This window comes from Streptacidiphilus sp. PAMC 29251 (assembly GCF_054208735.2).
On record NZ_CM135725.2, the window covers coordinates 448,868 to 504,317 of the forward strand.

Consider the following 55,450-nt stretch of genomic DNA (forward strand, 5'->3'; position numbering starts at 1 on the left):
CTGGGTACGCGCACCTTGTAAAGTGCTTCCGTCCCGCTCGTGCACCCAGAGGAGGCGAACGTTGGCCCCGGAGGTCCTCAGCGCGTCCGGTCCACCGCTGAACGGCCACCTGTGCGGCATGTACGGCGACGCCCAGGAATGGGCGCAGCTCGTGACCCGCTTCGTGCGGGAGGGCCTCGCGGCCGGCCTGCAGGTGCTGTACTTCTGCGACGCACACACCCCACCGGTGGTCACGACTGCCCTGGAGGCGGGGGGCGTGGACGTGGGAGCGGCCGTGGCCCGCGGGCAGCTGGTGGTCATGGAAGCCGCGCAGTCCTATCTGCGCCAACTGCCCTTCGATCCGGACGCGGTGATCGCGGGATGCGGGCCGCGTGCCAGCAGGGCCTGACCCTGGGGTACCCGGGGTTGCGGATCGTCGGCGAGATGGACTGGTGCGCCGCGGCCTGCCCGGAGCTCAGCGGGTCCTTGAGTACGAGCTGCGTCTGGACCGGGAGGTCTACATCGACCTTCCCCTCACCGGCTTGTGCGTCTACCCCCGCTCTGTCGCTCCCCCGCAGATGATCCAAGCACTGGCCGCCGGTGCCCACCACCAGTACGTATCGCCCGACGGGGATCGCGAACCACCGCCCTACGAACTGCCCTTGGCGGTGAGACCGGCGGAGGGCGGTGTGCGCCTGGACGGCCATGCCGACTTCGACACCAGGGCGGCGCTGTCCGCTGTGCTCGATGCCCTGCCCGGCCTTCAGGGCCGCACCGTGCACCTGGACCTGTCGGGAACGGACTTCACCGACCTCGACGCACTGGCGCGACTCGCGGCCACCGCCACTGCCCTCGACCACCAGGGCCGGCGGCTGAGCGTGCGCAATCCCCACCCTCCCTGCTGCGAGCAGCGCAATTGTTCCCCTACGAGTGCGGCGTTCTGGAGATAACGGCATGACCGACACGGTGACCACGAAGCCCGACACCGGTGCCTTCGTCCACCCCGCGTTGTTCTATCAGGGCCCGCAGGAGTACCTGACCGGTGTCGGCGGCTTCGTGCGCGCCGCGGTCGAAGCCGAGGAACCCGTCCTCGTCGCTGTCCCCGGCACCCAACTGACCGCCCTGCGAAACTGGCTGGGGGAGGAGGCGGAAGCGGTCGACTTCGCGGACATGACCGTGCTGGGCCGCAACCCCGGGCGCATCCTGGCCTCCCTCCTGGGTTTCGCCGACCAGCACCGCGGACGTCCGGTCCGCATCGTCGGCGAGCAGACCTGGCCAGGGCGCTCACCCGCGGAGACCCTGGAGGCAGTCCGGCACGAAGCGCTGATCAACACCGCCTTCGCCCGACGCCACGCAACGATCCTGTGCCCCTTCTCCGTCTCCGGCGTGCCCGCCGGCGTGGTCGCGGACGCTCGCCGCACCCACCCCACCCTGATCCACAACGGCCGCGACCAGACCAGTGACGCCTACGTGGACCCGGCCGAGGTCTGCACCGACTGCGACCAGCCCCTGTCCCCGCCTCCGGCCAGCGGCGTCCTGACGGTGAACTACTCCACGGATCAACTCGCCTCCGTACGCGAACAGGCCACCTCCTGGGCAACCGACGCCACCTTGGACAGGACCCGCGCGGGCGACCTCGTCCTGGCCATCAGTGAAGCCGCCGCCAACTCCCTCGCCCACGGCGGAGGACACGGCACCCTGCGCCTGTGGGCGACCGCATCCGGCACCGTCATCGCCGAGATCTCCGACACGGGACACCTGATCGACCCCCTGGCCGGCCGCAGCCGCCCCACCCTGGCCTCCGCCAACGGCGGGCGCGGGCTGTGGATGATCCACCAGCTCTGCGACCTTGTCGAAACCCGCGCCACTCCCGCCGGCCTCACCCTGCGCCTGCACCTCACCCCCTGACTCCGAGCGCGACCGGGACCCACTCCTGTGCGGTGGTGAACCAGACGAGACATCCATTGCGGCCTACGAGCCCTGGCCGGTCACCCGGCTCATCACGTCCTGCGTAACAAAGAGCGCCAATCCTTGCGACACGACGGGGTAGGAGTGATGTTGTGACGCGACGCCCCACGGGGGCCATGGATTGGAAGGGTGGGAGAGCACATGGGCATGGAAGACATGACCGATGCGATGGCACCCAGTCTCTTGCGGGCGTCGGGCCTGTCGGCGGCCCCGGACGCCGACATGGAGCGCTTCGCCCGCCTGACCAGACGCCTCCTCGCCGTCCCGGCCGCACTCATAGCGCTACGGGAGGGACAGGACCTGGTCTTCCCCGCCGTAGTCGAAGCGGCCACCGGGCCCGACACCGGTGCCCGGCACGCGGCAACGGCCCGGAAGCTGAGCGAGCACGTCATCACCTCGGCCGGCCCGGTCATCATCGACGACACCCGCACCAGCGACTTCGCCGAGCGCCCTCCCGGTGACACAGTGGCGGCCTACGCCGGCGTGCCGCTGACCGACGCCCAGGGCGACATCCTGGGTGTCCTGAGCGCGGTCGACACCACTGCGCGACCGTGGACTGCCGAGCAGCGCGGCGACCTCGCGGACCTGGCTGCCGCGTGCTCGGCCGAGTTGCGGCTGCGGATCGCCTCCCAGCGCGCCACCGGCGCCCAGTACCGTGCCCAGTCCCAGACCCACCAGGTGCGCCAGGACCTGAACAGCGCGGAACTCCTGCTGCGCGCCGCCGAGGAACTGACAGCCGGCGCAACGGTCGACCAGGTCCGCACCCGGGTACGGAACCTGATCCGGAGCGCCCTCAAGCCCTCCTACATCGGCCTGCTGCTCCTGGAGGGCAGCGAGCTGTACCGACTCCCCGACCCGGACACCGGGTACCCCCCGGAGTCGGTCGAGCGCATGGACCGCAGCGCCGGCTTCGCCGCAGCGCGGGCACTGCGCGAGCGCCGCATGGTCACCGTCCCCGACCGGGCCGACCTGGAAAAGAACTACAGCCCGGCGGCGCTGGCCGCGTTCGACTCCCTCGGGATCGCCTCCGCTGCCTGCCTGCCGTTGATCGCCGCGCACGGCCCGGTCGGTGTGCTGGTCCTGGGCTGGGAAAGCGCCCACACGGTGGGCCTGGACGAGGCGGCCGTGCTGACCACGATCGCCGGCTACACCGCCCAGGCGGTGGAGCGCGCGGTCTTCCTCGACGCCCGCGTCCACGTCGCCCACCAGCTCCAGCAGGCCATGCTCACCGACCTGCCCACCCTGCCCGGCATGGACATCGCCGCCCTCTACCGCCCCGCCTCGGTCGACGACATGGTCGGCGGCGACTGGTACGACGCCTTCCCCCTGCCCCACCCCCACGCCGACCGGGCCCCCGGCGTCGCCATCACCGTCGGCGACATCACCGGGCACGACATCCAAGCCGCCACCCTGATGGGACAGGTCCGCAGCATGCTGCGCCAATCCGTCCTGATCAAGAACGGAGAAGGCCCCGCCTCCGCGCTGGCCGCCTTGGAGTACGCCTGCCGCGTCCTGCCGCTGCCCGCCTCCGGCACCCTGGTCCACGCCCACATCCACCACGAGAACGACCAGTGGACCATGACCTGGACCAACGCCGGACACCCCCCGCCGCTCCTGCTGCACCCCGACGGCCGCGTCAGCCGCCTGACCGACCACGGGCCGCTACTGCACCACGCCCTGCCCGCGACCGACCGCCACGACCACAAGGTCGTGCTGCCGCCCGGAGCCACCTTGCTGCTCTACACCGACGGGCTGATCGAACGCGCCGGTCATGACCTGGACGCCGCCATCGACCACACCGCCGCCCTGCTGGCAGCCGGCGCGCGCACGCCGCTGCCCGCCCTGCTGGAACACCTCGCCGACCAGGTCGCCGACCAACGGGCCGGCGACGACACCGTGCTGCTCGCCCTGCGCATCCCCACAGCGGACTGACCACCCCGGCCGCCAGGGCTGCAACGGGCGCAGCAGGGTAGGAGGGACACGGGGGGCCGGTGGTCCACCCAACGGGAAGGCACCATGTGAGCAGTCCTGCCGCACCGAGCAACCGGAACGCCACACCTCCCCGGGACGCGGTGGTGGAACGGTTTCCCGAGGCGGGCGCCACCCACTGGAGCCTGGAGGGCACCACTGTGCTCGTACTCCAGGGAGTCCTCGACCGCCGGATGGAGAACTGCCTAGGCGCCATCGCCCGCAGCGCTCGCCACGCACAACTGCCGCTGGTGGTCGACCTGTCCGCCGTCACCCGCATCAGCGTCGACATCCTCGCCCTGCTCCTGGACGCCCACGCCGACCCCGGCCTGACCTTCGTCCCGCCCCTGCCACCCGCCTTTCTCACCCTGACGGAGATGACCGGCACCAGCACCGTCTTCGCCGTCCTGCCCGCCGATACGGATCCGGGACCGGGCGATCACTTCCCGGCCGGTATGCGCGAGACGCGGTGAGGGAGACGAAGCAGACCAGATGGGGCACAGCTGCCTCCGGCGCAGTCTCCCTGCGGTCGTGACCAGGCACAGGTCCTACGAGTACGCCTCGGGCGGCCACAGACCCAGGCCCCCAGGGGTATTCGTCGATGGTCCGCGCGGTCTCGAACCCGCCCAAACGCTGTGGACGCCTGGGCGTTGCTCCCGGGATACTCCCTCGGCAAGCACTGCAATCGGCTGATCCGAGCCGCGGACAGTCGGTGCCTGACAAAGGAAGGATCGTGACGCCATGACGAGGCACCTCTAGCCGCCCGCCCGGAAGGACCGGGAGCACGGGCGGCGGGTTCCGAAAGGAACGAGATGTCGCGCACCGACAAGACCAAGCCGCTCTGGGTACGTTACGGGCAGACAGCGCACCCGTGGTGCGCACCATCGGTGCGGTGCGGGTGCCTGGTGCGCACCGGCGGTCCGCACCAGGTGCGGTGCGTGAGGTCACCGGTGCGCACCGGCTGAGTTTCAGCGCACCCCGCCGCCGCGGTTCTGGCCCTGCTGCCCGCGCTCCTGCTGGGCGCGCATTGCCGCCCGCCTGTCGGCGGCGGCCTGCTTCGCCGCGCGGGCCTTGGACTGCTCCTCCGTACGGATCTCCTCCTCCCGGGCGCGCTGATCGGCCGGCATCCGGTCCCGCAGCTCCCGCTCCGCGCGCAGCACCCAGGCCGTGCCGCGCGCGGCGTCGACCGCCACCCGGTGCCGGACGGCGCCGGGCTCGCGCTGCTTGGCGGTGCTCGTGGTGTCGGCCACGAGGGCGGCCGCGTCCTGGTCCTGGACCTGCTGGGCGGTGAAGTCCTGCGCCAGGAGAGCGGCCTCCACCGTGGCGTGCTCGGTGGCCGCCTGCTGCTCCGCCCGCCGCAGCAGCTCGGGGGCCTCTGTCACATGGCTGGCCGCCGACGCCTCCAGGCTGGCGGCGCCGGCCTCCAGGGTCTTCACGTACCCGAGCACCTCCCGGCGCGAGACCTCCCGGCCTGACCCCCGCAGGGCGGTACCGCCGCGGATGAGACCGTTACCGTCCGCACCCCGACAGACCGCCCGAAAAACCTAACCAGCAGCGCCGGAGGATAAGGAACAAGCCAAGGTCGATCAAATGCACGGAAAGGTTATTTTTTTCTTCTTGCGAAATAGAATATAACAACCAGCAAGAAACCTATCCCCAATAGGGTAAGGAATGAAGTGTCATACGAGCTGGGAGGCGGCCTGAAGGCAGCTATTTGCATCGCACTCCTATCAAACTTCTCCGCGTCCGCCATTGTTTATAATTCTCGTGTAGATAAAATAGCATGCACCTCCGCCGAGTACTGCGAAGCTGGCTGGTATGGCACCCCCAGCGTAGTGGCCGGTGATGAAGTACTCGACCGCCAAGAGGGCGGATGCCAGTACGCAGGTGGCGGCAATGTAGAAAAGTACGCGTATTAGCAAATTGACTCCCGAGGGAAAGGGGCGGAGCATCCGCAGGATAGCTCCGCCCCGGGATGTTGCGCAGTCAGTCGTTCAGTTGCTTTTCTGCCGCCGTGGTGCCGGCGTCGGCTGCCACGGCGAGTACACCGCAGTAGGCAGCCCCCGCTGCAATACTCGCACCTGCCGTCTCCGGGGCGCCAGCTGCTGCCGCGACGCCACAGAGGGCCCCAACTCCTGCTCCAACGACTATCCCAGTATCGTCATCCAAAACGCCCTGAGCGTCACCGTTGAGAGTGTCGACGGCAACTCCGATATAGTCTGCCGCGCCGCCAATGTCGTCGATAAAGTTCTGTCCGTTGGGATCGTCGCGATTGACCGGGTTTTCGCCTGCATAGGCGTAGAGGTTGGCTTCCTTACCGCTGGGGTCGGTCTGGGTGAAGCGGGTGAGGGTGGGGTCGTAGTAGCGTGCGCCCATTTTGTACAGTCCGGTCGGGTCGAGGTAGGCGCCGGTGTAGCGGTAGGGCTGGGGGATGGTCTGGGTGGGTGTGCCGCGGCTGGCGCCGGTGGGAGTGTAGCTGTAGGTGGAGGTGCGTGTGCCGGTGTTGTCGACGGTGCCAAGGACGGACCCCTGGGCATCGGTGAGGTAGTAGTATGGAGGCCGACCGATTTCGAAGACAGTCTTTTATGCTGCTAGTGCTGCGCTTAGTGTGGACCCACTCTCGTATTCATAGGGAGATAGGTAGCCGAGCTCACGTTGAATCCTGTGTCGATTGTAGTAAGACTCGGTGTATTCAAATATTGCACTCCCGACCTGCTTTATTGTTGTCCACACGTGCAGGTGGATCAATTCCTTTTTCAGGGTTGCGTTGAACGACTCTGCTGCGGCGTTGTCGAAGCAGATCCCCGTCTTTCCTACCGAAGGCAGGATTCCGCTGTCAAGACATTGGTCGCGAAATTTACTACCGGTGTACTGACTGCCACGGTCTGTATGCATGACGACTTCACCCTGTGCCGGCTGGCGATTTCGGATCGCCATGTCTAGCGCCTGGATCACCATGTCTTCGCGCATGTGGTCAGCGACCGACCAGCCGATGAGCTTCCGCGAATACCCGTCGATGACTGTCGCCATATAGGCCCAGCCTTCTGCGGTGTGAATGTAAGTGATGTCACCGTACCATATCTGGTCTTTCTTTTCCGGGACGAAATTCCGCTCGACGAGGTCCACCAGGCCGCGCCTGTTCGCCGGATCCTGGACGGTGGTGGCCTTGTAGGGCCGTGGATGGATGCACGCCAGCCCAGCGGCCCTGGCCAGGCGTCGGACGCGCTTGGGTGACACGCGCTCGCCCTGGCGGGCCAGCTGCGCGTGTATCCGGTCGATCCCGTAGCGACCCCTGTTGACTTTGTCGATAGCGATGATGAGTCGGGTAAGTTCGACATCGCGTCGTGCGTGTGCGGACTCCTCACGGCGGATCCACGAGTAGAATCCGGTACGCGATACGTCCAGCATCTTGCACATGAAGTTGATGGGATATATGAAGCGGCGTGGCTTGCCGACCTGCTCGTCGTGGACTTGCAGGATGAAGGCGAACTTTATTGGTTCTGGCTCGCAAACCACGCCGCTGCTTTTTTTAGGAAGTCCCGCTCCATGCGGAGCTTCCGTACTTCGTCTTCGAGTTCCTTCATATGGACGCGCTCGTCGATGGTCAGCGGCTTGTCTTTGATGCTTCCGCTCCTCTTCGCGGCATTTACCCAGTTTCCTAGGGTTCCCTCGTTCAGACCGAGGTCCCGGGCAATCTCAGCCACGGGCCGGCCGGAGCTCACCACTAGCTCTACGGCCTCTGCCTTGTACTCCTGGGTGTACTTCTTCCGCTTTGAAACCATCGTGCACTTCCCACTTGACACTTGAGTGAACTACTTCCAGTGTCCACGAAAGTGGTCGGGGTTCACGGTCCCGCAGCTTCCCGTTCCGCGCGCAGTGCCTGGACCGTGTCGCGGGCGGCGTCGACCGCCGCCCGGTGCTGGACGGCGCCGGGCTCGCGCTGCCGGGTGGTGCTCGTGGTGTCGGCCGCGAGGGCGGCAGTGTCCTCGTCGCGGAGCTGCTGGGTGGTGAAGTCCTGCGCCAGGAGGGCGGCCTCCACCGTCTCGTGCTCGGTGGCCGCCTGCTGCTCCGCCCGCCGCATCAGCATCAGCTCGGGACCCTCTGCCTGGTTGCTGGCCGGTGACGCCTCCAGGCCGTCGCGGATCTTGCTGGTCCCTGCCTGGAGCGGAGGGGATTCAGGTCGGTGGTCTCCACTGGGGTGTCCTGATGGAGTGTCCAGGAGGCGGCCATGGGATGGGTGGTCCCTGGGACTCGGCGGTGACTCTTTCGATGCGTGCGGCGAGGTCGCCGTGGAGCGGTGAGAAGCGGCTAGCCAGGTTCATCCCGAAGGGAAGGACGGGCGGCAGGCGATATGTGTGCCACAACTCGGTGAACTCGTCGGCGGCGGTCGGCTGGTCGTCGAGCCATCCGTGCAGAACGCCGTAGCAACCTGCGTGAAGAATCGAGTCGAACTGGGGGCCGATCTTTTTCGATTTCCCGCCCGCGGTGATGGTGTCGAGGTAGGTGTGGATGCGCAGATCTGCGGCGCCTGTCGTGTGCGCTCCCGCAGATTTCAAGGCCAGTGCATCTTGCCAGGTGTGCAGGAGGTTGTCGGGGCGCATGTGGGCGTAAGCCTGTCCACGCTCGACGGTTACCACCTGGCTGAGGTCAGTTGTGCCAAAGCGGGATGCGAAGAAGAATGCGTTGTCGACTCCTGCTACCAGGGGGCTGTACCCGAATCCGCCCATCATGTTGACCTCAAGAAGCCCGGTGGCGTGACCTGGGCGGGCGCCGACAGCTGTGCGCGCTGCGTGCGAGCTGAGGCCGGTCCCGCGTCTTTGCGAGCGTGACTCGCTGCGCGTGGTCATCCCATCGCTGCGAATCAGCAGGAAGTCGAGCTCGGTGATGCCGGCCTGCCGCAGCGCTGTGCCGTGGAGGGGGATGATGCCCCGGTCGGTGGCGACGTAGGGAACCGCATGCACCACCCCGTCGCCCTGACCGGAGTTGTGCATGTCCTCCTCCCAGAGCGCTGATCTCCAGCGAACCGGTGCCTGCGGGCCGTCCTGCGCGATCGTGATGAGCCAGGCGATGTGATCAGCCAGGGCGTCACGGCGTACCGCGGAGAAGACGTCGGTGGGGTATGTGACGAATCCATCGCGGGTTAGGCGAAGCTCGGCGGAGCCGGCGTGGTCGCTGATGCTGATGATGGGCTGCCTGAGCTGTTGCTGGGGAGTCATCACATTGCGGTCGAAGTTTCGGTGCAGTGAGACGACCCGGATGCCATTGACGAAGATGTGGGATTTGTACGATTCTGGCGACGGGGCCCACATGACGTCGCCATATGGTGGGACGGACAGGCGGCGCCACCTGTCGGAGGATTCAGCGGGCACCAGGGACGCGAGTGCGCTGTCGAACCAGGTGATCCGGCTGTCGTGGATGTGTCCGCGCAACACGGGAGGCTGTGCGTGCTGGAACCAGTCCCAGGCCCCGGGATCCTCGATCAAACGGCCTGCGTCAGCTGCGCCGAGTCTGACCCTGAGCGTGGTGCCGATCGGGGCCCGGCAGTACGTGATCTCGGTGTCCTTGGCGTGCTCGGCTATCCGAAAGCACAGCGCCCGGTCTTCGGCCGCACTCATATGGCGAGTGATGACCTGTACTTCTGAGCCCAGAAGGAAGGCGGCCAGCACTCCGATCCGAAACGTCCGATCCTGGGCCGCTGTACGCGGGTCTGCGCGGTGCGTCGAGCGGGATCGTCGGCCGGATCGTAGGAGCCGCCGACAGTCAGAAAGTGCTCCCGGACGACCTCGGATGTCATGCCGACGCCGGTGTCCCGTACTTCCAGCCAGTGACGCCAACCGCTGGGAGTGGCCACAGATGGAGCACTGAGGTCGGACGAGGGGGTCGTCCCGTCGGTGACTGTGATGGTGATGGTGCCTTCATCGAAACGTTCCTCGTCGGGCCGACCCGATCGACTCCGGGTGATCGCCTGCCGTGCCCAGACTGCGTCCAGCGCATTCTGCAGCAGCTCGCGGACCCCGGCTTCGGGGTGATCGCCGTACAGGGGCCTGACCAGGAGCGGAAGGATGCCCGCGACGTTGAGGGCGAGCTTGCCCAGATGGGGGTCGAAGGGTAGGGCGTTGTCGCTCACATACTGCTGCGGATCGTCAACGCTGCTGCGGATCCGCGGGTGGCGCAGGCGCAGTGCCGCGTCCCGCCCAACGAGGTAGTACTGCGCCAGTGCTGCCGCGCACTGGTCGATGCATTCGCGCAGCTGCTTCACTTCCTGGCGTACTGCCTCCAGCGCCCGCGGGTTGTCCGGCACACAGACCAGGCGCAGCGCCTCTGCCTCGTCCTCGCTTTCCAGGTGCACGTCCGCGACCTCCTGTCGGACGTGTTGGAGCGAGCCGGGCGCGGTGGGTGAAACACGGGCGGGGACGATCACTCCGTCGTCGTCGATCTCGAGAAGGCGGCTCATCTGCAGCGCCGCCCTCAGGAGTACAGCCAGATACAGGACACGGCATCCTGCCACGTACTTCACTCCCGCCAGGCGCTCGTAGCAGCGCTCCGCGAGACGGTGACTGGGTTCGTGAAGGGTGCTGGCCAGTGCGGCAGTCACCTTCCGAAAGCCGGCGAACGGTTCAGCAGTCCCCGCCAAGACCTCTGCCAGCACCCCGGTCCGCTCAGAGGCCGACGTCAACAGTGGGGCGTGGCATCCGGAGAAGATCGCGATGGCTGCAAGCTCGGGACCTCGCAGGTCATCCGAGAGAGCCGACAGTGCGCGAACATCCGGTTCGGAGCCCGCTCGCGTCCCCACCTGTTCGGACCAAGCCTCGGGAGATGTCGACTTGAGACCCTCCACGAACTGGACCCACGCCTGCTGTACCGCCATGTCTTGGCCCACGAGGGCGGCCAGCGCGGCAACCCCGAGCAACTCTTGGGCGGCGACCTGGGCGGTGAGGACGAGAAGAACGATCGCGTCACGGGCGGACAGGCTCCCCAGCGCTTCAGGGTCCACCGCAGCCACAATGAGTCGGAGCACTTGCTGGACCCGCTGCCGAAACCGCCAAGGCCCGTCGGCCCGGCCCGCTTGGCCAACCTGCTGCTCGTAGTGAAGCAGAAGAGACCGGGACGCGGACCGGCAGTGGGTCGAGGCATTGAGCAGGAGGGCCAGCTCGTCTGGGATGAGGGACCCGTCCATCCCAGCGCCCTCGTCGTTCACTCGCCGCACGCCACTGCTGGACGTAGCGGCCATCTCCGAGGCTGCCTTCGCGCGTAGTTCCAGAAGCGGCTCGGACGCCGTGCGCAGTGCCCCTGACAAGGCGATCACGGTTGCCTCACTCGGCAGCGAAGGGCCGTTCAATGCACGACTGGCGGTGGTATGACCCACACCCGCGTGACGTTCCAGAGCCACCATCGACAAACGACGCACTCCGCGCAACTGGCGAAGCCGCCCCTTTAACTCACCCAGGGCCGACCTCTGCCCACTCTCCGCCACTCCCACGCCGCCCCCTCATTCCCAGCACCAGATCTTCGTTCATCTTCATTCACTGCGAACGCCGGTGTACCCGAATTGGGTCATCTTCCTTCCAGACCCACTCCTCGGACCGGACAGGAACCCCGATGACCGCCACCGCCAGCACGCTCGCCCTGAGCGTCCTCACCCTGATCACCGCGGCACTACTCGCTCTAGTGGCCGCCATCGCGGCCGCGGCGCTCGCCCGGATGGACGGCAGCACCATTCCCATGGCACTCGCTCGCGCTGGAAAGACCTTCGCTGGCACCCTCACCCTGCTCACTGCGCTCGTGGCGCTGGGCGCCAGTATCCTGAGGTGAGAACTGGAACAGAGCTGAAGGTCCGCCATCCGCCCCCTCTCCTTGGGAAATGACAGGGCCCGATGAGTCCGCGGGGGCCGAGAACCGGGCCCCACTGGATCAAAATCCCTCCGCCTGGACAGAATCGGTTGACTGGGCGAGCTCCGGCTCGCGGTGCGCGCGGTCACCGGTGCGCACCGGCTGGTTTCAACGCACCCCGCCGCCGCGGTTCTGGCCCGGATGCCCGCGCTCCTGCTGGACACGCTGTGCCGCTCGCTCGTCTGCGGCCACCTGCTTCGCCGCGCGTGCCTTGGACTGCTCCTCCGTACGGATCTCCTCCTCCCGGGCGCGCTGATCGGCCGGCATCCGGTCCCGCAGCTCCCGCTCCGCGCGCAGCGCCCAGGCCGTGTCGCGCGCGGCGTCGACCGCCGCCCGGGTGCGGACGGCGCCGGGCTCACGCTGCTGGGTGGTGCTCGTGGTGTCGGCCACGAGGGCGGCAGCGTCCTGGTCCTGGAGCTGCTGGGCGTTGAAATCCTGGGCCAGGAGGGCGGCCCCCACCGTGGCGTGCTCGGCGGCCGCCTGCGGCTCCGCCCGCCGCAGCAGCTCAGGAGCCTCTGCCACATGGCTGGCCGCCGACGCCTCCAGGTCGGCGGCGTCGGCCTCCAGGGTCTTCGCGTGCCCGAGCACATCCCCGCGCGAGACCTCCCGGCCTGACCCATCACCATCGCCTCCGGCCTGGTCCTCGCGGATGAGGCCGGCGGCCTCCAGCTTCCCGGCCTTGGACATCCGCAGCGTGCCCGCAAGCTCGCACAGCCGGGCCGCCCGCGCCTTCACCGGCTGCGTCGGCACGACGGCGCGACTGGGACCGGCCTTGCCCCCGTTGCCGTTCGCTGTGCTGGGCGATGAATTCTGCTGGGAGCGGTGGGTCACGGACGCGGACTCCGGCGGCCGCGGTCGGCCTCGGCGGTGGGGGTTCCGGTCCGGCCGGTCACGGGTGGCGAGTCGGTGGAGCGGGTGGAGTCGGAGCGTCCCCCGAGGGCGAGGTATGCCTTCACGATGGGCTCCAGGCCGCTGCGGGGGCGCAAGTAGACGTGCTGGACCGCCACCTCGATCTGCATCGCGTTGAGGCGGGACACCGTCCGGGTTGGGAGGGTGGCGATCTCGTCATGCGGCGATCGGCCGACGAGCAGGTGCTTGGGGTCCAGTGGGAGGACAACGGCGCCGGAGTCTCCCAGTGCCATCATCCTGTGTTGGATCTTGTCGCCGAGGTCTTCGAAGGTCATGGCCGGAACGTCGCCGAGAAGGTACTCCCCGGTCTCGGGGCTGAGGATCCGCAGCCCCGAGCCGCGGATGATCTTCCTCGCCTGCTCGAAGTTCTCCTCGATGCGCACGCGGAGATCCGCTCCGTTGCTGTAGCTGTAGTCGTCCAGATGGAGCTGAAGGAGCTCGTCCGCCGCTGCCAGCAGGCCCCCCGGGCCGATGGGATGCCGACCGGTGCGGCGGAAGGTCTCTTTGCGCAGCGCGTCGGCTTTCTCGGTGAGCAGCTTGGATCTGATCTTTGCGAGCGAGTCGGTGACGATCCGGCGGTAATGGTCGCGGTAGTACCGGGAGCGGATCCAGTGCAGGGCGATGAAGTCCTTCAGCACTTCGACGTGGCGGTCGTCATCGAAGACGTCCCCGCGCACGGCTGCGGCGGCCGCGACCGGCAGGAGATTCTCGACCTGCCCCCAGACCGCTTCCAGCGAGGCCGAGGCGAACGGCACGAAGTCCCGCACCATGCCGCATGACTTGATCGCCTTCAGTTGGTGATGTCGGTCCGGCTGGTCGAGATTGAACTGCTGGACCCGATGGCCCTGGCCGTCGTCGACCGCGAACCGCTTGAGCAGCACCTGGGACACGACGTGCTGGTTCTTCACCGGGGGCGCGGTCTCGGTGCGCCGGGCCTCGATGCGGGCCTGCCATTCGGCGTCGGCCTTCGGGTCTTGCAGTGACGGCGTGTTCATCCGTGCAGTCTCCCAAGGAGGTGGCCAGCAGGGGCCGGTATTGGTGGGCGAGGCCGGATCCGAACCGGCACAGCCGAAGCGGGGGCTTTATGGGCCCTTGGGCTCTCCAGTGCCCAGCTCGCTGATGCGAGGCCCGTCCCGGTCTACTACCGCCCCCACGGCAGCGGCAGCCGCCTCCTTGTGCGCTGGCTGGTGCGCACCTGGCAGTCTGAGCACACACAGGTCCTCCGCAGCCACGTCGAGGTGCTGGACGGCAACGGACTCGAAATCAGGGCTCGGGGAACTCACCACCAGCTGGACCACCGACTCGGGCCCGGCCGGCCCTGGCTGAGCCCGTCTCCTACATCTCCCATGGTTGGGAGGACTGCCGTCTGCTTCGAGGCCATACCTGCGCATGAGGCGGTTGCGCTCGGTGTCCTCGTGGGCCGCGAGGTCCCAGAGACCGGGACAGGAGGCAGCGTCAGCAGCAAGGACCGCGAGCCGCCAAGCATCCTCAAAATCGCTACCATCAATCCGGATTCGGACCAAGGCTTGCAGGCCATCCGAGTTCCCGCAGTCGGCGGCTCGCTGGTACCACTGCTCGGCTTCGCTCATGTCCCCGGCTGATTTCCGCTGGTCCGCGTACATGAGCATTGCGTTGGACTCTCCGCTTTCCGCGGCCCGTCGGTAGACGTCCAGGGCGATCTCCGGGTGCCCGGCGTGTTCATGCATCTCGGCGAGGCACAACCAGGTCTCGGCGGCTCCCTGCGCAGCGGCTTCGTGCAGGAACGCCTCGGCCGTGTCCCACTCACCGGCCTCAGCGCGCCTCCAGGCCAGCGATATCAGCGCTTGGGGCTCACCGGCGCGGCCGGCCTCGAAGAGGAGCCGTTCGACTCCCTCATCGTCACCGTTCTCCTCCAGCAGTAAGGCAAGAGGGAGCACGGCCGTGCTCTCGCCGGCGGTCAGTGCCCGACGCAGGAGGGTTTCGGCGCTCTGCCAGTCCCCTGCGTCCTTGTGGTGGCCAGCCAGGATGTGGAGCGCTTGCGTGTCGCCCAGTTCGGCGGCCCGTTGGTGGAGGGCTACCGCTCCTTGGAAGTCCCCGTTCTGTTTCCGTTCCACGGCAAGCCGGAAGATGGCTCGGGTGTCACCAGCGTCGGCGAGGCCTTGGAGGAGTTGCTCCTTCAGGTCGCCCTTGGTGAACGAGGTGAGCTCGAGTACGGCGTCAAGGCTCCCGCGCTCGGCGGCCCGGAGTTGGAAACGGTGGGCTGCGGCCGTGTTCCCCGCGAAGAGCGCGAGGCGGCCCAGCTCGATGAGCGGATCGCACCCCCCGCTTTCTGCTGCTTTGCGCAGCAGATCAGCAGCGTGGCGAAGCCGCCACATGTTGGTGGCAGCGTTCGCCAGCGCCACAAGTCCCGTGGCCGAGTCCAGGTGGGAGGCAGCGGCTTCCCAGAAGGCTGAGGGTGGGCAGATCCCGCGCCGCAGACGGCGCCCATGGTGGTCCAGATAGTCGGTCAGCCGCCACACCCCGGGCTGGCGGCCCATCCCGTCAGCCCGCGGCACCGCTTCGAGCGGGGCCGCCACGCGCTGGACCTTCTCCCGGGCCACGGCAAGAGCGCCTGAGAACCAGTCCTCCTCGGCGGCCGCGCGCTGGTCGTCGTCGAGGTAGCCGGGCGCGGCGTCGCGCAGAAAGTCCTCGGGCAGCGGTCCCGCCCAGCCCAGACGGGTGGCGTCCATCGCGGCCGTGACCAGCGCGCGACTGTAGCAGTGCGGAGGGTGTACAGCGCTGGTGTAGCGGTCCAGCAACTGGACGCCGGCTGCCAGGGTCTGGGTGATCTTGCCGATCGGCGCAGTGGTCCGCGCCTCCGCGAGAGCCGGATCTCCGGCCGCTGCGGTGGTGAGGCTTCGGAGTGCGTCTTCCGTGAACTCAGAGGGGACGTCGACCCGTTGGGCACGGTGCAACAGCGCCCTGCTGTGGTAGTGGGGATCATCGCCCAGCGAGGGCGGCGGCGCGGTCAGTTTGTGGTAGGCGTCGTCCCACAAGGTGGCAAGGATGACCGCCGGACCCTGGAGGCGGTTCAAGCAGGACAGCAGCGCCGCAGCCAGGGCCTCTCCCTCGGGGCCGCCCAGCAGTCTGTGTGCGTCGTCGAGCAGGAGCACGACCCGGTTCTCCAGTACGCCCGCGTCCAGGATCTGCAGAACACTGGCAACGCTCTCGGAACGGGCCAGCTGCCAGTCGGCCAGCTCCGGCACCGCTTGGAGGGCCTCGACTGCGGCCCGCGTCTTCCCGGTACACGACCCGCCGCGCAAAACCACCAGGGCGCCTGCGGGGCCGCCTGCGGCGCACCGCAGCGCTTGGCGCAGTCGACCATCGTGAGGGCGCTGAATGTAGGCCGGAAGGACGAAACCCGGGTCAGCGTCGGCGATGCCAGAGATAGAGGGGTGGACGCCCAGACGCTGCGCGGTCCAGGAGCCCACCGGGCGTGGCATGTCGCTCAAATGCCACCATCTCGCGGCCGTTGCCCTCACTTCCAGGCGAGCAGATGCCTCCTGGCCCCGCTGCACCAGCCCCGCCTCGTGCTGCTGACGGGTGAGAACCTGCCGGTGGCGTTCCCGCCAGGGGGTGTCTCCACGAACTGAAGTTCACGTGCGCTCAGGCCGGCGCTTGAAGCCGCCGCATGGATCGTGGCGAGCACGACACGCAACGCCTCGGCATCCGCCGGGACCGCCTGCCCCTTGAGCCATGTGTCCACCGCCTGGTGGGAGACGTCGGCCGCGCGCGCCAGGTTCCGCAAGCTGGGCCGCACATCGGCAGGAAGCCGCGCCAAAAGCCCCGCCACCCGCTTCAGGTCCCGGAGGAAAAGGTTCCTCAGCACCTGCGCGTCCCGCTCCGCGCCCACGATCGCCCCCTTACCTCGACCGCCGGTGTCCACTCCGCCCGGTGGACACAGGCCAGGCTAGGCGAAACGTCCAGGTCAACGCAGACAAACCGACAACTCCTCCAGACCCCTGGAGAGACAGCCCGGTGGACAGCGAGCGTCGGTCACGTCCCGCTCCCCACTCCCGAGGATCCATCCATGTCCCTGCCCGACGCCCTGCTCTCCCTGCTGACTGCCCGCGCCTTCACCGCTCTCGCAAGCCTGGTCGCAACAGTTCTCGTCATCGCGCTGATCGCCAGGCAGACCCTGCGCGGCGCTAACCCGGAACACAGGCCCGCCATCATCAAAGCACTCGCCGAACTCGCCCGCGCTCTCCGGTGACCGGTCACGGCGCCAGCGCACCGATTCGGTGCCGACGGGACCCAGGCCCGATCTGTCCCCGCGCCGCATCATTGCCGGTCCTCGATCAGGGCGATGATCCTGCTGCGCAGCGGTTCGGAGAGTCCGGCGTAGCGGGCCTGGAGTTCCGCCCGGGTGGCCGCGGGCCTGATCCCCGAGGACGGTGGCGCAGTCTGGGCGGCGGGCCCGGCGGGGCCGCGCTGGATCACCGCGCGGCGTGGCGCGGGCGGCGATGTCTGGGGTGGGGCCTGGGTGCCGGGCGCGGGCTGCCTGGAGCACTGCGCCCGCCGCCAGCTCTCGCCGAGCTCTGCCCAACCGCATGGCACGCATTGTCTACCTCTGACGCACCCCCCCCCGCAGGTCATTGGCCAGCGACCCGACGACGAACGTCTCCCTGATTCAGGGTGCCCCTCAAAGGAGGCGCAGGGTCCGGTTTGGTCGGCCGGTTCCTGGGCGGCGAGGCGGGGCTGGTCTCGCACATAATCGGCGTAGTTCAGCAAGTGGCCGTGCCGGGCGTTGCGGAAGTCGTCGTCGGTGAACGCGCGGTCAGTGCCACCGAGTCGGGCGTTGACCAGGCCGATCTGGGAGTCGACGGCGAGCGGGGCACCGAGGTCGCCGACGACGCGCTGGACGGAGCCGGGCTCGAAACCGGCGCGGACTGCGGTCTCCAAGGTACTCAGGTCACGCGACCGGTGCCGGCGGCCTCGGCGAGCATGTCCACGAACATCCTGCGGGCGGCGGGTGTGGCGGCCGGGCGTCGAACTGCCGCAGGATCTTCTAGACGGTCTGGCGGACCCCGGCGCTCCCTGGTGATCTGACCATCGCGCCCCTGATCTGGCATTTTTTTTGCCGAAGCACTCCGCTGAGACTCTGGGGGATCCCTCGCCCGAAGGTGGGAAAAAGTTTCCCCTCGGCGAGGGAATCCCCTCCCAGGAGGGTCTATGAGCAGACGTCATGACAACGTCGCCCAAGGAGGACTGCACGTGGTTTCCAACCACGGCGACACAGCCGGTCCCGCACCCATATCGCCGTCGTGCCACCCGGATTGCTCGCCCGGGCGATCTGCGCGGTCAGAGACGGGACCTGCCCACCAGAACGAGGGTGAAGCGACAACGGACACCTCGACAGCTGAAGCAGACGACGAAACAGCCCGAGCATGCCCTCCGATCACGCTCGCACACCGGGAAGCACCAAGATCACCGACAGAGTCAAGCCTAGGCGATGATGGCCGCAAGGATCTTGTCGGTCAGCCGGTCCAGGTAGTCGGGCGCAGTCGGCGCGTGCACCACCGCCAGCCGCCAGTAGAGCGGGCCGGCCAGCAGGTCCAGTGCGAGGTCGCGATCGACGTCGGCCGGCAGCTCGCCGCGCTCGATCGCCCGTTCCAACATTCCCATGGCCCGGGCCCGGCGGGGATCGCGCACGGCGGCGCGGAGGGCCTGTGCCAGCTCGGGGTTGCGGGTGCCCTCTGCGAGCAGGTCGGGGGCGATCCTCGCGGGGAGCCGGTGGCGCAGCGCGGCGGCGGCGTCGGCGACGAACGCGAGTACGTCCCCGCGCAGGGTGCCGGTGTCGCTGATCTCGACTGCGCTCGACACGACCTGCGAGATCAGGGCGATGGTCATTGCCGGTTTGGAGGGCCAGCGTCGGTAGATGGCGGCCTTGCCCGCACCGGCGCGCTTGGCGACGGCCTCAAGGGAGAGCCTGGCGTAACCCACCTGGGCCAGTTCCTCGAAGAAGGCGGCCGCGATCGCCTCGGTCACCGAGTCCTGGAGGACCGGTCCTCCAAGGAGCCTTCGTTCGGGGGGCTGCGGTGCGGGTGGGCTCGCCATGCTCCGAAACTAGCACGAGACGGAACGGTTGCGTCTCGACTGGGTGGCCGGTAGCGTCCCTCCCATAGTCGAGACGCAACCGTTCCGTCTCGCCAAAGTTCCGGGAGTGCGCCATGAAGTTCTTGTTCGACGACGAGTCGTTCTCCTTCGAGACGCTGCGGGCGGCGGGGTTCGCCAACGAAGGCGGCTCCGACCTGGGCGAGGTCCTGGCCACCGCCCGCAACATCGGCGAGGGCGACGAGGATGCCTGGCTGCGGGAGTGGAAGAACACCGCGCAGCGCGTCCATGCCATCGGCAGCCGCGCCCTGGCGGCCGGGCACCGGGTCAGTGCCCGCGAGGCCCTGCTGCGCGCCTCGAACTACTACCGCACCGCCGAGTTCTACCGCCGCGACGACCCCGCCAACGACCCCGAGGTCAAGCTCCTGTCCACCCTCTCCCGCGAGACCTTCGCCCAAGCCGCCAGCCTCATGGACAGCCCCGTCGAGGCCGTGCGCATCCCCTACCAGGACACCAGCCTGCCCGGCTACCTCTTCCTCGTCGACAACTCGGGCACCGCCCGCCCCACCGTCATCTTCACCAGCGGCTTCGACTCCACCCTGGAGGAGGCCTACTTCGTCGTCGCCGCGGCCGCGCTGCGCCGCGGCTACAACGTGCTGGCCTACGACGGCCCCGGCCAGGGCGCGGCACTGCGCGAGCAGGCACTGGTCTTCCGCCCCGACTGGGAGGCCGTGGTGACCCCGGTGGTCGACTACGCCATGACCCGACCCGAGATCGCCCCCGACCGGATCGCCCTGCTGGGCTACAGCCTCGGCGGCTACCTCACCGCCCGCGCCGCCGCCCACGAACACCGCCTGGCCGCCCTGGTCCTGGACGACGGCCTCTACAGCTACCACGACGCCAACACCCGGATCATGCCCCCCTTCCTGCGCGAGTGGGTCGAGACCGGGCGCGACGACCTCGCCAACCCCGTGGCAGGCCTGCTCATGACGAGCAGCACCCAGGCCCGCTGGGCGCTGCGCAACGGGGTGTGGACCTTCGGCGCCACCTCGGTGGCGGACTACATCCGCCGCACCACCGACTACACACTCGACGGCGTCGCCCACCTCATCGACTGCCCCACCCTCATCCTGGGCGCCGAGAACGACCAGTTCTTCCACGGCCAGCCCCAGCGCGTCGCAGCCGCCCTGACCTGCCCGCACACCCTGATCACCCTCCCCGAGGCCGAAGGCGCCGGGGAGCACTGCCACATGGGAGCGATGTCCCGCTTCCAGCAGACCACCTTCGACTGGCTCGACGCCACCCTGCCCACCGACTGACCGACCGACTGACCCACGGCGCTGACCACGAGGAACGCAACGACATGGACCACGCAGCACGACCAGGACAAACGCCCGAACGGCTCGGCTTCTTCACCGACGCGGTCTTCGCCATCGCCATGACCCTGCTGGTCATCGAGATCCCCCGCCCGGAGGGAGAGGACTTCGGCACCACCGACGGCAACTCCAAGTCCCGGGCCGCCGCCCACCTGTGGCACTTCCTCATCCACGAGGCGGGCTCCTTCTACTCCTACCTGCTGGCCTTCCTCGTCCTGTGGATCATCTGGCGCCAGCACCACACCATGCTCGACCGGATCAGCCACGTCGCCGGCCCGATGATGCTGCTCCACTTCCCCCTGCTGCTGCTGACCGGCTTCCTGCCGTTCGCCACCACGATTATGGGCCACTACCCGGACAACCCGCTGGCCGCCCTGCTCTTCGGCCTGGTTGTCCTCCTCCTCATGCTCTGCCGCTCGGGCATCCAGACCCAGGCGAGCCACAACGGCGTCCTGTCCTCACCCGCCCAGGAACCGACCCAACGGCTCGACAGCGCCATCTCCTGGCTGGTCACCGCCTACTGGGGCCTGACCCTCCTCCTCGCCTGGTGGACTCCATGGGTCCAACTCCTTTGGTTCCTCTCCGGCGCCATAGCCCAGGCCCTCACCCTCCTCCTGCGCCCCCACCTCGCCAAAACCCAGCCCCACCCCACCCCCCTCGCCACCGGATAGCTCCCGCCCAGACAGCGCGGTGGGCAGGCAGCACCCGGCAGTGAACACCCTCGGAGACAGTCCACCCGCGAAGCGCTTGCCGCCCCGTCCGGGCCGCGGCCTCCCCGCATACCGGGCCTTGTCCTTCGCGGTCGCGGGCCAGCCGGTGCGGTCCGGATGTGACAGTGCCTCACCAGGCGGCGGACGCCCCAGCAGGACGGCGCCGCAGAGCCGCGACCGGGGACGGCGAATCGATTCTGCACGCCGACGACACCCCGGTCTTCACCCCGCTCGCCGAGCAGGGCCGGCGCGAAAGACGCACACTGCCGGGGTTATCGGTGTCCTTTCAGATAAATCTGGGCGGAAGGTTGAGAAAGGTCGCGATAATGATCTTTCATGGCTACTGTTACATTCTCGGTTCAATTCGCCGGTTTTGGTCGGTCCGGTGCGGGGATTCGATATCTAGTGGTCATACCGGGGATCCATGGGGGATTCGATTAGATGTTCGGCAGCTGGCTGGCTACTTTGACCTGATGTTCTTTGACCTGGGGGGTCGCTAAAATGGTTGACTTTCGTAAGCACAAGGTGGGTGTCCGGGTTACGGGCGCGGTTCTCGCAGTTGGCTCGGTGGCTGGTGTGATCGGGGCGGTGGAGGGTCTGCCTCAATTCGTGGGGCAGGTCAGCCACGTGTTCGCGCATGGGTCCGCGTCTCCGGGACCGGTCGCGCAGTCCTCGGGGGCGCCCGTTGCTCCGCCGACGACTGCGTCGCCTGCTTCGCCGACGGCCGTGCCCACGGTCTTACCCACCGTTGACAGCAACGGGAATGGCGGCTCGGACGGTTCTGTCGGCCAGACGTCGTCCGGGTCGAGCGGTACTAGCGGGTCCGGCGCAGGTTCCGGGACGAGCGGCACGACGGGGACGAGCGGCACGACGGGTTCGACCACGGGCAGGAACTCCAACGGCGGCTCCCCCGGCACCTCGAACCAGGGCTCGACAGGATCGAGCGGCACGACGGGGAAGTCCGGTGGCACGGGCACGAGGCCCAACACCGGGGGGAACTGCCCGGACCGGCTCGTTGCACCGGCGGAACCGGCTTCCACGAGCTTCCAGATCGAGGCCGACGTCACATGCACCGTCGCCAACGGCAGCAGGCTCTACCTCGTCTCGGAGATCTTGAATGCCGACGGCCACGGGCACACCGAGTACTACCTGGTGACGAAGTGGAACATCAGCACGACGCAGAGGACGCCGCAGTACTGGCAGTCGAGTGCCTCTACCGGCACGGTGCGCACGTACTACCTGATCAGTGTGAGTCCGGCTGATCTCGCGCAGATCCAGAGCAGCGGCAACACCGCCTCCGACGGCGGCTACTTCTCGCTGAACGGTGCTCCGGTGGTTTCCAACGTGCAGACCACAAAGACCAAGGGGTAACACGCGTAGCACCGGAGACACGGAGCCCGACCCAGGGATGCGGCCCCTGGTCGACACCGAATTCGGAGGAGGCCCCCGCCGTGGCGGGGGCCTCCTCGGTGATGACCGTGATGGTCGGGTCAACGGGGATTCAGTGGTCCAGCTCAGCCGGCCATCACTCCAGCCGCCGGGGGCAGGTGAGCCCACCGCGGTGCCCGCGGCTCGGCGTACTCGCGCTATCGGTCGCCGCAGCGACCAGCGCCAGGGCGGCCACCCTCCCGATCCAACGGCGAGTGGGAACGCATGTTTCATATGAGACTATCGGCCATCGCAGGGAGGGTATCCCTCTAGTCTGAAGGACGTTCGAGCATGGGTCGTGAGGACAACGAGGAGGGCGTGAAGACGCCTTCCGGGGGTGAAGAGAACGCGAACTGGCTGCTGAAGGGCGGCACGGCGGCCGATGCCCAGCACGGCGACGAGAGCGGCGACGAGACTGAGCCGGCGCCGGCACCTGCACCAGCGTCCGCGAAGTCCGGTCGCCGCCGTCGGAGGCTGAGCCGCAAAGGCAAGATCCTCTGGGGCGTGGCCTGGGCAATGCTGTTCCTGCTGGTCGGCAGCGCGGGCATCGGCCTCTGGGTCTACGCCCATCTCAAGGGCAACATAGCCACGGTCGACATCGACCACGCCCTCGGTCCTGACCGTCCCGCCCCGTTGGCCGTCGGCGGGGAGGACATCCTGCTGCTCGGCTCCGACTCCCGAGCCGGCGCCAACGGCACCTTGATCGGCGACGACACGGACGACACCCCCGGCGCCCGCTCGGACACGGCGATGGTGGTACACATATCCGCCGGAGGAACCGAGGCGGTAGTGGTGAGCATTCCACGCGACACCCTGGTACCCCGGCCCGCCTGCACCACCGCCCAGGGCACGAACATCCGGGCCGCGAAGCAGGTCATGTTCAACTCGATCTTCTCGGTCGGCGGTCCCACGTGCACGGTCAAGGCCGTGGAGGCACTCACCGGGCTGCGCATGGACCACTTCGTCCAGATCGACTTCTCCGGGTTCAAGAACCTGGTGGATGCCCTCGGCGGGGTGGACATCACCGTCGAACAGCCCATCGACGACCCGTACACGCATCTGCACATACCCGCAGGCACCAGCACGCTGCACGGCACCCAGGCCCTGGAGTTCGTACGCACCCGCTACAGCGTGGGCGACGGCAGCGACCTGGGCCGCATCCAGCTCCAGCAGCGGTTCATGCTCGCGGTGCTGACCAAGGTCCAGCAGGAGAAGTCGCTCAGCGACCCGATCAAGCTCTACCGCATCGCGGACGCCGCGACCAAGTCGCTGACCACCGATTCCGATCTGGGCACCCTTTCCGGACTGCGGAAATTCGCCGGCAGCATGAAAGGACTGGACAGCAGCAATCTGCAGATGATTCAGCTGCCGGTGGTCTACGACCGCGCCGACCCCAACCGGGTACTCCCCGCCACAGCCACGGACCGCGCACTGTGGACGGCGCTGCGGACAGGGCAGCCGATCCCCGACAGTGCGACGGACTCCCCCGCCCACGGCACCGTACCCTGACCGCTGACCGCTGACCGCTGACCGCTGACCACCGTTGGGCGCCCGTGGCCAACAGGTTCAGCGGAAGAGCTCCGTCTGGACCGCGTCGGGCTGCTCGATCAGCGCGGTGAGGCTGGCCGGCAGCTCGTCCTGCCAGGCCAGTGCGCCGCTCTCGCGGACCCTGGTCATGCTGCCAGGACAAAGCGAGAGCGAACGGGGCGCGGTCTTGTGGTCGCGAACGGCGACCATGCCGAGCACGGTCGTGGGAACGCCGCCGTAGACGCCGCCACAGACGGGGCACTGAACCCGAATCCACCGATGAATGACCTGTCCGAGGCCTGGACATAACGACGCGGATGCCCTCTGACCTGGGACGATGGGACTTCCTACAGAACCAAGTCGCCAGAACGAGAGAACATCCGCGAGATGCAATCCTGCCATGCCGCCACAGCGGTTTCCGCCGTCTTCGACGAGCCGAACCTGATCGCCGATGCCGGGCTGCTGTCGCTGGTCCGGCTGGCCGAGCGGGCCGGCCTGCGGCAACTGGCCGCGTCCGCGCTCCGCATCGAGGGCGCCGACAACAGCGGCGGAGCCAACCCGGCCGCCAAAGTGATGTCGCTGATCAGCGCGATGTGCGCGGGCGCGGACAGCATCGACGACGCGGCGCGGCTGCGGCACGGCGCGATGGACCGCGCCTTCACCTCGGTCCGCGCGCCCTCCACCCTGGGCACCTTCCTGCGCTCCTTCACCCACGGCCACAACCGCCAGCTCCACCGCGTTCACCGCGACTTCCTGGCCCGACTGGCCCGCAGCACCCCACTGCTGCCCGGCGCCGACACACTGATGTTCATCGACATCGACCCCACCCACCGCCGCGTGTACGGCCACGCCAAGCAGGGCGCGCAGGTCGGCCGCCTCAAGGGCCAGCGCACCCTGCACCCGATCCTGGCCACCCTGTCCACCCCGATCGCCCGGCCCGTGATCGGCGCGGTCCGCCTGCGCCGCGGCAAGGCCGCCGACGTCCGCGGAGCCGAGAGCTTCGTGAGCGAGGCCCTGGCCATAGCGAAGGAGACCGGCGGCACCGGGATCCGCCTGGTCCGCGCGGACAGCAAGTTCTACACCGCCGACGTGGTCGCCGCCTGCCGCCGGGCCGGCGCCCGATTCTCCCTGACCACCGGCATGAACCCCTCCATCGCGGGCGCGATCTCCCGCATCCCGCAGGAGTCCTGGACGGCGATCCGCTACCCGGACGCCTTCGTCGACCCCGACACCGGCGAGATGGTCTCCGACGCCGAGGTCGCCGAGATCCCCTACACCGCCTTCACCGGCCGAAGGAAGTCCGAGCACGTCACCGCCCGGCTGATCGTGCGCCGGGTCCGCCGATTGAACGCCGAAGTGGCCCAGGGTCAGGGCGAGTTGTTCACCGCCTGGCGTTACCACCCCGTCTTCACCGACAGCTCCTTCGCGGTGCTGCAGGCGGAACTGCACCACCGGCAGCACGCCGTGGTGGAGCAGGTGATCGCGGACGGGAAGTCCGGGCCTCTGGCCCACCTGCCGTCCGGGAACTTCCAGGCCAACGCCGCGTGGCTGACCCTGTGGGCGATGTCGCACAACCTGCTGCGGGCCGCCGGTGCGCTGACCTCGGTCTTCCACGCCAAGGCCACCACAGCGACCCTGCGCGCCCACCTGGTCCACGTCCCGGCCCGGCTCGCGCGCACCGCGCGCACCAAATTGACGGTGCATCTGCCCGAGCACTGGCCCTGGCGCGACGCCTTCACCGCCCTGTTCGAGGCCGTCCACTCCCCACCGCCGCGCCCGGCGGCCTGACCGCCACAAGATCCCGCACCGCGACGGCCCGACGGCCACCGGCGACAGCGCCACCAACCGCTCCCGACCCCGCACAACCCCTCGGACAGGCCGCGACCCGCGCACGGCGGCTACCGCACACCCTCAACCTGTTGCCCCCAGCGGCCGACCGTCCACGGGCAGGAGAGCAACCCCGAAATGATCAGCCGGTGGATTCGGGCTGAATGCGTGGAAGCCTGGCCATCGGACGATGCTACTGCGATGCCCGCCTTTCCCCGCCCGGTCGGTCACGTGGCTTCGACGAACAGGCGCGTGTCGGGGTCTACTGACGCCGGCGTTTCAGGGTGACGGTGGTGGGAGATCGAGGGAGAGCCCGGTCCCGGTAGTGAAGCCGTTGAGGAGGTCGGGGCGCCACTGCAGTCGTTTGAGTCAGGCGATGCTGCGGGCGGACAAGCAGCCGGGCCGCCTTGGTCCCCTCAGGTCGCGGACCCGGCGGCGGCTCCCGTCGCCGGGTCCGCGCCCCAGCGGGCGAGGGCGGCGTCCAGGTCCAGCCAACGGCAGCCTCCCCGTCTTCGACGAAACCGACCTCGCCCGCACGCGTCGGCCGCCACCCACGGCCTGGACGCTACCGAAACCCTCGCCAGGATCGCCACCGTCCTGCACGAACACCACGACGGAGGGCCAGCGACGACACCGCGCTGCTCGCCCTACGTGTCCCACCCACCAACTGAACCCGCCAACTGAACCCACCGCCTGGGCACAGCTGCGACGGGCTCGTCCGGTCAACCTGCCCGACCGGCAGAGCCCCGCCCCGTCGATGGACTGCGTTTGCGCCGGGGCCTTGCCGGTTCAGAACTGCTCAATGGGTGAACCAGGTGCCGAACGGGTGGAGTTGGTCTCGTCTGTCGCCTCCGTGTCCTCCGTTGTCGCCTCCGTCCCCTCCATCGTCGCCTCCGTGTCCTCCGTCGGCTTCGTGCCGATCCGGCCCGCCACCGTGCGACCCCAGGTCGTCCCGGCCAGCACCAGGACCGCGCCGCAGATCCCGACCGGCCCCGGTCGCTCGCCGCCGACCACGATCGCGCACACCGCGGCCCAGAGCGGTTCGGTGCCGAGCAGCAGACTGACGCGTGAGGGCGACGTCCGCCGCACCGCCCAGGCGTGCACGAACATCGCGAACACCGTGCACATCAGTGCGAGGTAGAACAGGTCCCCCACTGGTTGACGCTGAATGATTCGGCCAGGGCGAGCGGCGACGTTCCGGTGAACGGCGAGATCACCAGGAAGACCAGCAAGGACGCGCCGAGCTGCAGAAAGGTGAGCGAGAGCGAGCCGGTCCGCCGCACCGAGCGCATCCGGTAGATCATCAGCAGGTGGACGGTGCGGGCCCCCGCAGCGATGAGGATCAGCAGGTCGCCGAGGGACGGGCGGGTGAAGCCGCTGCCCTGGGTGAGCAGACACACGCCGACCACCGAGATCGTGGCCGCGGCCATGAAGGCGTGCGGGAGCCGCGTCCTGGAGAGCCGGGCCTCGGCCACCGGGGTGATGATCATCGTCATGCTGATGATCAGGCCCGCATTGGTCGCCGAGGTGTGCACCACCCCGTAGGCCTCCAGCATGAAGACCGCGCTCAGCATCGCCCCCAACACGGCGCCGCCGCGCACCTCGGCCCGGGTCAGCTGCGCCAACTGCCGCCGGCCGGCCACGAAGAGGACCGGCAGCGCCGCCAGGAAGCGCAACGCCAGCAGTGCGACCACGGTTCTCTCGGTGGCGATGCTCTTGGTCGCCAGGTAGCTGGATCCCCACACCAGCGCCACCAGGAGCATCGGCAGGTCGTACATCAGGAGTCGGCCGGCGGACTGCTGCCGCGTAGAGGCGGACCGGGACATCGAAGCCATCCTTGGATCGGAGACGTACGGGGGGACGGGAGGCCGCGTCGGCGGCCTCCCGTCATCATGGCGCGGGCGCCGTCAGTCCGCGGTGGCGTGCAGGGCGCAGCCCACGAACGCGCCGGTGGACATGTTGATCACGCCGACGTTGGAGTCGACCGTGGTCGCCCGGGCGATCACCCCGCCGTAGCCGTTGACCATGGTGAACACCCCCCAGGCCACGTTCCACGGCACCGGCTCGCCGTCCTCGCCCGGGAACAGCTCGGGCACCGGGCGGATCCGCCGCTGAAGCACGAACGCGCCGTCCACCGCGTCCTCCAGCTGCTGCCGCCACAGCTCGGGGTCGGTGTCGTCGTGCCAACCGAGCAGCACGCCCTGGCCGCCGTGCAGCAGCGTGGGCTTGAGGGCGAGCTCGTCCTGGTGCTCGATCGCGTAGGCGAGCAGGTCCACCCTCTCGCCGTCCTCGAGGGTGACCTCGCCGCGGCGCACCATCCGGGTCCACGGCAGGATCCGGGCCAGGCTCTCCCGCTCCTCGGCGGTGAAGAGGTGCTGGTTGAGCTCGTCCGAGAGCATCGCCAGCGCACCCTTGCTGGCGAAGAGCTCCGAGTCCATCGGGGTGAAGATCTTCACCTCGCCGCGGGCGGCGGCGTCCAGGACCGGGTCCATCAGGGCTGGTGCCTCCGGGGACTCCAGCAGGTCCTCGATCAGGAACAGCCGGTAGACCACGTCCACCGCCCGGTCGCCGAGCCAGACCCGGCCGTCGTGCACCTCCAACTGCCCGATGTGGCACGGATGGGCGTCGAGCCCGAATTCGCGCCAGCGCTCCGCGTAGTGGGCCATGTAGGGGCCCAGGGTCTCGAAGCTGCTGGGCCAGTCGGTCAGCGCGACGACCGGGCGCGAGTCCGGGGCGAGGCCGCACTCCACGATGACGTTGTTGACCTGCTCCCGCATGGTGTCGACGTACTCCAGGCCGTGGGCCTCGGCGAACCCGCCCAGCACCGGGTGGTCCAGCAGGGCCCGGCACATGTCGGCGTTGTCCATGCCGCCCACGGTGCTGCCCATGTTGAACTCCAGCAGCCGGAAGCCCGTCTCGTCGGTGTACAGGTCGGCCCGGGCCTGCATGGTGACCGAAGTCCCCCGGCTGCGCATGATCGCCGAGACCTGGATGTCGGTCATGCCCACCGCCTTGGCGAAGGCGGCGAGGTCGCCGCCGTGGACCCGCTCGGGCAGGCTCTTCAGTGCGCTGTGCAGGTTGAGCAGGTCCGCCTCGAGCTGGATCCGTTCGGCACGGCCCAGGAACACCGGGCGGGCCAGGTAGCGTCCCATGTACTGGGCCTGGAGCAGCTTGGATTCCGGCTGGACGCCGACGAGCTCGTCCGGCTTGGCGCCCTGTCTGACGACCTCGGCGGTGTACGCGGCGGTGATCTCTTCACGGTCCATCGTTGTCTGGCCTCTCATCAGCGGTTCTGTTGGCGGGCGGTGACGACATGGCGCAGGTCGTCGGTGAAGTCGACGGTGCGGCGGCGCAGCGGCAGCGGCAGGCCCTCGTCGGCGAGCATCGCCTCGGCCAGGGCCAGGGTTTCCGGTGCGGCGGCGTAGCGCGGATAGAGCAGCCGGACCAGCATGTCCAGCACCTGGTCTCCTCGGAGCGCTCCGACGCCGGGCATCTCGGCGAAGAAGCGCTCGACGAAGGGCGCGGTCAGCTCCACCTGGTCGGGCTGCCAGAACCCCTCGGCCAGAGCCCAGACCTGGTAGTTGGAGAGGTCCCCGGCCGTGGTGATCAGGTCCCAGGCCGCTTGCTTGGCCTCCGGGTCGGGCAGGGCCGCACGGCACTTGGCGGCCCACTGCTCGCCCTCGGCGCCCGGGTCCGCCTGCTGGGCGGCGTCGATGCCGGCCGCGTCGATGCCGCCGAGCGCGGCCAACCGGTAGCGGATCCGCCAGCCGAGCTCGGAGTCGAGTGCGACACCGTCCGGGATCCCGGTGCCCGCTGCCCAGGCGCGGAGTTCGGCCTCGTCGGCGCCGCAGTCCACCAGGGTCCGGAAGGCGAGCAGCCGCCGCTCGTCGCCGGGGCGGGTCCGGTCGAGCAGCGCCCGGCAGGCCCGGCCGAGGCCGGCCAGCGCGGCGGGCCGCTCGGCCGGCTGGAGGTAGCGGTCCGCGACCTCGGTCCGGGCCTGCTGCAGCACCTCGGCGATGATCGGCAGCTCGGTCTCCACGGCCGCCATGTCCTGCGCCAGGTCCAGGTAGTCGGCGGCGGGGAAGGCGCCGTCCTGCACCGCGAGCAGCAGGGTGCCCCAGAGCATCGCCCGGTTGAGCGGGGACAGCGTGGGAAGCAGCTCCGGCAGCGCCGTCAGGGACCGCTGGTCCAGCTGGATCTTGGCGTAGGCGAGGTCGCCGTCGTTGAGCAGCAGCAGCCGGGGCGCCGGCAGGCCGACCAGCCCCGGGACCTCGGTGCGGGCGCCGTCGACCTCGACCAGGACCGAGGTGTCCTCCTCACCGTAGAGGCCGATCCGCAGGGTGTGCGGCCGCAGCACCGGATGCGACTCCGGGGCGGTCTGGTGCACCACCGCGGAGGTGATCAGGCCGTCCGCCACGGTGAGTTCGGCCCGCAGGGTGTTCACATTGGACTCGCGCAGCCACAGCGCGGCCCAGCGGGTGAGGTCGGTGCTGCTCTGCTCCTGCAGCGCGGCCAGGAAGTCGGCGGTGGTGGTGTTCCCGTAGGCGTGCCGGGAGACGTAGGTGTGCAGTCCCGCCTCCAGTGCCTCCTCCCCGATCCGGGTTGCCAGTTGGCGCAGCACGGCGGAGCCCTTGAAGTAGGAGATCCGGTCGAACAGGGCGAGCCCGGCCATGGCGTCCACCGCTTCGGCGCCCACCGGATGGGTGGAGGGGCGCTGGTCAGCCGCGTACGCGAGTCCCTTCCGGGCGGCCGAGAAGGTGGTGAGCGCGCCTGAGTACTTGGTGAGTTCCGTGGTCAGCCGGTGGCCCATGTAGTCGGCGAAGGCCTCGTTCAGCCACAGGTCGTCCCACCAGCGCATGGTGACCAGGTTGCCGAACCACATGTGCGCCATCTCGTGCGCGATGATGAGCGCCCGGTCCTCCTTCTCGCCGGCGGTCGGCGTCGACCGGAACACGTACTGGTCCCTGATCGACACGCACCCCGGGTTCTCCATGGCCAGGCTGTTGAACTCCGGTACGAAGACCTGGTCGTAGCTGCCGAAGGGGTAGCGGGTGCCGAAGATCCGGTGGTACTCGTCCAGGCAGCGGCCGGTGATCCCGAAGAGCTCCTCGGTGTCCGCGGCCAGCGCGTCCGCGATCGAGGCCCGGCAGTGCAGCCCGAGCGGGATGCCGTCGTGGACGCTGTGGAAGCCGCGGTAGGGCCCGGCGATCAGCGCGGTCAGGTAGGTGGAGAGCGGTTCGGTCTCGGCCAGCTGCCAGTGCCCCGGTCCGACCTTGGCGGCCGTCCCGGTGCCGAGCACCTGCCAGTGGTCCGGCACGGTCACGTCGAAGGTGTAGCGGGCCTTGAGGTCGGGCTGGTCGAAGCAGGCGTAGATCCGCGGTGCCGCGTCGAGGAAGGACTGGGCGTAGAGGTAGGTCTCGCCGTCCACCTGGTCCACGAAGCGGTGCAGGCCCTGGCCCTCGTGCGAGTACTCCATCTCGGCAGTCACCACCAGCTGGTTCCGCGCGGCGAGGCCGGACAGCGGCAGCCGTCCGTCCTGCAGGTCCGCGACGTCCAGCGGGGTGCCGTTGAGCACGGCGGACCGCAGGATTCTGGGCTTGACGTCGAGAAAGGTGCCGGCGGCCGGGCCGACCGCGTCGAAGTCGATGGTGGTGGTCGAGTGGAACACCTCGTCGTCCGAGGTGAGGTCGAGCCGGATGTGGTAGGACCGCACCGTGAGGAGAGCGGCCCGTTCCACGGCCTCCGCTCGGGTCAGACTGGGCATGGCGTACTCCCTGAAGTAGGCAGTGGTGTCGGGGTGCTGGTGGGGGCCGGTCGGCTAGGGTGTGCGTTTGTGGACATCGACACGCCGGATCTGGCGGGCCTGACAGCGGCGGTTTCCCGGTTCGCCGCGTACGGCAGACCGGACCGGTCCTGGGCCGAGCTGCAGCGAAGGACCGAACCAGGGCTCGACCCCTCGCTGGCCGGCCACCGGGCGGCCCTGTTGGCCTGGTTGAACGCCTGGGGCTGCCGGATCCGCTATCCCCGGCCGGGCGAGCCGAACGTGTTCGACCAGGGGCTCGCGGACTGGTGGAGCCGTTTCGGCGGGCGCCTGCCCGCCGCGGACGTGTCCATGGTCGGGCTCAGCGACCAGGACATCGCCCGACTCGGCGAGTGCTACGCCGGGTTGACCGCGATGCCGGCCGCCGCACTGGCCAAGGGGGTGCGGCCGCTGGGGCCGACCGCCGCGGCCAAGCTCTTCCACGCGTTGCGCCCGCGGGCGGTGATGCCCTGGGACGAGGCCATCGCGGTGCGTCTGCACGGCGCCCGTGACGCGGACGCCTTCGCGGCGCACCAGCGCCTCGGCCGTGACTGGTCCTCCGCGCTGCTGGCCGAGGCCGGCCTGGACGAACCCGGGCTCGCCGAGCAGCTCGGCCGCCCGGGGCGTCCGCTGGCCAAGATGCTCGACGACTACTGCTACCTGGTGCTCACCCGCGATGAGGTGTTCACCGGCTGACCGCGGCATCACGGCAGGGTGCGGGCAGGAGGGCGGATGACGGTGACGGGCTCCGAAGGCTCGGCGCGGGCCAGCACCGCCAACAGCGCGTCGGCGGCCAAGCGGCTGGCCGCGAACGAGGTCTTCGCCGCACCGCCGCCCCCACCGGTGAAGGTGAAGAGGCCGCTGCCGCCGCCGATCGGTCGCAGAGCCAGCCCCGGATCGTCGTGATAGCAGTCGAAGGCGGTCACCGACCGCACCGCGGTGATCTGCGCCGCCGCCTCCTCGCTGAACCGGCGTCGGCCGCAGGCCACCACCTGTTCGGCCAGGACCGGGTCCGCGCTCACCGTGTCGGGATCGATGTTCCAGTGGTCCCCCGGCATGCCGAGCAGGAAGGTGTCGGCGTCCAGCGGGCGGCCGTACATCCCGCTGGTGTCGTCGACGAACACGCCGAGACCGGGCAGGCGCAGCGTGCACACCGTGTACTGGATGGCCTTGGTGCGCAGCGCCGCTTCGGGCAGGTCACTGGCCCGGAGCAGCCGCGGGGTCCAGGCCCCGGTGGCGAGGACCACCGCGTCGTACCTGTGCTCCGCGCCGCTCGCCAGACGTACCGAGGGCGACACGGTCACCCCGGAGACCCGGCCCCAGAGCAGGGCGACGTCGCCGGCCGCGGTCAGTTCACCCAGCAGCGCGTTCCTCAGCCGGGCCGGTGAGATGAAGCCGGCCTGACGCTCGGTCACGCCCAGGACACCGTCCGGCAGGTCCCGGAAGGGATAGGCAGTCAACTGGTCCTGGTCGAGCACTTCGGCCGAGCCCGGCAGGAAGGCGTCCACCGGCTCCAGCGCGGAGCCGATCTCGGAGCCCCCGGGGAGCAGGTAGACCGAGCCGATCTCCTGGTAGGCGGTCCACTCGCGCAGGATGCTGCTGGCACGGATCTCGGCGAGGCTCTCGGACGCCAGCCGGCCGGCCTTCAGGTCGAGGTCGAAGCCGCGGACCATGCCGCCGGACGCCCCGGTGGCGTCGTAACCGGACCGGAGTTCGCCGACATACAGGTCGGTGCTGACCTGCGAGGCACTGCCGCGCAGCTGCCAGGCGAGCAGCGCACCGGCGACTCCGCTGCCGACGATGCCGATCCTCATGAGGTCCGCGCTTCCACCCGAAGCGCCTGCTCGGCCGCGTCCAGCGCGGCGTTGCAGTCCGCGACCCCGCCGCTGAGGGCGACGGCGAGCGCTATCCGGCCCCAGACCGTGCCCTCGGGCGGCGGCGAGTAGCTCTTGCCCGGCGTCGCTATGGCCGTCGCCTTCACGATTCCGGCGGGCAGCCGGGCCTGGTCGAACGCGACCGACTCGACCGTGGTGTCCGGCTCGTCCACGTAGAAGAAGCGGACCCCGCCGACGAGTTGCCGGGTCGGCCGGGTGTCCGGGGTCAGCCCGCAGGCCGCGGCGGCCGCGGCCCGGCCCGGGTCGATGCCGGTGGCCAGGAGCCCCAGGAAGGGGATCAGGTCCCCACCGAGCCGGCCGTTGACCTCGATCAGCCTCGGGCCGGCCGCGGTGAGCATGAACTCCGAGTGGGTCCACCCGTCCCGGAAGCCGAGCGCGGTGTGGGTGTCCTGCAGTGCCTGCTGGAAGTCAGGATCGAGCAGCAGCGGGTCGGCAGCGTCCACGTGGTGGCCGATCTCCTCCGCGTACGGCGGGTAGCCGACCACCTTGCGGCCCACGAACAGCGGGGTGACCTTGCCGTCCTGGACCACCGAGTCGACGCTGACCTCGTCGCCGACCACGCATTCCTCCACCAGCACCGGGTGGTCCGAGGCGTAGACGACCGGTTCCGGTGCCGGGGTGTCCCGCGTGAAGGCGAAGCGCTCCCGGAGCTCCTCCGGGTTCTCCACCCGCACCACGCCGAGGCTGGCGCCGAGCCCGCGCGGCTTGAGGACCGCCGGATAGCCGACCCGCTCTGCCGCGGCCAGAGCCTGGTCGAGGGTCTTGACCGGGACGGAGCGCGGCTGGGGCACCCCGGCCGCGTCCAGCGCGGCCCGGGTCTGCGCCTTGTCCCGGCAGCGCCAGATCACCTCCGGGTCGCCGTTCGGCAGGCCCAGGGCCTGGGCGATGTACGAGGTGGCCAGGATCCGGCTCTCGTCCCAGCACAGCACCCCGCTGACCTTCTGCTCCTCGGACAGCTCCAGCGCGGCCCGGGCCATCGCCGGACCGTCGAGGGTGGACGGCAGCACCGTCCAGCCGTCCAGGTACTGCTGCTCCCAACTGGGTTCGGCGGAGTGGAACATGTGCACCCGGTACTCGGTGCTGATGGAGCTGAGCAGGTACTCCCGGAACAGCTGCCAGCCGCTGGCGACCAGCACCAGCAAGGGGCGCTCCGGAGCGCTTTCGGTGGTCATGTCGATGCTCCCTCGGTGGTGTCGTCGCGGTAGTACCAGTACTCGGGCTCGATCATCCCGAACGGGTTCAGCGTGAATCCGCCCAGGTCGTTGGCCACTTCGAAGAGCCGAAGGGCGAAGTTGGGCACCAGCAGGACCGGCGCCTGCTCGGCGATGTAGTCCTGGTACTCGTACATCGCCTCCACGTCGTCGGTGACCAGGGTCCTGGCGATCAGCTCGTCGGCCCTCGGGTCGCTGTAGTGGCCGAAGTTGCCGCCGGCGTTGGTGGAGAACACGATCTCGCCGCTGGGGTGGTGGAACGCCCAGCCCCCGTTCCAGCAGGTCATCTCCCACAGGCAGGGGGAGTTGGGACCCGGCACGCAGGGAGCGTCCTCGGCCACCAGCACCGACCCGTAGACCTCCTCGGTCCGCAGCCGGATGCCCACCGACCCGGCGTCCTCGACCAGCTTGGCCACCAGCTGTGCCAGGGCCGGGCGGCCCTCGGCGTAGCGCAGCAGGATGTCGAGCTCGGTACCGGCGGGTATGCCCTCGCCCGCCTGGCCGGGGCCCGTGCCCGGGTTGACGCAGACGGCCGGGGTGGTGCTGGTGTCCCAACCGTTCGCCTCCAACAGCTTCCGGGCCCGGCCCAGGTCGAACGGGAACGGCCAGGCGCCCTCGCGCTGCCGCGGCGAGACCAGGTCGGACGGCGGGTACATGGGCACCGGGCCGTTCTGCCGGAACGCGTAGCCCTGGTAGATGTCACGGACCGCCGAGTCCTGGTCCATCGCGCTCTGCAGGGCCTGCCGGAAGTAGGTCTGCCGGAATATCGCACCGGACACCGTCGGGTTGTTGAAGTTCATCGACATGTACCGGATGCAGTAGGCCATCTGCGGGACCAGCGTGTAGTCCTCGCTGAGCGGGTTCTGCGAACCGGCGGTCGGGTCGGTCGTGCTCCCGCTGGCGAAGCCCAGCGGCAGGTACCCGACCTGGACTCCGCCCGGACCGTGCGGGCCGGCCTTGAGCAGCTCGTACTGTTCGTCCTCGTGGTTGATCGGGATCTGCCGGAACTCGTCCAGGTACGGCTTGTTCGGGCCGGAGTAGTGCGGATTGGGGACGAAGGTGACCACACCTTCGATGGTGTAGCTCTTCAGCCGCCACGGACCGCTGACCACGCTCCAGATCGGGCTGTCGGCCCACCGGGTGCGGTGGTCGTTGCCCTCCTCGACATGGTCCCCCTGCTCCTTCATCAGGTACGCGTAGACGGCCTCGACGTCGGCCAGGTCGCCGGAGGCGTCGGCCGGTCCGGCGTCGGTCCGGTCCCATGCCCTGGGCAGCGGGGTGATCGTGCTCAACTGGTTGAACAGGACCCATCGCTGCGAGTACTGCTTGTCGAAGGTGAAGTAGACGGTGTCCTCGGAGAGCTTGCCGTAGGAGGTCAGGTTGTCCGGGAACAGGCCGGGGACGTACTCGCCGTAGCGGTCGCCCTTGACCTTCATCAGGTTGACCCAGAACAGCACGTTGTCCGCGCAGAGGGTCTCGCCGTTGGACCACTTCCACGGTTTGACCGTGATGGTGACGGTCAGTCCGTCCTCGCTCCACACCGGCGGGGTGCCGATGCTGCTGTCGTAGTCGACGTCCGGGGAGCCGTTGGAGCCGAAGTAGTAGAGGGTGCGGAACATCAGCGCCTGGAACTCGAGGATGTTGCGGGTTCCCATGCGCTCGGCGGGGGTGAACGGGAAGATCACCGCGGGCGGGAAGCCGGGGGCGCAGGCCCAGGTGACCACTCCCCCCTGCTTGGGCTTCGCTGCCTGCTCGGGCTTCGCTGCCTGCTTGGGCTTCGCGGTGTCTCGCCCGGGGGCGGTTGTCGTCGGGGTCATCAGAACTCCAGGAAGTCCGGGGCGGGTGAGGTGACGACCGGCTGCTCGCCGGGGAAGAGCTCCACCAGGCGGGAGACCCCGCGGGCGGAGTGCTGACCGAAGCGCTCCCAGACCTCTTCGAGCACGATCCGGCCCTCGTCGTCGAGACGGGGGGTGCTGCGGCAGTATCCGGAGATCACCACGCCGGTGTCGCGCACCATGCAGTAGGCGAACTCCAGCGAGCCGTCCGCCGAGACACGGCCCGCCAGCGAGCCGCGGCGGGCTCCGCCGCCGGCGAACTCGCCCCAGAGCAGGTCGCCTTCCTGGTGGTAGGTGGCGACCCGGCTCTCCTCGCCCTCGAACTGCGGGCGGAACCTGCGGCCGTCGTAGTTGATCACCATGAGGTGTCCTCGCGGACCTCGAGGGTGCAGCACTTGGCGCTGCCGCCGGCCTTGAGCAGTTCGGACAGGTCGACGCCGATCGGCACGAAGCCGCGGTCCGCCAGCGCCTCGTGCAGGTGCACGGCCTGCGGCGCGAGCAGCACGTTCCGGCCGTCGGACACCGAGTTGAGGCCGAACACCGCCGCGTCCTCCTCGGTCGCCAGGACCGCGTCCGGGTAGAGCGCGCGGAGCACCTGCCGGCTCTCGGTGGAGAACGCGGCCGGGTAGTACATGATCTCGTCGTGGTCGAGCACCGAGAGTGCGGTGTCCAGGTGGTAGAACTCGGAGTCGACCAGGTGCAGGGTGACCACCTCGCGTCCGAAGAACTCGGCGGCCTCGGCGTGCGCGTCCGGGTGGGTGCGGAAGCCGGTGCCGGCCAGGATCCGCTCGCCGGTGAACAGGAGGTCGCCCTCGCCCTCGTTGATGTGCACCGCGTCGCGCACGGTGTAGCCGTGGTGCTTGAACCAGGCCAGGTAGGCGGGGCCCTCCGGGATGCGCTGCGGGTAGCGGAAGCGGGCCGACAGCACCCGTCCGTCGATCACGGTCGCGCCGTTGGCGGCGAAGACCATGTCCGGCAGGCCCGGGGCCGGGGCGATCTCCAGTACCTCGTGACCGAGGCTGCGGAGCAGCCCGCGCAGGTGCTCCCACTGTGCCAGCGCGAGTTCGGTGTCGGTGGGCTTGTCCGGGTGCATCCACGGATTGATGGAGTAGCTGACGTCGTAGTACGTCGGCGAGCACATCAGGAAGCACCGGGGTCGGGCGGTACGGCGGGGCGGGAGCGGGGTCCGGGTCGCTGCGAGGCGCTGGTGCACGGAGGTCCTCCGATGGGTTGGGACGGACGGGTGGGCAGGTGACGGGACGGGTGCGTCCGGTCAGTCGGCGAAGGTGACGTGGATCTTCGAGGCGAGGTCGTTCATCGTGCTGAGCGCGTCCTCCAGTGAGTCGCCGGTGGTCCCGAGGAAGCCGAGGATGGTGTTGCCGTGCGGGGGCCTGCGGATCAGGTCGCCGGGGCGGGCGGTGATCTTGAGCAGGAACACCCGGTCCGACTCGCCGACCTCGGCCGGCACCTCGACGTAGCTGACCACGCCGGCGTCGCAGAGCAGGCACATCGCGGTGATGTGGGTCCCGTTGGGCTGGTAGTGCCGCACCGAGGGACGCCTGCCCTGGCCGACGTCCACCACGGCCGCGATCGGGTCGTAGTCGGCGGCGGTGCGGGCGATCAGGTCGAGCCCGCCGCCGCCGACCCGGGCGGCGATCTCCAGCAGGTAGGGCTTGCCCTGGTGGAACCGCACCTCGGCGTGCATCGCGCTGCGGTAGAGGCCCTGGGCGTGGGCACCGGCGGTGACCACCTCGTGCACCGCGGCCAGGTCCTCCGGGCTCAGCGAGGTCGGGGCGTGGTGCACGTCGTCGTCGAAGGTGTCGCCCTCGGCGGTGATCCGGTCCACCACGTTGCCGAGGTAGACCTCGTCGTCCCACGCCAGGGCCTCGATCAGGTACTCCCTGCCGTCGAGGAAGGACTCGACCAGCAGCCCCTGCGGGCCCAGGTCGATCCCGTCCGGCTCGGCGAGCGACCAGAACATCGTGGTGATGCCCTCCGCCGCCTGGGCGTAGCGGCGCACCATCTCCGTGGCGTTGTCCACCCGGAAGACGAAGTTGCTGCCGGCGCCCATGGTGGGCTTGAGGATGACCGGGTAGCCGAAGTCGGCGGCCGCGGTCAGCGCCTCCTGCTCGCTCTCCACCAGCCGGAAGTCGGGGATCGGCGCGCCCGCCTTCTGGTGGGCCTGTCGCATGAGGTACTTGTTGCGGCTGGCGCAGGCGGCCTCGACCCCGATCGTCGGCAGCCCCAGCGCCTCGGCGACCGCCGCGACGGTGATGACCGCGGCCTCACAGAAGGTGATGACGCCGTCGAACTGCTCCTCCGCGTGCCAGGCGCGGGCGAGCTCGATGACGGCCCCGATGTCCTTGGTGCCGGCCAGCCGGTAGTGGTCCTCGGGCCAGAAGTCCTCGGTGCCTTCCCCGTTGAGGACGTACAGGTCGACCCCGAGGTCCTGCACCTGCTGGTAGCGGGAGTGGTAGTAGGTCAGATACTGCCGGGTTTCCATGGCGAGCAGTTTCATCGGGTCTCTCTCCTTCCGAAGAACATCGTGGAGACGATCAGGACGGTCGGGACGATGGCGATCAGACCGAGGGTGAGGAAGCCGGAGACCACGCCGACGTGGTCGACGACGGCGGCGACCAGGAGCGTTCCGGCCGCACTCAGCGCCAGGCCGGCGGCGTTGGCGGTGCCGAAGACCCGGCCGACCTTGTCGGCGTCGACGGCGCGCATCAGCTCGGTGCGGCTGGCCAGCCGGGCGAATCCGAAGGTGACGCCGCCGACCAGGATGCCGGGGACGATGGTCCACACGGCGATCGGTTGCACCAGCAGGGCCAGGCCGCAGCCGACATAGCCGAACAGGATCAGGTAGCGGTAGTTGACCTTGTCCTTGACCCGCTTGTAGAGCGCGGCGGCGATCATCATGCCGATCCCGGCCAGGGCGTCGACCACACCGAGTAGCCCGGTGCCCTGGTGGAAGCGGTGGATCACGGCGATCAACAGCAAGCGTGTTGGTGACCAGGACCAGCACCGCGCCCAGGGAGAACAGCATGCCGAGCCGCAGCAGCGGGGCCTTGGCGACGGCAGGTGCGGCCGGTGCCGACGGATCCGCGGCACCCGCTCCGGAGTCCTCTGGCTGGTCCGCCGTCGAGCCGACCGGGCGCCGGCCGAGGGCGTAGATGCAGACCGCGGAGAAGACGAAGGTGACCCCGTTGAAGTAGAACATCGGCTGGAGGCCGATGTACTGCATCACGAAGCCGCCGACCACTCCGGAGGCCATCGCGCCGCCCTGGTAGGCGATGTCGAAGTTGGCCCCGAAGTGCCCGAGGCGTTCCGGCGCGATCCGCTCCTTGATCAGCGCGTTGCTGGCGGGCATGAACATCGCGGAGGTGATCGCGAGGAGCACACTGACGGCGTAGGCCCCGGCGATCTCGTTTGCCGCCGAGCAGCAGCCACACCGGCAGTGCCAGTGCGGCGACAGCGCTGACCGTGTCCGTGATGACGCAGAGGGTCCTGCGGTCGTACCGGTCGGCGAGGCGGCCGAAGAACGAGGACAGGGCGATCTGCGGGAGCGCGGTCACGATGAACACCCACCCCACGGACATCGCCGTGCCCGAGGCCCTGAAGATGAGCAGCGACGCCGCGATGAGCTGGATGTTGTTGCCCAGAAGCGTCACGAAGGTGGCCGGCAGGAAGAGGCGCTCGGCCCGGTTGCTCCGGAGCTGGACGTCCGGCGGGGCGATGGCGATGGCAGTCAAGGGAGTCTCGATTCGTCGTGGCCGGTCGGTCGCGGCGCGACCGTCGGGGGTTCAGCCGGAGGCAACGGTCAGCCGGGGCAGCGCGAACGGTGCGATCGCCGTCGGTGCTCCCGCCCCGAGGGCCAGGTCGACGCCTGCGCTCCGGGCCCGGTCGGTGACCTCGGTCAGGATCGGTGCGGCACCGGCCAGCAGGGTGCGGACCTCCAGCAGCAGGTCGGCCAGGCCGGTCCGGTCCCGGTTCGCCGCAACCGCCACCGCGCTGTCCCGCAGCCGTTCCAGCTGGCGGCCGATGGTCTCGGCAGCACGCACCAGGCTGCAGTCGGACAGCTCGTAGCAGAGGCGGAACCGTTCGACCAGGGCCGCCGCCCGGTCGCGGCCGCCCTGGGAGGTCGGCAGCAGGGCATCGCGGTCCAGGCCGCGGGTGGCCCGGCTCAGTGCGTCCGACAGCACGCCCCAGGGCTCGATCAGCCGGCGGGCGGTGACGCTGCGCAGTTCGGCCAGGGTGAAGTTGCTGCGCTGGAACTCCGGTGCGGTGAGCGCGAGGTAGAACCGTGCGATGTCCTGCGGCACCTCGGCCATCAGCTCGGCGGCGGTGATCAGGTGGCCGCGGCTGGTGGAGAACTTCTCCCCGTCCAGATCGTAGAACTCGTTGCAGACGCTGGTGTAGGGAGTGATGTAGCGGTTGCCGTGGGCCAGCAGGAAGGTCAGGTCCATCAGGCCCCAGTGGTACACGTTGTCGAAGCCGTGGAAGTAGACCAGCTCCGCGCCGTGCTCGGCCCGCCAGTGGGTGTCGGGCTCAGCGGCCGGGGCGGTGCCCTCCGCCTGCTCCACTGCCCAGGCGGTACTGAGGATCGAGGCCGGCATGGCCTCGATCCAGGGGTAGACGATCTGCCCGGAGACCTCGGGGAACGGGGCGGGGATGCCCCAGTCGCCGGGGACGGTCACCGGGATGTCCGGCAGCGGCCGGGCCAGCAGCTCGCGGATGAGCTGCATCGCGTGCGGCCGCCAGCGGTCCTGGCGCTCCTTGAAGTAGGACGTCAGCTGCTCGCGGTACTCCTCCATCGGGAGCACCAGGATCTCGACCTCGCGCAGGACCACCGGGTCGGTCGGATCCATCGTGGAGTAAGGCTCCAGCAGGTCGTCGTAGCTGGTGGGGTGGCCGCAGTCCTCGCAGGCGCCGCCACGGGAGCCGGACAGGCAGACCGGGCAGATCCCGCCGACGAAGCCGTCGAACAGGAAGGTGCCGGAGCGCTTGGCGTAAGGGAGGGTGACGGTCTTCAACTGGAAGCGGTCCGCCTGGTGCAGCCGGGTCAGGAAGTCCAGCACGGTCCGGCGGTAGCGCTCGTCGATCGGCGGCAACCCGGCCATCGAGATGCCCATCAGCTCCAGCGACCTGGCGATCGCCGCGGTCGAGTTCGCGGTGAGCTGCTCCGGAGTGGTGCCGCGGCGCTTGGCGGTGGTCACCACATAGCTCTGGCTGTCGTCGGTGCAGGTGGTGTAGACGACCGACCGGCCGTTGGCCCTGAGGTAGCGGGCGTAGACGTCGCCGGCCAGGTAGGGGCCGGCCAGGTGGCCGACGTGCAGGTCGCCGTTGGGGGTCGGGGTGGCCGAGATGATGATCGTCCTGGACTCGGCGGCGCTCATGAGGCGTGCTGGTGCCGCGTCACGAACCCCTGCGCCAGGTCCTCGTCCCACCAGATCGCGTACATCTGGAACGGCTCGTCGCCGGTGTTGACGACCTGGTGGTGTGTCTGCGGCTCGAAGTGCACCACGTCGCCGGCGGCGAAGGGCACCTTCTCACCCTCGACGACCAGCTCGGCCGCACCGGTGAGAGCGATCCAGATCTCGTACTCGTGGTGGCTGTGCGCGCCGGAGGCGGCGCCGGGCGCGACCACGTTCCAGGAGCCCTCGAACGGGGCGTTCAACAGTGCCCAGGGGAACAGGCGTTGTGCCAGCAGGTTGTTGTCGGGCTTCAGTCCGGCACGGTCCAGACTGCGGATCTCCATCACAGCAGTGCTCCTTCGGTGGGTCGGGTGACGCTCTCCAGCAGCAGTCGGCCGGTGCGCCGGGCGAGCAGGTCCTGCACGATCTCCTGAGAGCGGAAGGCGACCACGCTCAGCAGCGAATCGGCGATGCCGTGGGTGGCCTCGTTGACGCCCTGCAGGTAGACCGACGCGGTGTAGTCCTCCGGCAGCTCGACCCGGTACTGGCGGTCGACACTGAGGCTGTCGAGGCCGACGGCAGCGGCGAGACCGGTCACCACGGCCGGCATCTCGCGGACGTAGCCGGTGCCCAGCAGCACGACGTCGCAGCGCAGTTCGGTGGTCTTCCCGGACTTGCGGTCGAGGACGTCGAGAACGACCTCGTCCCCCGCCATGCGGGCGGAAACCACCTCGGACAGCGAGGTGATGTGCAGCCGCTCGGTCCCGGTGAGCCTTTCCAGGTAGGTCTCGCGGTAGAGGTTCTCCACCATCGGCGTGGTGACGCCCGCGTAGTTGCTGCGGTGCATCCCCTTGAGGATGAGCTCGCGGGTCTCCGCGGGGGCGTCGTAGAACTCGTCGATGAAGGAGTTGTAGTAGAGGAGGTTGATGAACTTGCTGACCTCGTAGATCGGCAGGCCGACCGAACGGGCGATCATCGTGCACTCGGCCCGGGGGAAGCCCTTGTGGACCGACCAGAGCATCTCGGCGGCGCTCTGCGCGCCCCCTATCACTGCGACACGGTGCGCACCGTCCGGATCCAGCTTGCCGATCCGGGTGGCGAACTCGGTGCTGTGGATCACCCGTTCGGCCGGAAGGCCGGTGAACTCGGCGGGCACCAGCGCGTCCCGGCCGCCGCCGATGACCAGGTCACGGGCGAAGATCTCGGAGCCCGTCGCCGGTCCGCACGATCCAGCCGTCGACCTCACCGGACACGGTGCGCCGGGGCTCGATGGAGGAGCAGCGCTTGCCGTACTGCACCCGCACATGGGGCAGTGACCCGGCGACCCACTGCAAATAGCCGGATATTTCCACGCGGTACGGGTTCGGGCTGCCCAGGTTGATGAACTCGTCGAGATTCCCGATGGCGTGCTGGTAGTTGAGAAAGGAGTACCGACTGGTCGGATTCCTCGGGGTGACCAGGTCCTTGAGAAAGGAGACCTGGCTCTGTGCCCATGGCAGGAGCATGCCGCGTTGCCAGGTCGCATCCTGGTGCTGTTCGATGAGCAGGGTTCGATCGGCGAGCTCCGGGGCCAGTTCCTCCATGGCTACGGCCAGGGCCAGACTCGCGGGTCCGGCGCCGATCGCGAGGATTTCCACCTCTTGGCGATCCATTCGACCTCCTACGTAGACGGGATGGGGCCTCGCACGGGCATAACTGCGCGGGCCTGGTGCAGAACTCAGTGGACCTGGTGGCGACCGGGCCGGATCGGACGGCCGGCGGCGACAGGTGGGTATGTCGCCGCCGGCCGCCGTCGCCGGCCGGTCAGTGCGGGTCGTCCACACCCGGCTTGTACGGCGCGGGTGTCAGCCCTTGACCTCGTGCAGCATCGCGAGCATGAAGTCGCGGGTGTCGAGGATCGCCTGGGTGAAGCCGGCCTCGATGTCGGCGCGGTCCACCTCGCCTGCCGCGAGCAGCTTCTCGACCGTCTCGCAGGTGGCCCGGGCGTGCTCCTCCTCTCCGCTGGAGTCGAGGTGGATGTCGAAGAAGAGGGTCTCGGCGGTCTTCTCCGGGTACCGCGTCAGCAGCGGAAGGCTGATGAGCGACAGCTGGAAGTCGGACTCGACCTCCACCGCCAAGGCGTAGCCGATGGCGTGGCCCAGCTCGGCCTGATAGCCGGCGCTGTTCTTGGCGACGAACTCCTGCGCCGACTGCGGCATTTCCCCGAGATCGAATTCGAGGCTCTCCATGAATCGCTTGAAGATTCCCCAGTGACTGCTCGGGGTGTTCTCCTCGCGGTATGATTCCCTTGATGTACTCGCGATACCAGCCGTTGTCGGTGGCGCGCAGGGTTTCCGGGAGCACCTTCTTGTTGAACCCGTAAGTTTGGAGCCCCAGTAGTAGGCGCTCAGGAACGTGGCGAGTTCCGTTTCGGACAGGGTGTTTCCGAGTACCTCGACGTGCATCTGGTTGTCGATGTGCCCGTGCCCGCGGGCACCGGACTTGAATGAGCAGGTTTCAGCCACTCCAGGGAGGAGGGGTCGGCGCGGTCGTCGATTCGGCGGCCGTAGAGCCACTCGAGGTAATCGACGGTCGAGTCGAAGGACTGGCTGCTCGACTCGGCCAACAGGGAAAGCGCGGGCCCGCGCTGCTCAAGCTGCGTGTCGGTCATCGTGCTGTGCTCCTTGCTCAAGGGGATGAGGGATGGAACCTATGAACCGACTTGTCGTGCTTTCAAGTGATAAGTCGGCACAGTGAAGGGCATGCGCTCCCGAAGGACTCATGCGGGTAGTGGGTGCGCCTTGTGGAGGCGACAGGTGGGACGGGCGGTGGGGCTGAGTCGCGTCGGCTTCAGATCAGCCGTGCAGGCCGTCGCCCCACTGCGAATCGGCGACGACGCGGACCTGATTGACAGGTACCTGCTGTGTGCTGGAATGCACGGCTGATTTCACCGGGACGATGACGGCGAGGGCCGCTATGCTGAGCCCTGCGATCTTTACCACGACAGGTAATGCCCGTGCGCTGTGTGAAGTGCTCATGTGCCGTACCCCCGGACTCGAAGAATGGTGCCTTCCGTATGTGTTGCTCAGGCAACCGCACCGGCGCTTCCGGGCCCTGACCCGTGTTCTGCGCCTGCCGCAATCGTGGCACCGCAATCGGCCGGACCGTATTGATGGAAGGCGTGCTGTCCACGCATTGCTGAATCACGCAGGGGGATCAGATGTGTACAACGAGCGCCATATCGGACGGCTCCGAGGGTGGAGAGCTGTGCGATGAGGGGCTTCGGCGCTACGCGGAGGCCATCGAGACCGGGTTCATCGGGGTCAGCATGGCTCCGGAGTGCCTGATCCAGTTCGGGCTGCTGTCCCTCGCCAGCGACGGGTTGCTCATCCCGGTACTGCCGACCACCGCGGCGAAGCTGGTACTCAACCCCCTGCGCCGCGCCGCCCTGGACCATATGGAGGTCGTCGCCGCCGCAGAGCGGGCCTTCGCCGCCGCCGACCGGGTGCACGCCATCGCCGAGCGGAAACGTGCCCCGGACATCCGGCTCATCCAGGGGGGCGAAACCATCAGCTCGATCCTGCAGTCGGCCGTGGACAGCTGCGAGAACGAGTTGCTCACCATCCAGCCGGGCGGCAGGCGTCCGCCCGAACTACTGGACCGGGCCCTCAAGAAGGAACTGATCGCGCTTCGACGGGGGGTGCGGCAACGGATCATCTACCAGCACACGGTTCGCAGCCACGAACCGACCCTCGACTACATCCGCAGCATCTCCGAGGCCGGCGCCCAGGTGCGCACCGTCGACGAGGTCATCGACCGTCTGATCATCTGCGACAGCACGATCGCCTACATCCCCACCGGTCCGCAGCGCGGCCAGGAGGCGCTGGAGGTGAGCCATCCGGCCATCGTCCGGTTCTTCGAAGGGGTCTTCAACAACATCTGGAACCGGGCCCATTCCTTCGACACACCGACCGCGGGGGCGGCCAAGCCACGCATCGTCGCCACGGAGATCCAGAAAGCGATCATGCGGATGCTGGTGCAGGGCCACACCCAGACAAAGATCGCGCGGGAGCTGGGCATGAGCGCACGGACCGTCACCAGCCTGGTCGGCAAGCTCTCGGAGGAACTCGAGAGCGCGAGCCCCACCCAGTTGGGCTACCTCATCGCCACGCACGGACTGCTGGACCAGGAGACCAAAAGGCACTGAGGGGGGTACTTGAATCGGCTCGGTGCTTGCCCCTAGCATGTCGAGCGCCGCACCCCTGCACTGCCGCCCTGAATCGGCGCAGCGGGTGCGAGTCCCGGGACGTGCCGCACACAATCCGTCCCCGGGCAGCGACTTCTCCGGCCTTCCGGACCGCTCAGGCATCGTCAATCCCAGCTCAGCTGACATTCGCCCCTCCTGTGAGGCGGGGTGAGGCCGCGTCAGCCTGGGCCGACCTGTCCTGATCCGAGAGAGGCAGCTCCCATGGCCCTGTCCGACATCTCCGTTCCCCGACTTCTGATCCGCACTCCGGTCCGCATGATGGTGGTCTCGGCGGGCATCACCGCACTCGCCGCCGCGGCGCTGACCGCGTCCGTCCTCTTCTTCGGCCACCTCGGACCGTCCGGCGCGGCGGCCGCCGGGACCCGTCTGGCAGCAGCGCCCACGTTGCCGCCGGTGTTCCGGCTGTTCGCCGCGGTCGCGGCGATCGGTGGCCTGGCACACCTCGGCGGTCGGCTGGCCCGGCGGGCCGGCCAGCGTCGGTGGTGGGCGAGATCGCCACCGGCATCCTGCTCGGCCCGTCCCTGCTGGGCCGGTTCCTGCCCTCGGTGAGCCGAGCGCTTTTTCCGCTCGGCATTCGGGCCGACCTCTCCTCACTGGCCCAGATCGGCGTGATGCTCTTCATGTTCGGGGTCGGCGTCGAGTTCGACCCGAGGATCCTGAGGCGGCAGCGGGCCGCGATCAGCATGCTCAGCCAGGCGACGATGATCGTGCCCTTCGTGGTCGCGGTCGTGGTCGTTGCCGGCGCTCTACTCCCAACTGGCCGGGACCGGTGCGAGCCGGACCACCTTCGTGATCTTCATGGGCACGGCGATCAGCATCACCGCCTTCCCGGTGCTGGCCCGGATCATCCAGGATCTTCGGCTGACCGGCACCCGGCTCGGCAACCTGGCCATGATCTGCGCCTGCGTCAACGACGTGATGGCATGGTGCGCGCTGGCGGCAGTGATGAGTGTGATGACTGCGGGCAGCGCGATGGGCGCACTGTGGCGGCTGCCGATCATCGCCGTCGTCGCCGCGCTGCTCCTGCTCGTGGTCAAGCCGCTGCTGCAGCGGGCGTCGGACCAGCTCGCCGAGCGCCGGGCCTCGACGGCGGCCCGGCTCGTCCCGGTGCTGCTCCTGGTGTTCGGCCTGGCCGCACTCACCGACCGGATCGGCGTCAACACCATCTTCGGTGCGTTCGTGGCCGGGCTGATCCTGCCCCGGGGGTCCGCGTTCCTCGGCAACGTTCCGGAGCGGCTGAGTCAGCTGAACCAGGCGCTGCTGCTCCCGGTGTTCTTCGCCTCCACAGGGCTGGCGCTCGACCTCTCCGGCGTTTTGTCCAGGCCGTCCTATCTGCTCACGGCGGGTCTGATCCTGCTGCTGGCGGTCGGCACCAAGCTCGGCAGTGCCGCGCTCTGCGCGCGGGCCGGTGGGATGCCCTGGCGGGACTCGCTCGGCCTCGGAGTGCTGCTCAACGCCCGCGGGGTCACCGAGATCGTGGTGCTCAGCACCGGGCTGCAGATCGGTGTGATCAACCGCACCGCTTTCACCATCATGGTGCTGATGGCCCTGGTCACCACCAGCATGACCGCGCCACTGCTGCGTCGGCTCGGCACAGCCGGCCCGCTTCGTCGTGAGCACGACCTCGCCGCCCTCGCACCTCGATCCCTCGGGAGTTACTCACATGGATGTCATGACGGCCATCCTCACGCGTCGCAGCGAGCACGTCCTCGCGGCTCCGGCACCGGGCGACGCCGAGTTCACCTATCTGCTGCAGGGCGCCACCGCCGCACCCGACCACGGCAGCCTCCGCCCCTGGCGCTGGATCCTGCTGCGGGACGATGACCGCGAGCACCTCGGCGGCTGCCTGGCCGCCGAGGAGGACGCGCTGCCCGCCGACCAGGTGCGGGCCCGACTGCGGCGTGCCCCGCTGGTGGCGGCGCTCGTGTTCGCCCCGCACGAGGGCCACCGGATCCCCGAGTGGGAGCAACTGGTGGCGGCCACCTGCATGGCGCACTCGCTGATGCTGCTGCTGCACGCGCGCGGATACGGCAGCATCTGGCGCACCGGCCGGCTCACCCGGAGTGTCGCGGCGGCTGAGCTGCTCGGGCTCTCCGGGTCCGAGCGGCTGCTGGGCTCGCTGGACATCGGCACCGCCGACCCGACCAGAGCGCGTCCGCAGCGCCGCCCGCTGATCGAGGTCGGTGATCGCGTCACCACCTTCGGTGCGGTCCGGGCCAGGCAGGTCGCCACTGCCTGACGTGACGCCCGGTCACCGGCGCGCCGCCGACTCCGGCGTCGACGAGATGAGGTGAACCCGGTCAGCCCCACGGGTGACGGGGCCGTGCGGCGCAGGACCAACACCCCTCGGGCGGGCAGGACCCGTCCACCCGAAGCACCGGCCAGAGGCGGCCGGGTGCATGCCAGTACCTCGCCGTCGATCCCGGTCAGATCGACCGGGTCGTCGGTGCGGTTGACCAGGAACCAGAAGACGGACTCCGCGGACCGTCGGACCGTCAGTTCGACCCGGCCGCCCAGGTCCTGCGGGAGCTCGGAGGCCACCCCTGCGCCCTCCAGCAGGCGTTCCAGAAGCGGTGCCAGCGCCTCGGGCCCCAGCCGGGTGGAGACGTAGGCGGCGGAGCCGCCCCGTCGGCCCGGCAGCCGGGTGACGGCGGGGTGCCCGGCCTGATCTCCGGTCGCGTAGCGGGCGAGCACCCGTACGGCGGGGTCGGTGAGCTGGACGCGCTCGGTCCAGAGGGTGCCGCAGCTCCCGTCGTCCAGCTCCACCTGCTCGCCGTCCAGCAGCGGGGCGAACTCCTCCACCCGGATGCCGAGCAAGCCGCGCAGGGCGCCCGGGTAGCCGCCGAGCCAGACGTGGTCGTTCTCGTCGACGGTCCCGGAGAAGTAGGTGGTCACCAGGTGCCCGCCGGCGGCGACGAAGCCGCTCAGCCGGTCGGCGAGCAGCTGCGGGACGACGTGCAGGACCGGCGCGACGACCAGGTCGTATCCGGCCAGGTCCGCCCGGGTGGTGACGACGTCCGCCCGTACGCCGAGGGCGAGAAAGGCGCTGTACCAGTCCAGGGCCTCCTGGCGGTAGCGCAGCAGGGAGGAGGGGTGCGAGTCCAGCTCCGAGGCCCACCAGGACTCCCAGTCGAACAGGATCGCCGCGCGGGCGGGTTCGCGCACCGATCCCGCCGCCGGGGCCAGCTCGGCCAGGGTCCGGCCCAGCGCGGCGGACGCGCGGAAGACGTCGCTGTCGGCACCGGCGTGCGGGACCATCGCGGAGTGGTACTTCTCGGCCCCGGCCACGGACTGGCGCCACTGGAAGAAGGCCACGGCATCCGCCCCGTGGGCCACGTGCAGCAGCGAGTCACGGGCCAGTTCCCCTTCGCGCTTGGCCTGGTTGACGGTCTGCCAGTTCACCGCGCCGGTGGAGTGCTCCATCAGGTACCAGGGCAGGCCCCCGGCGATGGCGCCGGTCAGGTTGGCGGAGAAGGACAGCTCGTCCAGGCGCTGCGGTCCGGGGTGGGCGTAGTGGTCGTTGGAGACGAAGTCGACCTCCTCGGCCCAGTCCGGGTAGTTCATCCCCCTGGTCTCGCCCATGACCATGAAGTTGGTGGTCACCGGGACGTCCGGGGTGATCCGGCGCAGCACGTCCCGTTCGGCGCACAGGTAGTCCTTGAGGGCGTCCGAGGAGAAGCGCCGGAAGTCCAGCTGCTGGGTCGGGTTGGGGTGGGTGGCCGCCAGCCTCGGCGGCAGGATCTGGTCCCAGCCGCTGTAGTACTGGGACCAGAAGGTGGTGGCCCAGGCGTGGTTGAGGGCGTCCAGGCTCCGGTAGCGGGCCCGGAGCCAGTCGCGGAACGCTCGGGCTGCGTCGTCGGAGTAGTCGTGGACGTTGTGGCAGCCCAGCTCGTTGGAGATGTGCCAGGCGGTCAGCGCGGGGTGGTCGGCGTAGCGGGTCGCCATGGCCTCCACCAGGCGCAGGGCACGCTTGCGGAAGACCGGGGAGGTGGGCCGCCAGTGCTGGCGGCCACCGGGGAAGAGGGTCTCGCCGGTGCGGGTCTCCGGGAGGATCTCCGGGTGAAGGGTCGTCAGCCAGGGGGGCGGGGAGGCGGTGGCGGTCGCCAGGTCCACGGCGATGCCGTTGGCGTGCAGCAGGTCGAGTACCTCGTCCAGCCAGTCGAAGTCCCAGCTCTCCGCGGTCGGTTGGAGGCGGGCCCAGGAGAAGACCGCCAGGGAGACGATGTTGACCCCGGCCTCCCGCATCAGCCGGATGTCCTCCTTCCACACCTCGCGGGGCCACTGCTCCGGGTTGTAGTCGGCGCCGTAGGCGAACCGCGGCTCCCGGCCGCCGTCCGGCCAGCGCAGCCAGCGGCGGGTGGGGGGAGAGGTCGGGGTCATCGTGATCCTTTCGGATGCTGCGCGAGCGCTGGGGGTGAGACGTCCGGAGGCAGCGGCGGCAGGCACCGGCCGGGTGGCCGTGCCCCGCCGCCGCTGCCGACGGACGGGCTTCATGGGCCGGCCGGACTCACTGGCCGGTGGTGAAGCCCTGCTGGGCGGCGTACTTGTCGGAGGCGTCCTGCCATGCGGTGAGACCACTGGCCAGCGGGGTGGACGAGACGTAGGCCTTGCCGACGGTGTCGCCGAAGACCGAGTTGGCGTAGACCTGGTAGGGCAGGTACTGCCATCCACTCACCACGTCCTTGGCGGACTGGGAGAAGATCTTGTTCGCCTGCTGGCCGCCGAAGTAGGGGAAGGCGGTGTCCAGGAACGTCTGGGAGTTCAGGTCCGCCGTCGTGGCCGGGAAGGCCCCGCCCTTGATCCGGTCCTGCACGCCCGCGCCGTTGTCGGCGAACTGGAGGAAGGCGTAGGCGAGGTCCTGGTGCGAGCCGGCCTTCATGACGGCCAGCGAACTGCCGCCGTTCTCGGCGCTGGCCGTGCCGCCCGCCTGCCACTGCGGCAGCGGCGCGACCCGCCAGTCACCGGAGGCCGAGGCCACACCGGAGACGAAGTTGGCGGGCATCCAGGCACCGGTGACCAGGGTGGCGATGGTGCCGTCGCCCAGGCCCTTGTACCACTGGTCGCTCCAGCCGGGGACGGGCGAGAGGAGCTTCTGGGAGATCAGTTGCTGCCAGGTGCCGGCGAACTGCCGGCTGCCCGCGTCGCTGAAGTCGACCGACACCTTGGTGCCGTCCACGTGGTACGGGTGGCCGCCGGCCTGCCAGATGAGGCTGGTGGTCATGCCGGCGTCACCGGTGTCGCTGGTGATGTAGGCCTTCGGGTTCGCCTTGTGCAGCTTGGCGGCGTCGGCCACGTACTCGGTCCAGGTGGTGGGCACCGTGAGGTGGTACTGGTCGAAGACCTTCTTGTTGTAGAACAGCGCCATCGGGCCGGAGTCCATCGGCAGCCCGTAGACGCCGCCGTTGATGTCGACCGAGCTCCAGGGGCCGGGCGAGTAGTCCTTGGCCAGGCTCGCGGCACCGTACCTGGTCAGGTCGGCGAGGGACTTGCCGAGGGCGAACTGACCCAGCGCGTAGTACTCGACCTGGGCGACGTCGGGGACGCCGTTCCCGGCCTGGACCGCGTTCTGCAGCGCCGTGTACTGGTCGTTGCCCGTGCCCGCGTTCACCAGCTTGACGGTGACCTTGGGGTACTTGGCCTCGAAGTCGGTGACGACCTGCTTGAGCGTAGGCTCCCAGGCCCACACCGTGATGGTGCCGCCCTTGGCGAGGGCTGCCTGCACCGCGGAGGCGGAGCCGGCCGAGGAGGCATTGCCGGCCGTACTGGCCCCGCTGCCGGAGGAACCGCATGCGGTCAGGGTCAGGGCGGCCGCGCAGAGCAGCCCGACGCCTTGCAGTGCGTTCTGAACTCTCATGACGTTCATCTCGTTTCACATCGTTGTGGTTGAGGACGGGCAGGGTGAAACAGCCCCGTCGGCCGGGATGCGCCTGGCCTGGGGATGGAGCCGGGAGAAAGGTGAGGGCTCGTCAGCGGGGGTGCGCCGTCACTCCTTGACGCTGCCTGCGGCAAGGCCGGACTGCCAGAAGCGCTGGAGCAGCAGGAAGGCCGCGATCAGCGGGACGATGGTGAGCAGCGAGCCGGTGATCACCAGGTTGAAGACGGGCTGGCCGCCCACGGTGGAGGCCTGTTCGTTCCAGGAGTTGAGGCCGAGGGTCAGCGGGTACCAGTTCGGGTCCTTGATCATGATCAGCGGCAGGAAGTAGTTGTTCCAGGTCGCGACCACGGTGAACAGCAGCACCGTGATGATGCCGGGGGCCAGCAGCGGCAGGCTGATCCGGAAGAAGGTCCGCAGTTCCCCCGAGCCGTCCACGCGGGCGGCTTCCAGCAGCTCGGTGGGGATCGCCTCGGCGGCGAACACCCACATCAGGTAGAGCCCGAAGGGGGAGACCAGGGACGGGATGATCACCGCCCAGGGGGTGTTGGTCAGGCCCATCTTGCTGAACATCAGGAAGGTGGGGACGGCCAGGGCGGTGCCCGGGACCGCGACCGCACCGATGACCAGGGCGAACACCGCCCGCTTGCCGCGGAAGTCGTACTTCGCCAGGCCGTATCCGCCGATGACGGCGAGGCAGGTGGCGCCGCCCGCGCCGACCACGACGTAGAGCAGGGTGTTCAGCAGCCAGCGGACGAAGATGTGGTCGTTGTAGGTGACCGTGTCCCTGACGTTGTCCCAGAGCGCGAAGTGCCCGCTGAACCAGAGGCCGAAGGAGCCGAGCAGGCTCTGCTGCGTCTTGGTGGAGTTGATGACCAGCCACGCCAGCGGCAGCAGAGTGTAGACCAGGACCAGGGCGGTCAGCCCGGTGAGCAGCAGGTTGCGGCGGGGCCGGTGCACGGTGTGGTGGCGGCGACGGCGACCGGGGGCACGCTGGGGGCGGAGCACGGGGCGGACCCGTTCGGGTGCCGGGGAGGTGGTGGCTCCGGAGGCGGCCATGGGGTCAGACCTCCTTTCGCATGCCGCGCAGCTGGACGGCGTAGGCGACGATCATGGTGATGACGCCCATGACGATCGCGATGGTGGCGGAGTAGTTCTGCTGCTGGCCGGAGAAGGAGAGCGAGTAGGTGTAGAGGTTGGGCGTGAAGTACGTGGTGATGGCGTTCGGCGCCAGGCTCTTGAGGATGCTGGGCTCGTTGAAGAGCTGGAAGCTGCCGATGATCGAGAAGATGGTCGCGATGACCAGGGCGCCGCGGATGGCCGGCAGTTTGATCGCCCGGACGATGCGGAACTGCCCCGCGCCGTCGATCTCCGCGGCCTCGTACAGCGCCTGCGGGACCACCCGTAGTGCCGAGTAGAAGATGAGCATGTTGTAGCCGACGAACTCCCAGGTCACGATGTTGCCGATACTGGCCAGCACCCATCCCGGGGAGAGCGGGTCGGGCAGGTGGGTGCCCAGTGCGCTGTTGACGCTGCCGACCAGGCCGAAACGGGTGCCGTACATGAAGCCCCACATGAGGCTGGCCACCACGGCCGGGACCGCGTAGGGAAGGAAGATCGACACCCGGAAGAAGCTCCGGCCGTAGAGCCGCCCGCTGTCCAGGGCCAGGGCGACCAGCAGGGCGATGCCCAGCATGATCGGGACTTGGACCGCCAGGAAGCCGGTCACCCGGCCCAGCGCGGACCAGAACTCGTGGTCCCCGAACGCCTGGCGGTAGTTGGCGAAGCCGACGAAGGAGTTGCCGCCGATCAGCCGGTTCTGGAACAGGCTCAGGTAGATCGAGTAGGCGATGGGCGCCAGGAAGACCAGGGCGAAGACCGCCAGGAACGGACTGATGAACCCCCAACCGGCCCGGCCCCGCCGACCCCGGCCTCGACGCGGGGAGCGCGGGGAAGGCCTGCCTCCTGCCTGCGCCAGCGGTGAAACGACCGTCATGACCATCCCTCAGATTTCGTGTGCGGCTCCGGACCGTCAACGGCGGATGGCCGATGATTGCGCAACCATTGCGCCTCTGGCAAGAGGGACGCCCTGGATGTTTGCGCAACCGCTGAGTAACCTGACGATCTACATCGACGTCCGAGAGCGTCAAGGTGACACGCGCCGACGACAGAGCAGAGGGAAGACGAGTGAGGGAAGCACAGGACGCGCAGGCATCCGCCCAGGAGCCGGTTCAGGCTGCCCGGTCCCGGCCGGCCCGGCCCCGCCGGAGTGCCTCCATGGCGGACGTCGCACGGGTGGCCGGGGTGTCCCCGCAGACCGTCTCCCGCGTGTCCAACGGACACGACACCGTGATCGAGGAAACCAGGGAACGGGTCCTGGCAGCGATGAAGGAGCTCGGCTACCGCCCCAACAGCGCGGCGCGGGCGCTGAAGCACGGGGAGTTCCGGACCATCGGCGTCATCCTGTTCACCCTCTCGACCACGGGCAACGTCCGGACCCTGGAGGCCATCGCCACCTCCGCCGCCGAGGAGGGCTACGCGATCACGCTGCTGCCGGTCGCGGTCCCCACCCGTACCGGTGTCCGCGGCGCGTTCACCCGCCTCGGCGAACTGGCCGTGGACGGGATCATCGTGATCATGGAGGTGCACCTGCTGGACGCCGCCACCGTCTCGCTTCCGCCGCACGTCAAGGTGGTGGTGGCCGACTCGGACGCGGGCGACCGGTACAGCGTGGTCGACACCGACCAGGTCGGCGGGGCCGGCCTGGCCGTCCAGCACCTGCTGGACCTCGGCCACCGCACGGTGTGGCACCTGGCCGGACCGCAGAGCTCCTTCGCCGCGCAGCGGCGCATGGGTGCATGGCGCGAGACGCTCCTGGCGGCCGGCCGCCGGATTCCCGACCCGGTCCGGGGAGACTGGTCCGCCGAATCCGGCTACCGGGCCGGACGGCAGCTCGCGGCCGACCCGCACTGCACCGCGGTCTTCGTCGCCAACGACCAGATGGCACTGGGCCTCCTGCGCGCCCTCAACGAGAGCGGACGGCGAGTCCCGGAGGACGTCAGCGTGGTCGGCTTCGACGACATCGCCGAAGCCGGCTCGTACTACCCGCCGCTGACCACCGTGCACCAGGACTTCGCCGAGGTCGGGCGGCGGTGCGTGGCCGGGGTGCTGCGGCAGCTCCGCAACGAGGCCCCCGAGCAGGGAACCTCCCTGGTCGAGACCCGCCTGGTGCTGCGTCAGAGCACAGCCGCACCCCGCTCCGAGGCGTGAGCGGAGGCGTCAGTCGGCCTGAGCATCTACACATGACCACTCAAAAGCAAACACTGTCAGACATGCCGAGGTCGGTCATTGTCAAGCCCGAGGTACTGCTCTCGTCAAGGGTTTCTTCCGGAACATTTCTGGGACCAGGGATGTTTGCGCAAACTCTTGACGCCCGCTGAGAAGCGCAGTTCTCTGAGGTCGCACGTTTGGTCATGGGTGGTTTCGGTTGATCGTGTGGGTCTCTCCGTCTGTAGGCCTGTCG

At 69.1% G+C, this 55,450-nt stretch carries 53 protein-coding genes and 5 pseudogenes; 20 read left to right on the forward strand and 38 right to left on the reverse strand.

From position 1 onward, the window contains the following. The first annotated feature begins 61 nt into the window (after positions 1–61). From ACXKR8_RS02360 to ACXKR8_RS02380, 5 genes are all read left to right on the forward strand, one after another. Complete coding sequence (locus tag ACXKR8_RS02360; RefSeq protein WP_462100249.1) at positions 62–388, forward strand: MEDS domain-containing protein; 327 nt, start codon at positions 62–64, stop codon at positions 386–388. A 43-nt stretch (positions 389–431) separates the two neighbouring features. Next, on the forward strand, positions 432–929 hold the full coding sequence (locus tag ACXKR8_RS02365) for an STAS domain-containing protein (protein ID WP_462100250.1): 498 nt from the start codon (positions 432–434) through the stop codon (positions 927–929). A gap of 4 nt (positions 930–933) precedes the next feature. Next, complete coding sequence (locus tag ACXKR8_RS02370; RefSeq protein WP_458271227.1) at positions 934–1,887, forward strand: anti-sigma factor RsbA family regulatory protein; 954 nt, start codon at positions 934–936, stop codon at positions 1,885–1,887. A 228-nt stretch (positions 1,888–2,115) separates the two neighbouring features. Continuing rightward, positions 2,116–3,879 (forward strand): GAF domain-containing SpoIIE family protein phosphatase, encoded by a 1,764-nt coding sequence (locus ACXKR8_RS02375; protein ID WP_458271228.1) that lies wholly within the window; start codon positions 2,116–2,118, stop codon positions 3,877–3,879. Positions 3,880–3,965: 86 nt separating this feature from the next. Continuing rightward, complete coding sequence (locus ACXKR8_RS02380; RefSeq protein ID WP_458271229.1) at positions 3,966–4,388, forward strand: hypothetical protein; 423 nt, start codon at positions 3,966–3,968, stop codon at positions 4,386–4,388. A gap of 495 nt (positions 4,389–4,883) precedes the next feature. On the opposite strand, the gene ACXKR8_RS02385 is transcribed toward ACXKR8_RS02380, so the two are convergent. The 8 genes from ACXKR8_RS02385 to ACXKR8_RS02420 form a co-directional block, all read right to left on the reverse strand. After that, complete coding sequence (locus tag ACXKR8_RS02385) at positions 4,884–5,351, reverse strand: hypothetical protein (RefSeq protein ID WP_458271230.1); 468 nt, start codon at positions 5,349–5,351, stop codon at positions 4,884–4,886. A gap of 167 nt (positions 5,352–5,518) precedes the next feature. Beyond that, a complete protein-coding gene (locus ACXKR8_RS02390; protein ID WP_458271231.1) occupies positions 5,519–5,668 on the reverse strand; it encodes an LPXTG cell wall anchor domain-containing protein in 150 nt (49 codons plus the stop codon). Between the two features lie 233 nt (positions 5,669–5,901). After that, positions 5,902–6,483 carry an RHS repeat-associated core domain-containing protein gene (locus ACXKR8_RS02395; RefSeq protein WP_458275281.1) on the reverse strand — a complete coding sequence of 194 codons (582 nt, stop codon included), beginning with the start codon at positions 6,481–6,483 and terminating at the stop codon, positions 5,902–5,904. Between the two features lie 15 nt (positions 6,484–6,498). Then, the gene (locus ACXKR8_RS02400; protein ID WP_458266876.1) at positions 6,499–7,431 is read right to left on the reverse strand and encodes an IS3 family transposase; all 933 of its coding nucleotides are present in this window, start codon (positions 7,429–7,431) and stop codon (positions 6,499–6,501) included. After that, positions 7,407–7,697, reverse strand: coding sequence for a transposase (locus ACXKR8_RS02405; protein WP_458266877.1), 291 nt, complete (start codon positions 7,695–7,697; stop codon positions 7,407–7,409). The genes ACXKR8_RS02400 and ACXKR8_RS02405 overlap by 25 nt, the downstream gene beginning before the upstream one ends. Positions 7,698–7,759: 62 nt before the next feature. Beyond that, complete coding sequence (locus ACXKR8_RS02410; protein ID WP_462100251.1) at positions 7,760–8,002, reverse strand: hypothetical protein; 243 nt, start codon at positions 8,000–8,002, stop codon at positions 7,760–7,762. A gap of 88 nt (positions 8,003–8,090) precedes the next feature. Continuing rightward, entirely contained in the window at positions 8,091–9,530 is a 1,440-nt protein-coding gene (locus ACXKR8_RS02415) for a hypothetical protein (protein ID WP_462100252.1), read from the reverse strand. Continuing rightward, the gene (locus ACXKR8_RS02420) at positions 9,527–10,909 is read right to left on the reverse strand and encodes a hypothetical protein (protein WP_462100253.1); all 1,383 of its coding nucleotides are present in this window, start codon (positions 10,907–10,909) and stop codon (positions 9,527–9,529) included. Before ACXKR8_RS02420 ends, ACXKR8_RS02415 begins: the two co-directional genes overlap by 4 nt. A gap of 605 nt (positions 10,910–11,514) precedes the next feature. Here ACXKR8_RS02420 and ACXKR8_RS02425 point away from each other — a divergent pair. Beyond that, complete coding sequence (locus ACXKR8_RS02425) at positions 11,515–11,727, forward strand: hypothetical protein (protein WP_458271234.1); 213 nt, start codon at positions 11,515–11,517, stop codon at positions 11,725–11,727. Positions 11,728–11,913: 186 nt separating this feature from the next. Here ACXKR8_RS02425 and ACXKR8_RS02430 read toward each other — a convergent pair whose 3' ends face one another. From ACXKR8_RS02430 to ACXKR8_RS02445, 4 genes are all read right to left on the reverse strand, one after another. Then, the gene (locus tag ACXKR8_RS02430) at positions 11,914–12,555 is read right to left on the reverse strand and encodes a hypothetical protein (protein ID WP_462100254.1); all 642 of its coding nucleotides are present in this window, start codon (positions 12,553–12,555) and stop codon (positions 11,914–11,916) included. A gap of 77 nt (positions 12,556–12,632) precedes the next feature. Next, positions 12,633–13,709 carry a DUF4238 domain-containing protein gene (locus tag ACXKR8_RS02435; RefSeq protein ID WP_458271236.1) on the reverse strand — a complete coding sequence of 359 codons (1,077 nt, stop codon included), beginning with the start codon at positions 13,707–13,709 and terminating at the stop codon, positions 12,633–12,635. 87 nt (positions 13,710–13,796) lie between these two features. Further along, complete coding sequence (locus ACXKR8_RS02440) at positions 13,797–15,938, reverse strand: tetratricopeptide repeat protein (protein ID WP_458271237.1); 2,142 nt, start codon at positions 15,936–15,938, stop codon at positions 13,797–13,799. A 272-nt stretch (positions 15,939–16,210) separates the two neighbouring features. Further along, positions 16,211–16,585 (reverse strand): hypothetical protein, encoded by a 375-nt coding sequence (locus tag ACXKR8_RS02445; RefSeq protein WP_458271238.1) that lies wholly within the window; start codon positions 16,583–16,585, stop codon positions 16,211–16,213. Between the two features lie 177 nt (positions 16,586–16,762). On the opposite strand from ACXKR8_RS02445, the gene ACXKR8_RS02450 reads away from it, so the two are divergent. Continuing rightward, positions 16,763–16,945 carry a hypothetical protein gene (locus ACXKR8_RS02450; RefSeq protein WP_458271239.1) on the forward strand — a complete coding sequence of 61 codons (183 nt, stop codon included), beginning with the start codon at positions 16,763–16,765 and terminating at the stop codon, positions 16,943–16,945. Between the two features lie 68 nt (positions 16,946–17,013). Here the strand turns inward: ACXKR8_RS02450 and ACXKR8_RS02455 are convergent, their stop codons facing one another. After that, entirely contained in the window at positions 17,014–17,289 is a 276-nt protein-coding gene (locus ACXKR8_RS02455; RefSeq protein ID WP_458271240.1) for a hypothetical protein, read from the reverse strand. A gap of 108 nt (positions 17,290–17,397) precedes the next feature. Here ACXKR8_RS02455 and ACXKR8_RS02460 point away from each other — a divergent pair, with 108 nt between their 5' ends. Continuing rightward, on the forward strand, positions 17,398–17,781 hold the full coding sequence (locus tag ACXKR8_RS02460) for a hypothetical protein (RefSeq protein WP_458271241.1): 384 nt from the start codon (positions 17,398–17,400) through the stop codon (positions 17,779–17,781). 396 nt (positions 17,782–18,177) lie between these two features. Here the strand turns inward: ACXKR8_RS02460 and ACXKR8_RS02465 are convergent, their stop codons facing one another. After that, positions 18,178–18,720, reverse strand: a complete 543-nt coding sequence (locus ACXKR8_RS02465; protein WP_462100255.1) for a TetR-like C-terminal domain-containing protein — start codon at positions 18,718–18,720, stop codon at positions 18,178–18,180. A gap of 182 nt (positions 18,721–18,902) precedes the next feature. Between ACXKR8_RS02465 and ACXKR8_RS02470 the strand changes: the two genes are divergently transcribed. Both ACXKR8_RS02470 and ACXKR8_RS02475 read left to right on the forward strand, forming a co-directional pair. Continuing rightward, entirely contained in the window at positions 18,903–20,105 is a 1,203-nt protein-coding gene (locus tag ACXKR8_RS02470; protein WP_458271243.1) for an alpha/beta hydrolase family protein, read from the forward strand. A gap of 44 nt (positions 20,106–20,149) precedes the next feature. After that, complete coding sequence (locus tag ACXKR8_RS02475; protein WP_458271244.1) at positions 20,150–20,833, forward strand: TMEM175 family protein; 684 nt, start codon at positions 20,150–20,152, stop codon at positions 20,831–20,833. Positions 20,834–21,474: 641 nt separating this feature from the next. On the opposite strand, the gene ACXKR8_RS02480 is transcribed toward ACXKR8_RS02475, so the two are convergent. After that, positions 21,475–21,954 (reverse strand): hypothetical protein, encoded by a 480-nt coding sequence (locus tag ACXKR8_RS02480; protein WP_458271245.1) that lies wholly within the window; start codon positions 21,952–21,954, stop codon positions 21,475–21,477. A 31-nt stretch (positions 21,955–21,985) separates the two neighbouring features. Between ACXKR8_RS02480 and ACXKR8_RS02485 the strand changes: the two genes are divergently transcribed. Together ACXKR8_RS02485 and ACXKR8_RS02490 are read left to right on the forward strand one after the other, a co-directional pair. Then, positions 21,986–22,243 carry a hypothetical protein gene (locus tag ACXKR8_RS02485; protein WP_458271246.1) on the forward strand — a complete coding sequence of 86 codons (258 nt, stop codon included), beginning with the start codon at positions 21,986–21,988 and terminating at the stop codon, positions 22,241–22,243. A gap of 348 nt (positions 22,244–22,591) precedes the next feature. Further along, entirely contained in the window at positions 22,592–23,809 is a 1,218-nt protein-coding gene (locus tag ACXKR8_RS02490) for an LCP family protein (RefSeq protein WP_458271247.1), read from the forward strand. Positions 23,810–23,866: 57 nt separating this feature from the next. Here the strand turns inward: ACXKR8_RS02490 and ACXKR8_RS02495 are convergent, their stop codons facing one another. After that, positions 23,867–24,037, reverse strand: coding sequence for a hypothetical protein (locus tag ACXKR8_RS02495; RefSeq protein WP_458271248.1), 171 nt, complete (start codon positions 24,035–24,037; stop codon positions 23,867–23,869). Positions 24,038–24,214: 177 nt separating this feature from the next. Here ACXKR8_RS02495 and ACXKR8_RS02500 point away from each other — a divergent pair, with 177 nt between their 5' ends. Beyond that, positions 24,215–25,615, forward strand: coding sequence for an IS1380 family transposase (locus tag ACXKR8_RS02500; RefSeq protein WP_458266600.1), 1,401 nt, complete (start codon positions 24,215–24,217; stop codon positions 25,613–25,615). An 828-nt stretch (positions 25,616–26,443) separates the two neighbouring features. Here the strand turns inward: ACXKR8_RS02500 and ACXKR8_RS02505 are convergent. From ACXKR8_RS02505 to pepN, 3 genes and pseudogenes are all read right to left on the reverse strand, one after another. Further along, a pseudogene (locus ACXKR8_RS02505) lies at positions 26,444–27,480 on the reverse strand (DMT family transporter). Positions 27,481–27,561: 81 nt separating this feature from the next. Continuing rightward, a complete protein-coding gene (locus tag ACXKR8_RS02510; RefSeq protein ID WP_458271250.1) occupies positions 27,562–28,920 on the reverse strand; it encodes a hypothetical protein in 1,359 nt (452 codons plus the stop codon). A 17-nt stretch (positions 28,921–28,937) separates the two neighbouring features. Further along, on the reverse strand, positions 28,938–31,418 hold the full coding sequence (gene pepN / locus ACXKR8_RS02515; RefSeq protein WP_458271251.1) for an aminopeptidase N: 2,481 nt from the start codon (positions 31,416–31,418) through the stop codon (positions 28,938–28,940). Between the two features lie 69 nt (positions 31,419–31,487). On the opposite strand from pepN, the gene ACXKR8_RS02520 reads away from it, so the two are divergent. After that, entirely contained in the window at positions 31,488–32,150 is a 663-nt protein-coding gene (locus ACXKR8_RS02520; RefSeq protein ID WP_458271252.1) for a hypothetical protein, read from the forward strand. A gap of 8 nt (positions 32,151–32,158) precedes the next feature. Here ACXKR8_RS02520 and ACXKR8_RS02525 read toward each other — a convergent pair whose 3' ends face one another. From ACXKR8_RS02525 to ACXKR8_RS02595, 15 genes and pseudogenes are all read right to left on the reverse strand, one after another. After that, positions 32,159–33,268, reverse strand: a complete 1,110-nt coding sequence (locus ACXKR8_RS02525) for an FAD-dependent oxidoreductase (RefSeq protein WP_458271253.1) — start codon at positions 33,266–33,268, stop codon at positions 32,159–32,161. Beyond that, positions 33,265–34,521: an ATP-grasp domain-containing protein gene (locus ACXKR8_RS02530; protein WP_458271254.1), complete on the reverse strand. Its 1,257-nt coding sequence runs from the start codon at positions 34,519–34,521 to the stop codon at positions 33,265–33,267. The genes ACXKR8_RS02525 and ACXKR8_RS02530 overlap by 4 nt, the downstream gene beginning before the upstream one ends. Further along, on the reverse strand, positions 34,518–36,377 hold the full coding sequence (locus ACXKR8_RS02535; RefSeq protein ID WP_458271255.1) for an ABC transporter substrate-binding protein: 1,860 nt from the start codon (positions 36,375–36,377) through the stop codon (positions 34,518–34,520). The genes ACXKR8_RS02530 and ACXKR8_RS02535 overlap by 4 nt, the downstream gene beginning before the upstream one ends. After that, positions 36,377–36,757: a hypothetical protein gene (locus ACXKR8_RS02540; protein WP_458271256.1), complete on the reverse strand. Its 381-nt coding sequence runs from the start codon at positions 36,755–36,757 to the stop codon at positions 36,377–36,379. The genes ACXKR8_RS02535 and ACXKR8_RS02540 overlap by 1 nt, the downstream gene beginning before the upstream one ends. After that, on the reverse strand, positions 36,751–37,608 hold the full coding sequence (gene ddaH / locus ACXKR8_RS02545) for a dimethylargininase (RefSeq protein WP_458271257.1): 858 nt from the start codon (positions 37,606–37,608) through the stop codon (positions 36,751–36,753). Before ddaH ends, ACXKR8_RS02540 begins: the two co-directional genes overlap by 7 nt. Positions 37,609–37,668: 60 nt before the next feature. After that, a complete protein-coding gene (locus ACXKR8_RS02550; RefSeq protein WP_458271258.1) occupies positions 37,669–38,913 on the reverse strand; it encodes an ATP-grasp domain-containing protein in 1,245 nt (414 codons plus the stop codon). Then, complete coding sequence (locus tag ACXKR8_RS02555; protein WP_462100256.1) at positions 38,910–39,389, reverse strand: MFS transporter; 480 nt, start codon at positions 39,387–39,389, stop codon at positions 38,910–38,912. Before ACXKR8_RS02555 ends, ACXKR8_RS02550 begins: the two co-directional genes overlap by 4 nt. Before the next feature lie 34 nt (positions 39,390–39,423). Next, positions 39,424–39,870: pseudogene (locus ACXKR8_RS02560) on the reverse strand (MFS transporter); the annotation flags it as partial. Positions 39,871–40,198: 328 nt separating this feature from the next. After that, positions 40,199–41,791 (reverse strand): class I tRNA ligase family protein, encoded by a 1,593-nt coding sequence (locus ACXKR8_RS02565; RefSeq protein ID WP_458271260.1) that lies wholly within the window; start codon positions 41,789–41,791, stop codon positions 40,199–40,201. Beyond that, the gene (locus tag ACXKR8_RS02570; protein WP_458271261.1) at positions 41,788–42,153 is read right to left on the reverse strand and encodes a cupin domain-containing protein; all 366 of its coding nucleotides are present in this window, start codon (positions 42,151–42,153) and stop codon (positions 41,788–41,790) included. Before ACXKR8_RS02570 ends, ACXKR8_RS02565 begins: the two co-directional genes overlap by 4 nt. Beyond that, positions 42,153–43,055: a SidA/IucD/PvdA family monooxygenase gene (locus ACXKR8_RS02575; RefSeq protein ID WP_462100257.1), complete on the reverse strand. Its 903-nt coding sequence runs from the start codon at positions 43,053–43,055 to the stop codon at positions 42,153–42,155. The genes ACXKR8_RS02570 and ACXKR8_RS02575 overlap by 1 nt, the downstream gene beginning before the upstream one ends. Continuing rightward, positions 42,997–43,461, reverse strand: a complete 465-nt coding sequence (locus ACXKR8_RS02580) for a SidA/IucD/PvdA family monooxygenase (protein ID WP_462100258.1) — start codon at positions 43,459–43,461, stop codon at positions 42,997–42,999. Before ACXKR8_RS02580 ends, ACXKR8_RS02575 begins: the two co-directional genes overlap by 59 nt. Positions 43,462–43,653: 192 nt before the next feature. Then, positions 43,654–44,037 carry a hypothetical protein gene (locus ACXKR8_RS02585; RefSeq protein ID WP_462100259.1) on the reverse strand — a complete coding sequence of 128 codons (384 nt, stop codon included), beginning with the start codon at positions 44,035–44,037 and terminating at the stop codon, positions 43,654–43,656. A 158-nt stretch (positions 44,038–44,195) separates the two neighbouring features. Next, a complete protein-coding gene (locus ACXKR8_RS02590) occupies positions 44,196–44,459 on the reverse strand; it encodes a hypothetical protein (RefSeq protein ID WP_462100260.1) in 264 nt (87 codons plus the stop codon). A 184-nt stretch (positions 44,460–44,643) separates the two neighbouring features. Continuing rightward, positions 44,644–44,826, reverse strand: a complete 183-nt coding sequence (locus tag ACXKR8_RS02595; RefSeq protein WP_458271264.1) for a hypothetical protein — start codon at positions 44,824–44,826, stop codon at positions 44,644–44,646. A gap of 182 nt (positions 44,827–45,008) precedes the next feature. On the opposite strand from ACXKR8_RS02595, the gene ACXKR8_RS02600 reads away from it, so the two are divergent. The 5 genes and pseudogenes from ACXKR8_RS02600 to ACXKR8_RS02620 all read left to right on the forward strand — a co-directional run bounded on the left by ACXKR8_RS02600 (position 45,009) and on the right by ACXKR8_RS02620 (position 48,294). Continuing rightward, positions 45,009–45,995: a LuxR C-terminal-related transcriptional regulator gene (locus tag ACXKR8_RS02600; RefSeq protein ID WP_458271265.1), complete on the forward strand. Its 987-nt coding sequence runs from the start codon at positions 45,009–45,011 to the stop codon at positions 45,993–45,995. A 261-nt stretch (positions 45,996–46,256) separates the two neighbouring features. After that, entirely contained in the window at positions 46,257–46,604 is a 348-nt protein-coding gene (locus ACXKR8_RS02605; RefSeq protein ID WP_462100261.1) for a hypothetical protein, read from the forward strand. Next, positions 46,538–46,732: pseudogene (locus ACXKR8_RS02610) on the forward strand (cation:proton antiporter domain-containing protein); the annotation flags it as partial. The gene ACXKR8_RS02605 and the pseudogene ACXKR8_RS02610, both read left to right, overlap by 67 nt. A gap of 121 nt (positions 46,733–46,853) precedes the next feature. Next, positions 46,854–47,627, forward strand: a pseudogene (locus ACXKR8_RS02615) (cation:proton antiporter); the annotation flags it as partial. Positions 47,628–47,727: 100 nt separating this feature from the next. Continuing rightward, the gene (locus ACXKR8_RS02620) at positions 47,728–48,294 is read left to right on the forward strand and encodes a nitroreductase family protein (RefSeq protein ID WP_458271267.1); all 567 of its coding nucleotides are present in this window, start codon (positions 47,728–47,730) and stop codon (positions 48,292–48,294) included. A gap of 86 nt (positions 48,295–48,380) precedes the next feature. Here ACXKR8_RS02620 and ACXKR8_RS02625 read toward each other — a convergent pair. The 4 genes and pseudogenes from ACXKR8_RS02625 to ACXKR8_RS02640 form a co-directional block, all read right to left on the reverse strand. Then, a pseudogene (locus ACXKR8_RS02625) lies at positions 48,381–50,435 on the reverse strand (beta-galactosidase); the annotation flags it as partial. Positions 50,436–50,562: 127 nt separating this feature from the next. Next, entirely contained in the window at positions 50,563–51,909 is a 1,347-nt protein-coding gene (locus ACXKR8_RS02630; RefSeq protein WP_458271269.1) for an ABC transporter substrate-binding protein, read from the reverse strand. A 129-nt stretch (positions 51,910–52,038) separates the two neighbouring features. Continuing rightward, positions 52,039–52,986: a carbohydrate ABC transporter permease gene (locus tag ACXKR8_RS02635; protein WP_458271270.1), complete on the reverse strand. Its 948-nt coding sequence runs from the start codon at positions 52,984–52,986 to the stop codon at positions 52,039–52,041. Positions 52,987–52,990: 4 nt separating this feature from the next. Continuing rightward, on the reverse strand, positions 52,991–53,923 hold the full coding sequence (locus ACXKR8_RS02640) for a carbohydrate ABC transporter permease (RefSeq protein ID WP_458271271.1): 933 nt from the start codon (positions 53,921–53,923) through the stop codon (positions 52,991–52,993). A gap of 281 nt (positions 53,924–54,204) precedes the next feature. On the opposite strand from ACXKR8_RS02640, the gene ACXKR8_RS02645 reads away from it, so the two are divergent. After that, the gene (locus ACXKR8_RS02645; protein WP_458271272.1) at positions 54,205–55,197 is read left to right on the forward strand and encodes a LacI family DNA-binding transcriptional regulator; all 993 of its coding nucleotides are present in this window, start codon (positions 54,205–54,207) and stop codon (positions 55,195–55,197) included. Positions 55,198–55,450 lie beyond the last annotated feature (253 nt).

Excerpts from the sequence above, each read along its gene's own strand:
- ACXKR8_RS02620 (WP_458271267.1), top strand. The coding sequence starts at position 47,728 with ATGACGGCCATCCTCACGCGTCGCAGCGAGCACGTCCTCGCGGCTCCG.
- ACXKR8_RS02595 (WP_458271264.1), bottom strand. The coding sequence starts at position 44,826 with ATGAGCACTTCACACAGCGCACGGGCATTACCTGTCGTGGTAAAGATC.
- ACXKR8_RS02530 (WP_458271254.1), bottom strand. The coding sequence starts at position 34,521 with ATGACCACCGAAAGCGCTCCGGAGCGCCCCTTGCTGGTGCTGGTCGCC.
- ACXKR8_RS02370 (WP_458271227.1), top strand. The coding sequence starts at position 934 with ATGACCGACACGGTGACCACGAAGCCCGACACCGGTGCCTTCGTCCAC.
- ACXKR8_RS02475 (WP_458271244.1), top strand. The coding sequence starts at position 20,150 with ATGGACCACGCAGCACGACCAGGACAAACGCCCGAACGGCTCGGCTTC.
- ACXKR8_RS02540 (WP_458271256.1), bottom strand. The coding sequence starts at position 36,757 with ATGGTGATCAACTACGACGGCCGCAGGTTCCGCCCGCAGTTCGAGGGC.
- ACXKR8_RS02490 (WP_458271247.1), top strand. The coding sequence starts at position 22,592 with ATGGGTCGTGAGGACAACGAGGAGGGCGTGAAGACGCCTTCCGGGGGT.
- ACXKR8_RS02450 (WP_458271239.1), top strand. The coding sequence starts at position 16,763 with ATGTCCCTGCCCGACGCCCTGCTCTCCCTGCTGACTGCCCGCGCCTTC.
- ACXKR8_RS02410 (WP_462100251.1), bottom strand. The coding sequence starts at position 8,002 with ATGCTGATGCGGCGGGCGGAGCAGCAGGCGGCCACCGAGCACGAGACG.
- ACXKR8_RS02640 (WP_458271271.1), bottom strand. The coding sequence starts at position 53,923 with ATGACGGTCGTTTCACCGCTGGCGCAGGCAGGAGGCAGGCCTTCCCCG.
- ACXKR8_RS02405 (WP_458266877.1), bottom strand. The coding sequence starts at position 7,697 with ATGGTTTCAAAGCGGAAGAAGTACACCCAGGAGTACAAGGCAGAGGCC.
- ACXKR8_RS02470 (WP_458271243.1), top strand. The coding sequence starts at position 18,903 with ATGAAGTTCTTGTTCGACGACGAGTCGTTCTCCTTCGAGACGCTGCGG.
- ACXKR8_RS02585 (WP_462100259.1), bottom strand. The coding sequence starts at position 44,037 with ATGGAGAGCCTCGAATTCGATCTCGGGGAAATGCCGCAGTCGGCGCAG.
- ACXKR8_RS02510 (WP_458271250.1), bottom strand. The coding sequence starts at position 28,920 with ATGGACCGTGAAGAGATCACCGCCGCGTACACCGCCGAGGTCGTCAGA.
- ACXKR8_RS02550 (WP_458271258.1), bottom strand. The coding sequence starts at position 38,913 with ATGAAACTGCTCGCCATGGAAACCCGGCAGTATCTGACCTACTACCAC.
- ACXKR8_RS02570 (WP_458271261.1), bottom strand. The coding sequence starts at position 42,153 with ATGGAGATCCGCAGTCTGGACCGTGCCGGACTGAAGCCCGACAACAAC.
- ACXKR8_RS02495 (WP_458271248.1), bottom strand. The coding sequence starts at position 24,037 with ATGGTCGCCGTTCGCGACCACAAGACCGCGCCCCGTTCGCTCTCGCTT.
- ACXKR8_RS02375 (WP_458271228.1), top strand. The coding sequence starts at position 2,116 with ATGGCACCCAGTCTCTTGCGGGCGTCGGGCCTGTCGGCGGCCCCGGAC.
- ACXKR8_RS02630 (WP_458271269.1), bottom strand. The coding sequence starts at position 51,909 with ATGAGAGTTCAGAACGCACTGCAAGGCGTCGGGCTGCTCTGCGCGGCC.
- ACXKR8_RS02390 (WP_458271231.1), bottom strand. The coding sequence starts at position 5,668 with ATGGCGGACGCGGAGAAGTTTGATAGGAGTGCGATGCAAATAGCTGCC.
- ACXKR8_RS02435 (WP_458271236.1), bottom strand. The coding sequence starts at position 13,709 with ATGAACACGCCGTCACTGCAAGACCCGAAGGCCGACGCCGAATGGCAG.
- ACXKR8_RS02580 (WP_462100258.1), bottom strand. The coding sequence starts at position 43,461 with ATGGATCGCCAAGAGGTGGAAATCCTCGCGATCGGCGCCGGACCCGCG.
- ACXKR8_RS02590 (WP_462100260.1), bottom strand. The coding sequence starts at position 44,459 with ATGACCGACACGCAGCTTGAGCAGCGCGGGCCCGCGCTTTCCCTGTTG.
- ACXKR8_RS02425 (WP_458271234.1), top strand. The coding sequence starts at position 11,515 with ATGACCGCCACCGCCAGCACGCTCGCCCTGAGCGTCCTCACCCTGATC.
- ACXKR8_RS02535 (WP_458271255.1), bottom strand. The coding sequence starts at position 36,377 with ATGACCCCGACGACAACCGCCCCCGGGCGAGACACCGCGAAGCCCAAG.
- ACXKR8_RS02565 (WP_458271260.1), bottom strand. The coding sequence starts at position 41,791 with ATGAGCGCCGCCGAGTCCAGGACGATCATCATCTCGGCCACCCCGACC.
- ACXKR8_RS02415 (WP_462100252.1), bottom strand. The coding sequence starts at position 9,530 with ATGAGTGCGGCCGAAGACCGGGCGCTGTGCTTTCGGATAGCCGAGCAC.
- ACXKR8_RS02600 (WP_458271265.1), top strand. The coding sequence starts at position 45,009 with ATGTGTACAACGAGCGCCATATCGGACGGCTCCGAGGGTGGAGAGCTG.
- ACXKR8_RS02645 (WP_458271272.1), top strand. The coding sequence starts at position 54,205 with ATGGCGGACGTCGCACGGGTGGCCGGGGTGTCCCCGCAGACCGTCTCC.
- ACXKR8_RS02635 (WP_458271270.1), bottom strand. The coding sequence starts at position 52,986 with ATGGCCGCCTCCGGAGCCACCACCTCCCCGGCACCCGAACGGGTCCGC.
- pepN (WP_458271251.1), bottom strand. The coding sequence starts at position 31,418 with ATGCCCAGTCTGACCCGAGCGGAGGCCGTGGAACGGGCCGCTCTCCTC.
- ACXKR8_RS02500 (WP_458266600.1), top strand. The coding sequence starts at position 24,215 with ATGCAATCCTGCCATGCCGCCACAGCGGTTTCCGCCGTCTTCGACGAG.
- ACXKR8_RS02525 (WP_458271253.1), bottom strand. The coding sequence starts at position 33,268 with ATGAGGATCGGCATCGTCGGCAGCGGAGTCGCCGGTGCGCTGCTCGCC.
- ACXKR8_RS02605 (WP_462100261.1), top strand. The coding sequence starts at position 46,257 with ATGGCCCTGTCCGACATCTCCGTTCCCCGACTTCTGATCCGCACTCCG.